General features: G+C 63.3%; 54 protein-coding genes and 1 pseudogene (1 of these 55 running past the window's edge). 32 read left to right on the forward strand and 23 right to left on the reverse strand.

Translation table 11 applies throughout. The features are described 5' to 3' along the window. Positions 1-80 precede the first annotated feature (80 nt). A complete protein-coding gene (locus CRO48_RS10110; RefSeq protein ID WP_097138790.1) occupies positions 81-797 on the reverse strand; it encodes a ComEC/Rec2 family competence protein in 717 nt (238 codons plus the stop codon). Next, positions 797-1,492 (reverse strand): hypothetical protein, encoded by a 696-nt coding sequence (locus CRO48_RS10115; protein ID WP_097138792.1) that lies wholly within the window; start codon positions 1,490-1,492, stop codon positions 797-799. The genes CRO48_RS10110 and CRO48_RS10115 overlap by 1 nt, the downstream gene beginning before the upstream one ends. Before the next feature lie 646 nt (positions 1,493-2,138). Here CRO48_RS10115 and CRO48_RS10120 point away from each other — a divergent pair. Both CRO48_RS10120 and CRO48_RS10125 read left to right on the forward strand, forming a co-directional pair. Next, on the forward strand, positions 2,139-2,912 hold the full coding sequence (locus tag CRO48_RS10120; RefSeq protein ID WP_097138794.1) for an NAD kinase: 774 nt from the start codon (positions 2,139-2,141) through the stop codon (positions 2,910-2,912). 35 nt (positions 2,913-2,947) lie between these two features. Beyond that, a complete protein-coding gene (locus CRO48_RS10125; protein ID WP_097138796.1) occupies positions 2,948-3,448 on the forward strand; it encodes a hypothetical protein in 501 nt (166 codons plus the stop codon). A 161-nt stretch (positions 3,449-3,609) separates the two neighbouring features. Here CRO48_RS10125 and prfB read toward each other — a convergent pair. From prfB to CRO48_RS10140, 3 genes are all read right to left on the reverse strand, one after another. Next, positions 3,610-4,741 (reverse strand): peptide chain release factor 2 gene (gene prfB, locus CRO48_RS10130; RefSeq protein ID WP_097138798.1). Its coding sequence is split into 2 segments (ribosomal slippage): positions 3,610-4,671 and positions 4,673-4,741, totalling 1,131 coding nucleotides; the frame shifts between segments, so codons are not numbered across the junction. A gap of 115 nt (positions 4,742-4,856) precedes the next feature. Next, positions 4,857-7,307 (reverse strand): penicillin-binding protein 1A, encoded by a 2,451-nt coding sequence (locus CRO48_RS10135; protein WP_097138800.1) that lies wholly within the window; start codon positions 7,305-7,307, stop codon positions 4,857-4,859. A gap of 276 nt (positions 7,308-7,583) precedes the next feature. Continuing rightward, positions 7,584-8,885 (reverse strand): N-acetylmuramoyl-L-alanine amidase, encoded by a 1,302-nt coding sequence (locus CRO48_RS10140; protein ID WP_407071909.1) that lies wholly within the window; start codon positions 8,883-8,885, stop codon positions 7,584-7,586. A 675-nt stretch (positions 8,886-9,560) separates the two neighbouring features. Here CRO48_RS10140 and CRO48_RS10145 point away from each other — a divergent pair. Then, positions 9,561-12,419, forward strand: coding sequence for an Rne/Rng family ribonuclease (locus CRO48_RS10145; RefSeq protein ID WP_176526714.1), 2,859 nt, complete (start codon positions 9,561-9,563; stop codon positions 12,417-12,419). A gap of 173 nt (positions 12,420-12,592) precedes the next feature. Here the strand turns inward: CRO48_RS10145 and CRO48_RS10150 are convergent, their stop codons facing one another. Next, complete coding sequence (locus tag CRO48_RS10150) at positions 12,593-13,744, reverse strand: pyridoxal phosphate-dependent aminotransferase (protein WP_097138802.1); 1,152 nt, start codon at positions 13,742-13,744, stop codon at positions 12,593-12,595. Between the two features lie 299 nt (positions 13,745-14,043). Here CRO48_RS10150 and CRO48_RS10155 point away from each other — a divergent pair, with 299 nt between their 5' ends. The 5 genes from CRO48_RS10155 (at position 14,044) to aat (ending at position 17,908) form a co-directional block, all read left to right on the forward strand. Further along, positions 14,044-14,808: a DsbA family protein gene (locus tag CRO48_RS10155; protein WP_097138804.1), complete on the forward strand. Its 765-nt coding sequence runs from the start codon at positions 14,044-14,046 to the stop codon at positions 14,806-14,808. Between the two features lie 200 nt (positions 14,809-15,008). Beyond that, positions 15,009-15,446, forward strand: coding sequence for a type II 3-dehydroquinate dehydratase (gene aroQ, locus CRO48_RS10160; protein WP_097138806.1), 438 nt, complete (start codon positions 15,009-15,011; stop codon positions 15,444-15,446). Between the two features lie 22 nt (positions 15,447-15,468). Further along, a complete protein-coding gene (gene accB, locus CRO48_RS10165) occupies positions 15,469-15,930 on the forward strand; it encodes an acetyl-CoA carboxylase biotin carboxyl carrier protein (RefSeq protein ID WP_097138808.1) in 462 nt (153 codons plus the stop codon). A 10-nt stretch (positions 15,931-15,940) separates the two neighbouring features. Next, positions 15,941-17,284, forward strand: coding sequence for an acetyl-CoA carboxylase biotin carboxylase subunit (gene accC, locus CRO48_RS10170; protein WP_097138811.1), 1,344 nt, complete (start codon positions 15,941-15,943; stop codon positions 17,282-17,284). A 9-nt stretch (positions 17,285-17,293) separates the two neighbouring features. Then, on the forward strand, positions 17,294-17,908 hold the full coding sequence (gene aat, locus CRO48_RS10175) for a leucyl/phenylalanyl-tRNA--protein transferase (protein ID WP_097138814.1): 615 nt from the start codon (positions 17,294-17,296) through the stop codon (positions 17,906-17,908). Positions 17,909-18,489: 581 nt separating this feature from the next. Here the strand turns inward: aat and CRO48_RS10180 are convergent. From CRO48_RS10180 to gatB, 4 genes are all read right to left on the reverse strand, one after another. Further along, positions 18,490-18,903: a DUF2155 domain-containing protein gene (locus CRO48_RS10180; protein WP_407071915.1), complete on the reverse strand. Its 414-nt coding sequence runs from the start codon at positions 18,901-18,903 to the stop codon at positions 18,490-18,492. A gap of 114 nt (positions 18,904-19,017) precedes the next feature. After that, positions 19,018-19,416 carry an NADH:ubiquinone oxidoreductase subunit NDUFA12 gene (locus tag CRO48_RS10185; RefSeq protein ID WP_097138818.1) on the reverse strand — a complete coding sequence of 133 codons (399 nt, stop codon included), beginning with the start codon at positions 19,414-19,416 and terminating at the stop codon, positions 19,018-19,020. Positions 19,417-19,574: 158 nt separating this feature from the next. Continuing rightward, a complete protein-coding gene (locus CRO48_RS10190) occupies positions 19,575-20,069 on the reverse strand; it encodes a GNAT family N-acetyltransferase (RefSeq protein WP_097138820.1) in 495 nt (164 codons plus the stop codon). 4 nt (positions 20,070-20,073) lie between these two features. After that, positions 20,074-21,576 carry an Asp-tRNA(Asn)/Glu-tRNA(Gln) amidotransferase subunit GatB gene (gatB, locus tag CRO48_RS10195; RefSeq protein ID WP_097138823.1) on the reverse strand — a complete coding sequence of 501 codons (1,503 nt, stop codon included), beginning with the start codon at positions 21,574-21,576 and terminating at the stop codon, positions 20,074-20,076. Positions 21,577-21,729: 153 nt separating this feature from the next. Between gatB and CRO48_RS10200 the strand changes: the two genes are divergently transcribed. The 3 genes and pseudogenes from CRO48_RS10200 to CRO48_RS31780 form a co-directional block, all read left to right on the forward strand. After that, positions 21,730-22,179 (forward strand): Rrf2 family transcriptional regulator, encoded by a 450-nt coding sequence (locus CRO48_RS10200; RefSeq protein WP_097138825.1) that lies wholly within the window; start codon positions 21,730-21,732, stop codon positions 22,177-22,179. An 84-nt stretch (positions 22,180-22,263) separates the two neighbouring features. Continuing rightward, entirely contained in the window at positions 22,264-23,166 is a 903-nt protein-coding gene (locus CRO48_RS10205) for an NAD(P)/FAD-dependent oxidoreductase (RefSeq protein ID WP_097138828.1), read from the forward strand. A 36-nt stretch (positions 23,167-23,202) separates the two neighbouring features. Continuing rightward, positions 23,203-23,329, forward strand: a pseudogene (locus tag CRO48_RS31780) (YjhX family toxin); the annotation flags it as partial. A gap of 64 nt (positions 23,330-23,393) precedes the next feature. On the opposite strand, the gene CRO48_RS10210 reads toward CRO48_RS31780, so the two are convergent. From CRO48_RS10210 to CRO48_RS10230, 5 genes are all read right to left on the reverse strand, one after another. Then, on the reverse strand, positions 23,394-23,906 hold the full coding sequence (locus CRO48_RS10210) for a GNAT family N-acetyltransferase (protein WP_097138830.1): 513 nt from the start codon (positions 23,904-23,906) through the stop codon (positions 23,394-23,396). A 59-nt stretch (positions 23,907-23,965) separates the two neighbouring features. After that, the gene (gene gatA / locus CRO48_RS10215; RefSeq protein ID WP_097138832.1) at positions 23,966-25,447 is read right to left on the reverse strand and encodes an Asp-tRNA(Asn)/Glu-tRNA(Gln) amidotransferase subunit GatA; all 1,482 of its coding nucleotides are present in this window, start codon (positions 25,445-25,447) and stop codon (positions 23,966-23,968) included. 19 nt (positions 25,448-25,466) lie between these two features. Next, positions 25,467-25,943 (reverse strand): GNAT family N-acetyltransferase, encoded by a 477-nt coding sequence (locus CRO48_RS10220; protein WP_097138834.1) that lies wholly within the window; start codon positions 25,941-25,943, stop codon positions 25,467-25,469. Positions 25,944-25,947: 4 nt separating this feature from the next. After that, on the reverse strand, positions 25,948-26,235 hold the full coding sequence (gatC, locus tag CRO48_RS10225) for an Asp-tRNA(Asn)/Glu-tRNA(Gln) amidotransferase subunit GatC (protein ID WP_097138835.1): 288 nt from the start codon (positions 26,233-26,235) through the stop codon (positions 25,948-25,950). Between the two features lie 222 nt (positions 26,236-26,457). After that, complete coding sequence (locus tag CRO48_RS10230; RefSeq protein ID WP_097138837.1) at positions 26,458-27,162, reverse strand: metal-dependent hydrolase; 705 nt, start codon at positions 27,160-27,162, stop codon at positions 26,458-26,460. Positions 27,163-27,362: 200 nt separating this feature from the next. Between CRO48_RS10230 and CRO48_RS10235 the strand changes: the two genes are divergently transcribed. Continuing rightward, entirely contained in the window at positions 27,363-27,668 is a 306-nt protein-coding gene (locus tag CRO48_RS10235) for an alkylphosphonate utilization protein (protein WP_097138839.1), read from the forward strand. 21 nt (positions 27,669-27,689) lie between these two features. After that, entirely contained in the window at positions 27,690-28,163 is a 474-nt protein-coding gene (ruvX, locus tag CRO48_RS10240) for a Holliday junction resolvase RuvX (protein WP_097138841.1), read from the forward strand. Here ruvX and CRO48_RS10245 read toward each other — a convergent pair. Both CRO48_RS10245 and CRO48_RS32155 read right to left on the reverse strand, forming a co-directional pair. Further along, a complete protein-coding gene (locus CRO48_RS10245) occupies positions 28,121-28,459 on the reverse strand; it encodes a DUF6105 family protein (protein ID WP_097138843.1) in 339 nt (112 codons plus the stop codon). The two genes, ruvX and CRO48_RS10245, sit on opposite strands and share 43 nt — an antisense overlap. Next, positions 28,456-28,614 carry a hypothetical protein gene (locus CRO48_RS32155; RefSeq protein ID WP_176526715.1) on the reverse strand — a complete coding sequence of 53 codons (159 nt, stop codon included), beginning with the start codon at positions 28,612-28,614 and terminating at the stop codon, positions 28,456-28,458. The genes CRO48_RS10245 and CRO48_RS32155 overlap by 4 nt, the downstream gene beginning before the upstream one ends. Positions 28,615-28,835: 221 nt before the next feature. On the opposite strand from CRO48_RS32155, the gene CRO48_RS10250 reads away from it, so the two are divergent. Continuing rightward, a complete protein-coding gene (locus CRO48_RS10250; protein WP_097138845.1) occupies positions 28,836-29,768 on the forward strand; it encodes an AEC family transporter in 933 nt (310 codons plus the stop codon). Here the strand turns inward: CRO48_RS10250 and CRO48_RS10255 are convergent. Further along, a complete protein-coding gene (locus tag CRO48_RS10255; protein ID WP_097138847.1) occupies positions 29,753-31,402 on the reverse strand; it encodes an acyl-CoA dehydrogenase family protein in 1,650 nt (549 codons plus the stop codon). The genes CRO48_RS10250 and CRO48_RS10255 overlap by 16 nt on opposite strands. Positions 31,403-31,572: 170 nt before the next feature. Between CRO48_RS10255 and CRO48_RS10260 the strand changes: the two genes are divergently transcribed. The 4 genes from CRO48_RS10260 to dprA all read left to right on the forward strand — a co-directional run bounded on the left by CRO48_RS10260 (position 31,573) and on the right by dprA (position 35,834). Then, complete coding sequence (locus tag CRO48_RS10260; protein WP_097138849.1) at positions 31,573-32,514, forward strand: aspartate carbamoyltransferase catalytic subunit; 942 nt, start codon at positions 31,573-31,575, stop codon at positions 32,512-32,514. Beyond that, entirely contained in the window at positions 32,511-33,806 is a 1,296-nt protein-coding gene (locus tag CRO48_RS10265; RefSeq protein WP_097138851.1) for a dihydroorotase, read from the forward strand. The genes CRO48_RS10260 and CRO48_RS10265 overlap by 4 nt, the downstream gene beginning before the upstream one ends. A 252-nt stretch (positions 33,807-34,058) precedes the next feature. After that, complete coding sequence (gene plsY, locus CRO48_RS10270) at positions 34,059-34,664, forward strand: glycerol-3-phosphate 1-O-acyltransferase PlsY (protein WP_407071916.1); 606 nt, start codon at positions 34,059-34,061, stop codon at positions 34,662-34,664. A 24-nt stretch (positions 34,665-34,688) separates the two neighbouring features. Then, entirely contained in the window at positions 34,689-35,834 is a 1,146-nt protein-coding gene (gene dprA, locus CRO48_RS10275) for a DNA-processing protein DprA (protein WP_097138855.1), read from the forward strand. Here dprA and CRO48_RS10280 read toward each other — a convergent pair. Continuing rightward, positions 35,778-36,020 (reverse strand): hypothetical protein, encoded by a 243-nt coding sequence (locus CRO48_RS10280; protein WP_097138857.1) that lies wholly within the window; start codon positions 36,018-36,020, stop codon positions 35,778-35,780. The genes dprA and CRO48_RS10280 overlap by 57 nt on opposite strands. A 263-nt stretch (positions 36,021-36,283) precedes the next feature. Here CRO48_RS10280 and topA point away from each other — a divergent pair, with 263 nt between their 5' ends. The 3 genes from topA to CRO48_RS10295 are packed head-to-tail and all read left to right on the forward strand — an operon-like array spanning position 36,284 to position 41,809. Further along, a complete protein-coding gene (gene topA, locus CRO48_RS10285) occupies positions 36,284-38,965 on the forward strand; it encodes a type I DNA topoisomerase (protein WP_097138859.1) in 2,682 nt (893 codons plus the stop codon). After that, positions 38,962-41,316, forward strand: coding sequence for a ribonuclease R (gene rnr / locus CRO48_RS10290; protein WP_097138861.1), 2,355 nt, complete (start codon positions 38,962-38,964; stop codon positions 41,314-41,316). Before topA ends, rnr begins: the two co-directional genes overlap by 4 nt. A 34-nt stretch (positions 41,317-41,350) precedes the next feature. Continuing rightward, complete coding sequence (locus tag CRO48_RS10295; RefSeq protein ID WP_097138863.1) at positions 41,351-41,809, forward strand: DUF983 domain-containing protein; 459 nt, start codon at positions 41,351-41,353, stop codon at positions 41,807-41,809. A gap of 384 nt (positions 41,810-42,193) precedes the next feature. Here the strand turns inward: CRO48_RS10295 and CRO48_RS10300 are convergent, their stop codons facing one another. Beyond that, positions 42,194-42,445, reverse strand: a complete 252-nt coding sequence (locus tag CRO48_RS10300; protein WP_097138865.1) for a hypothetical protein — start codon at positions 42,443-42,445, stop codon at positions 42,194-42,196. Between the two features lie 93 nt (positions 42,446-42,538). Here CRO48_RS10300 and CRO48_RS10305 point away from each other — a divergent pair, with 93 nt between their 5' ends. After that, positions 42,539-43,711, forward strand: a complete 1,173-nt coding sequence (locus CRO48_RS10305; RefSeq protein ID WP_097139387.1) for an MFS transporter — start codon at positions 42,539-42,541, stop codon at positions 43,709-43,711. A gap of 102 nt (positions 43,712-43,813) precedes the next feature. Then, complete coding sequence (gene rpmG / locus CRO48_RS10310) at positions 43,814-43,981, forward strand: 50S ribosomal protein L33 (protein ID WP_097138867.1); 168 nt, start codon at positions 43,814-43,816, stop codon at positions 43,979-43,981. 836 nt (positions 43,982-44,817) lie between these two features. Here the strand turns inward: rpmG and CRO48_RS10315 are convergent. Next, positions 44,818-46,185 carry a PleD family two-component system response regulator gene (locus CRO48_RS10315; RefSeq protein ID WP_097138870.1) on the reverse strand — a complete coding sequence of 456 codons (1,368 nt, stop codon included), beginning with the start codon at positions 46,183-46,185 and terminating at the stop codon, positions 44,818-44,820. A gap of 16 nt (positions 46,186-46,201) precedes the next feature. Further along, entirely contained in the window at positions 46,202-46,573 is a 372-nt protein-coding gene (locus CRO48_RS10320) for a response regulator (RefSeq protein ID WP_097138872.1), read from the reverse strand. Between the two features lie 141 nt (positions 46,574-46,714). Between CRO48_RS10320 and CRO48_RS10325 the strand changes: the two genes are divergently transcribed. The 4 genes from CRO48_RS10325 (at position 46,715) to CRO48_RS10340 (ending at position 49,545) form a co-directional block, all read left to right on the forward strand. Further along, the gene (locus tag CRO48_RS10325) at positions 46,715-47,011 is read left to right on the forward strand and encodes a DUF3572 domain-containing protein (protein WP_097138873.1); all 297 of its coding nucleotides are present in this window, start codon (positions 46,715-46,717) and stop codon (positions 47,009-47,011) included. Next, positions 47,011-47,670 carry a hypothetical protein gene (locus CRO48_RS10330; RefSeq protein WP_245423485.1) on the forward strand — a complete coding sequence of 220 codons (660 nt, stop codon included), beginning with the start codon at positions 47,011-47,013 and terminating at the stop codon, positions 47,668-47,670. The genes CRO48_RS10325 and CRO48_RS10330 overlap by 1 nt, the downstream gene beginning before the upstream one ends. Positions 47,671-47,795: 125 nt before the next feature. Continuing rightward, positions 47,796-49,082 (forward strand): DNA polymerase IV, encoded by a 1,287-nt coding sequence (locus CRO48_RS10335; protein WP_097138875.1) that lies wholly within the window; start codon positions 47,796-47,798, stop codon positions 49,080-49,082. Between the two features lie 229 nt (positions 49,083-49,311). Next, entirely contained in the window at positions 49,312-49,545 is a 234-nt protein-coding gene (locus CRO48_RS10340) for a hypothetical protein (protein WP_097138877.1), read from the forward strand. Between the two features lie 275 nt (positions 49,546-49,820). Here CRO48_RS10340 and CRO48_RS10345 read toward each other — a convergent pair whose 3' ends face one another. Further along, positions 49,821-50,807: an NADPH:quinone reductase gene (locus CRO48_RS10345; RefSeq protein WP_097138879.1), complete on the reverse strand. Its 987-nt coding sequence runs from the start codon at positions 50,805-50,807 to the stop codon at positions 49,821-49,823. A gap of 137 nt (positions 50,808-50,944) precedes the next feature. Here CRO48_RS10345 and CRO48_RS10350 point away from each other — a divergent pair, with 137 nt between their 5' ends. The 5 genes from CRO48_RS10350 to CRO48_RS10370 all read left to right on the forward strand — a co-directional run. Beyond that, positions 50,945-51,268, forward strand: a complete 324-nt coding sequence (locus CRO48_RS10350; RefSeq protein WP_097138881.1) for a winged helix-turn-helix transcriptional regulator — start codon at positions 50,945-50,947, stop codon at positions 51,266-51,268. Positions 51,269-51,594: 326 nt separating this feature from the next. Continuing rightward, positions 51,595-52,890, forward strand: coding sequence for a L,D-transpeptidase family protein (locus CRO48_RS10355; RefSeq protein WP_176526727.1), 1,296 nt, complete (start codon positions 51,595-51,597; stop codon positions 52,888-52,890). Between the two features lie 125 nt (positions 52,891-53,015). Beyond that, on the forward strand, positions 53,016-54,002 hold the full coding sequence (locus CRO48_RS10360) for an aldo/keto reductase (RefSeq protein WP_097138885.1): 987 nt from the start codon (positions 53,016-53,018) through the stop codon (positions 54,000-54,002). Between the two features lie 234 nt (positions 54,003-54,236). After that, positions 54,237-55,013, forward strand: coding sequence for an ABC transporter substrate-binding protein (locus CRO48_RS10365; RefSeq protein ID WP_097138888.1), 777 nt, complete (start codon positions 54,237-54,239; stop codon positions 55,011-55,013). A 187-nt stretch (positions 55,014-55,200) separates the two neighbouring features. Next, on the forward strand, positions 55,201-55,901 hold the 5' portion of the coding sequence (locus tag CRO48_RS10370; protein ID WP_097138890.1) for a LysR family transcriptional regulator. The gene runs 244 nt beyond the window's last position; 701 of the gene's 945 nt are visible here — the first part of the coding sequence; its start codon is at positions 55,201-55,203; the stop codon falls past the right edge of the window.

Here is a 55,901-nt window from a genome sequence, read left to right on the forward strand (position 1 = left end):
CTCTTCTGCCTTGTGTCTTTTCCCTGCCATTTCAATGTCCTTCCTCGGCTCAATAGCCATACTTCAAGAAGGATCACTTTTCAGGGGGCAGACCATGTACGCTCGCGATACCAGTTCACGGTCTCCTGCGTGGCGTACTCAATGCCGGAATCGGATATGATTGTAATCAGCGGTCGCCAGCCAGTTACGTATAAGGCCTCACAGCAGCCATTACGACGGCCATGATGCGAAGCAACGAGAACATGGACATCGGCCATCGCCGCGCGGAAATCTTGCCTATCTAGCAGACGATTCCATCCTTGGACTTCCATATCACCTGGAAAACAAACTACGAGGCCGTGGTAACGCAGGATGCATATCGAGCTGAGATTGTTCTCGTCCTCGAAATCATACGGATACTCGTTCCAGAACATTTTGATAGTTAGACCGCCAAGATCGGGTTCCGCAGGTACGGTTCCGATGTAAGATGTCATCATCTCCGCTAAACTAGATATGCCATTTCCGATGCCGCCCTGGCCCTTTAGATGCCGGATCTCACCAGCGCCGACCGTCGGATTGCGGTACAGCGCTCTTATCTCCACGGTTCTCCGCAGATTATGCAGATCGCTTGCATGGTCCTCATCCATGTTTGTGATAATTAGGCGTTCAAGCGAGGTAATCCCGAGATTTGGCAAGTAGACCGAAGGTCGCCATCCAGTGGTGGAGTTGTGTCCTGCGTCGATGAGAAGGTGCTCGCCGTTATCGGTCGACACCAACGCACAGCCACCGTGCTCTACATCAAATATTCGAATATCCACTATACCGATCCCTTCTCGCCGATCAGAGACGCATGAAAGCGCAGCAAGACCTCCCTACCGAACAGCGCGTAGTACTTTAGGAAGCGACCATACATCCCGATCGCGATCACAAATGCGGTCAACGAGAACCACACGTCCTGGCCGATACCGTAAACGGTATAGCGGTAGGCCAGCGCACCGCCGGCAATAAGTGATACAAACACGATATTTCGACAGAACCCGTACGCGTTCTGAAAGCTCTCCAGGCGCCGCGCGGTATCCTCCACCTGGCGCGCCACTGGGTAGGCGATCTCGAAGGCGCGATGAGTACAGCGGCCAATTGCATCGGTCGCGATTGCTGTAAGGATAGTTTCGCGCGTCGCTGGAGTAAGCGGCGCGTATTCGCGATAGGCGAAGAGCCACCCCAGCGCGCGTTCCCGCCGACGTAACGGCTTAAGACCTAGCTGTACCGACATCGGGTCGTGAAAGAGTGTTCGCGCCAACAGGTGCTCAACGAGCCCAGCCGATGGCGCCGCACATATATGCCCGACGATGAAGGACACTACTGTCCAAAAGATAAACTGGACTGTTGTCCACTCCGTTCGGTGGACTAAGACTGCTTCGGCAAAACAATAGTCGAACGTCGCGACAAGCAACATACCAGACGCGACGAACGCGTAGAACTCGTAGTTGGTCAGTGGGAACCAATCGCGCATGGTGATCCTTTCACACTTCAACTAGCACATAACAAGAACAATCGCCAACTTAATGGCGAGTGTCCACAGAAATTCAATCACTTTGAAAGCATTCTTCATTCTCGAATCTGCGCGCCTCAAGCAGGCTAAAGAAGAAGCGGGGACCTCATACGCATGACGACTACGGCAGGCAATCTGCGTAAGTTCGTGACGGAAATCTTACGAGTATTCAGACCGAAGGACGGCGCTGTTGGTACGATACCGTTCGTCAAAACACGTTTGTGAGAGGATTACAGCCAACCTTTCCAGGTCTCCATGGCATAATTCACACGCACATTAACACGCACATTAACACGCACAGTGAAATTTATTATATTATTTATATAGATATATCAATTATTTACGCTATACACACTCTGACTTTTAATCAGTAGGTCCAGGGTTCGAATCCCTGCGCGCTCACCACTTAAATCAATTATTTGGCAAGATTTCCTAATCCGGTCTTTCAAGACTGGCCAGAACCGACGCGTCCGTCTGGCCGGGCGATGACCCCAATTTTATGATGCACATGACTGCAAGGCATGCCACAAAGGCGGCCCGCGGATCGGGCGCTGCTGGCTCCGGGCGCGGCGCAGTGTGATGGCATCGGAAGAGGCATCGGCAGGATATGACGCGCAGCATCAAATCGCTTTCCTTCGTCGCGTCGCAGGCGCCCGAGGCGCAGGAGGCGCTCGGCGAACTGGTAGCGCGCTACGGAAACGCCGATGCGGAGACGGCCGATGTGATCGTGGCGCTGGGCGGCGACGGGTTCATGCTGCAGACGCTGCACGCGACGATGAATTCCGGCAAGCTCGTCTACGGCATGAACCGCGGTTCGGTCGGGTTCCTGATGAACCGCTTCAGCGTGGACGATTTACCCCACCGCATCGCCAGTGCCGTCGAGAACCTGTGCCGACCGCTGGAAATGCGCACGGTCGATGCGGCCGGAGCCGTCAGCGAGGCACTGGCCATCAACGAGGTCTACCTGTTCCGGCAATCCTATCAGGCCGCCAAGCTGCGCGTCAGCATCGACGGACGGGTCCGGCTGGACGAGCTGATCTGCGACGGCCTTCTGGTGGCCACGCCGGCCGGCTCGACGGCCTACAACCTTTCCGCCCACGGGCCGATCCTGCCGCTGGAAGCCCCCCTCCTCGCGCTGACGCCTGTCAGCCCCTTCCGTCCCCGTCGCTGGCGCGGCGCGCTGTTGCCCAACCACGTGCGGGTCGAGATCGACATTCTGGAGGCGGAGAAGCGGCCGGTGAATGCGGTCGCCGACTATACCGAAGTGAAATCCGTCCGCTCCGTGCGGATTTCGCAATCGGAAAACCTGACGGCCATCATTCTATCCGATCCCGATCATTCCTGGTCGGAGCGTATCCTGTCCGAACAGTTCCAGTATTGAACCGAGGCCGTCCCCGGAAAGCCAAGGAGTTCGCAATGTTCCGCTCCCCCGCCACCGCCGTCCTCCTCGCAGCCTTTCTTGGCGCATCAGCAACGGTCCGTGCAGAGGAGGCGTCACCGTTGCCGCCGGCCGTAACCTTCGCCGTCAGTACCGGCTACTGGCAGGACAGTGCAGAGGGTGCCGACAAGGCTCCGGAGAGCGCTTCTCCGGCTGCAGGCGACACGCCCGTCCGCCGCGGCTACTACAAGCTGTTTTCCCTGCGCCAGCCGGACGGGACGGCAAAGATCTATCTTCAGCGCATAGAAATGGCGGCCGACGGTCCGTCAATCGCCTCGTCGAGCGAGATCGAGGCGTTCAGCGCGATGAAGGCTTACGTCACGGATATCCGCCCGGAGAGCTCGGACGGCGTCACGGCCCAGCCCGGCATGTTTGCCACCATCCACCTCAAGACCGATCCGAAGGCGACCCGCTCCGATTCCTGGACCGTCCTGATCGACGATCTCGGCGAGATGCGCGTGGAAAAGGCCAGCAATTAATGGCGGCATCGCCTCCTGGCGGTATCGGCCGGGTGCCGGAGGCGTCGCGGTAGAAGGCCGATCGCGTCATGTGACGTTGCAGGCATGCCGGCAATGAAAAGGCCCCAAGAAGGGGCCGTTCCATTCTGCGGTCTGCCAGCTTGAGAGGCAGCGAAGCCCACTCAGGCGAGGTCTTCGACTGCGGCGTCGGCGCCACCGCTGACGCGGTGAGCGAGGGCTGCTTCCATGAACTCGTTGAGTTCACCGTCGAGCACATCCGACGGCGCGGTGCTCTCCACCCCGGTGCGCAGGTCCTTCACCAGCTGGTAGGGCTGCAGCACGTAGGAACGGATCTGGTGTCCCCAGCCGATGTCCGTCTTCGAGGCGGCTTCGGCATTGGCAGCCTCCTCGCGCTTCTTCAGCTCGGCCTCGTACAGGCGGGCGCGCAGCATGTCCCAGGCCTTGGCCCGGTTCTTGTGCTGCGAGCGCTCCTGCTGGCAGGCCACGACGATGCCGGACGGGATGTGCGTGATGCGCACGGCCGAATCGGTCGTGTTGACGTGCTGGCCGCCGGCGCCGGACGAGCGATAGGTATCGATGCGGCAATCGCTCTCGTTGATGTCGATGTTGATCGAGTCGTCGACGACCGGATAGACCCAGATCGACGAGAACGAGGTGTGGCGGCGGGCGTTGCTGTCATAGGGCGAGATGCGCACCAGACGATGCACGCCCGATTCGGTCTTCATCCAGCCATAGGCATTGTGACCCTTGACGAGGATCGTCGCGGACTTGATGCCCGCCTCTTCGCCGTCGTGGATTTCCAGAAGCTCGACCTTGAAGCCCTGGCGCTCGGCCCAGCGGGTGTACATGCGAAGCAGCATGTTCGCCCAGTCCTGGCTCTCCGTGCCGCCTGCGCCCGAATGGACTTCCACATAGGTGTCGTTGCCGTCGGCCTCGCCGGACAGCATGGCTTCCACCTGCCGGCGATTGGCTTCCGCCCGCAGTTCCTTGAGCGCGTTCTCGGCATCCTTGACGATGTCGGCGTCGCCTTCTTCCTCACCGAGCTCGATGAGCTCGATGTTGTCCTTGAGCTGCTGCTCCAGGGCGCGGAGGCCGGTAATACCATCATCGAGCTGCTGGCGCTCGCGCATCAGCTTCTGCGCTTCGGTGGCATCGTTCCAGAGGTTCGGATCCTCTGCCTTGTTGTTCAACCAGTCCAGTCGTCTTACCGCCTGATCCCAGTCAAAGATGCCTCCTCAGCAGGCTTATGGCCTGCTTGATTTCGTCGACTACGTTTTCGATTTCCGCGCGCATATCCGTCTTCTTCGATTGTTTGCGAGTTTGCCCGTGAGATAGTCACATGGCCGAAAGATGTAAAGGCGGACGCTTGAGAACGCCCGCCTTTTTGATTTTTACCGGCTGAAGGTGATCAGAACAATCCGCTCTGGCCGCCGCTGACAGCCTGGTTGGCCTGAGGCGAGCTGCGGAGGATCTCTTCCGGCTCCATGTATTCCTCGCCGCCGATGACGGAGAAAGTGTCGGCCGGGCCGGTCCCGGGCTTGAAGGCCTCCATGATCGTGTCCGGATCGCCCTCCATGGCCGCCATGCCGGTCTTGCGGTTGACGGCGATCATCTGCATGCCTTCCGGAACGAGGAACTTCGTCGGCGGCGTGCCCTCCAGCGCCTGCTGCATGAAGGTGTTGAAGAGCGGGGCCGACAGAGAGCCGCCCGTCGAGCCACGACCAAGCGGTGCCGGGTTGTCGAAGCCGAGATAGAGCCCGGTGACGAGGTCCGGCGTATAGCCCACGAACCAGGCGTCCTTTTCGTCGTTGGTCGTGCCCGTCTTGCCAGCCGCCGGACGGTCGAGCTTGATCTTGCCGGCCGCGGTGCCGCGGGTGACGACGCCTTCCATCATCGAGGTGATCTGGTAGGCGGTCATAGGGTCCAGCACCTGCTCGCGATTGTCGACGATATTGGGCTCTTCCTGGTTCTCCCAGTCCTGGGCGTTGCAGCCTTCGCAGGTGCGCTCCTCGTGACTGAAGATCGTCTTGCCGTAGCGGTCCTGAATGCGGTCGATCAGCGAAGGCTTGATCTGCTTGCCGCCGTTGGCCAGAACCGAATAGGCCGAAACCATGCGCAGGACCGTCGTTTCGCCCGAACCGAGCGACATCGCGAGAACCGGGTTCATCTTGTCGTAGATGCCGAAGCGCTCGGCATATTCGGCGACGAGGTTCATGCCCATGTCCTGGGCAAGGCGCACGGTCATCAGGTTGCGCGATTTCTCGATGCCGAGACGAAGCGTCGAGGGGCCTGCCGAGCCGCCGCCGTAGTTCTGCGGGCGCCAGACCTGGCCGCCGGACACGATCTCGATCGGGGCGTCCATGATGACGGAGGCGGGCGTATATCCGTTGTCGAGCGCCGCTGCATAGACGAAGGGCTTGAAGGACGAGCCGGGCTGGCGCATCGCCTGCGTGGCGCGGTTGAATTCCGACTGGCTGTAGGAGAAGCCGCCGACCATGGCAAGCACACGGCCGGTGTGCGGGTCCATGGCGACCAGCCCGCCCTGGATGCGCGGCGGCTGGCGCAGGCGGTAGGAACCCTCGGTCTCGGTCGGTTCGACATAGACGACATCGCCAGGACTGAAGACGCCTTCCGGCGATTGCGCCGAGCGACGGTCGCCCTTGGCAGAGCGGTAAGCCCACTTCATCGCCTCGGCCGGAATGCGCCCGGTGACCCGCTCTGGCGCAACCTTGCCCGACGGCTCCTTGCGGGGCTGCAGGCCGATGTCGGCGCCCTTGGCGTCGGTGGCAAGCACGACGGCCAGCTTCCATTCGGGAACGTCGCTGAACGCCTGGACCTTGCTCAGTTCGATGCCCCAGTCGCTGCCGATCTCGACGGTCTTGATCGGGCCATGGAAGCCGCGGCGCTCGTCATAGCTGATGAGGCCGTCCTGCAGCACCTTACGGGCGATCACCTGGAGGCGCGGGTCGAGAGAGGTGCGCACCGACAGACCACCTTCATAGAGCGCATTGTCCCCATAGCGCTCGATGATCTGCCGGCGCACCTCCTCGGCGAAGTAATCGGATGCGAAGAGATAGGAGCCGCGGTTGCGCGGGCTGACGCCAAGCGGCTGCTTCTTGGCCTCGTCGCCTTCGCTCTTGGTGACGTAGCCGTTCTCGACCATGCGGTCGATCACCCAGTTGCGCCGCTCGATCGCAGCCTCGGCGCGGCGGAAGGGGTGATAGTTGTTCGGCCCCTTCGGCAGGGCGGCGAGGTAGGCCGTCTCGGCGATCGTCAGTTCGGTGACGGACTTGTCGAAATAGGTCAGCGCAGCGCCGGCGATGCCGTACGAGTTCATCCCGAAGAAGATCTCGTTGAGATAGAGTTCGAGGATGCGGTCCTTGGAATAGGCCTGTTCGATGCGGAACGACAGGATCGCTTCCTTGACCTTGCGGTCGATGGTCTGGTCGGAGCTGAGCAGGAAGTTCTTCGCGACCTGCTGAGTGATCGTGGAGGCGCCGACCGGGCGACGGCCCGAACCCATCTGCTGCAGGTTGGTGACGATCGCGCGGAACAGGCCGGTGACGTCCACGCCGGGATGGTTGTAGAAATTCTTGTCTTCGGCCGAAAGAAACGCCGCCTTGACACGGTCCGGGATCGCCTGGATCGGCAGGTAGAGCCGGCGCTCGCGGGCGTACTCGGCCATGAGTGCACCGTTGGTGGCATGGACACGCGTCGTCACCGGCGGCGAATAGTTGCTCAATACCTCGTAGTCAGGCAGATCTTTTGTGACATTGGCGAGATAGACCGCAACCACCGCGGCAACACCGAGGAAGAAGACAGTGCCAATCCCGAAAAAATATCCAATCAATCTGATCATTTGCCAGTTACCGGTATCCTAATCAATTCATCGCTGGAACGATGGCGGCGCACCACACGTGGTGCCTGTGCTTCTGGACAGCCATGCATCCCTGCCGGCGACCTGAATATTCGTCACCGAGTCGCCCCGTCAGACCCGAGTAGAGCCTCGAATGTGAGGAAAATAGGGCTTAATGCAAACAACGGGCGAAGGCCATGGTTCAATTGGCGGTGCTGTCACTTTTTCGGCACATGAACGCTATTTTGCACGCAACCGCACCCGGCGGGATGCCGGCTTTCAGCCGCCATTGGCGACGACGGTCGCGCGATAGCGCCCCACCGCCTCGGCGATCAAGCCGGCCACCTTCTTCTGCCAGGCCGGATCTATCAGAAGCTGCTCGTCCTCCTTGTTCGACAGGAAGCCGAGTTCAAGAAGCACCGAGGGCACATCGGGTGCCTTCAGCACACGAAACCCGGCATAGCGATGCGGATTGTTGATGAGCTTGACCTCGCCTTCGAAGGCGTCCACCACCTGCTTGGCCAGGCCGACGGAAAAGCCCTGCGTCTCGCGGCGCGTCAGGTCGATCAGGATATCGGCCACTTCCGGCGGTTCGCCCTCCAGCGGCATTCCGGCAATCTCGTCCGAAAGGTTTTCGCGCGCGGCAAGGTTGGCAGCGAGACTGTCGGATGCCTTGTCGGAAATCGTATAGACCGTGGCGCCGCGGATATCCTTTTGGCGAAGCGTATCGGCGTGGATCGAGATCAGCAGGTTGGCATTGCGGCTGCGCGCCAGTTGCACCCGCTGCGGCAGCGACAGGAACTCGTCGTTGTCACGCGTCAAGAACGCCTCTGTCGACGGCAGCTTGTTCAGCGCGGCCGCGATCTCCTTGGCAAAGGCCAGCGTCACGTCCTTTTCATGCGTGCCGGTCTCGACCCCCAGTGCGCCGTTGTCGATCCCGCCATGGCCCGCGTCGACGGCGATGACGAAACGACCAGGCTCCACCGCCCCACCCGGCACCACCGCGCCATCGGCGGAAGCGACGCTCGTGGTTGCCTCTTTCCACTTCTGGCCGTTCACCAACTCGGCAAAGGCACCCTCGGTGACGATCCCCGTATCGATGACGAGGCGAAAGCTCTTGCCGCCCTCCTCTTCCCGAACCTCGGTGGAGGTGACGCTTGCAGGCCTGTCCGCCGTCAGCACGATGCGCGACCGCCCCTCCGCCATGGCGCCAAAACGAACGTCCGTGAAGAGGCCGCGGGCGGCAAACTCATCCTTCTTCAGCGCGAACACCGTTTCGGGAAGATCGATCAGGATGCGGTAGGGATTGGCGACGTAGTGAACCGAAATATCCGGCCGCTTGTCGAAATCGATTATGACGCGCGTGCGGGCATCGTCGCCGGCCATGCGGCCCGAATAGGCCAGCAGTGCCGAGTTTTCTGCCGGGATGGAGCCGGTCGTCACCTCTGCGCCGGCAGCAGCGATCCCGCCGGCCAACGAGGGAAAGGCCACAAGCGCAAGGACCGCCGCGCCCGCAAGCCGGCACAGCACCCTCGCCGCCCGGTTGCCCGCTTCAGCCCTTCGCGTGACCACGACCTTCAAATCCCGACCTCCCCCGACCAACGCCGCCCTGCTTGCGGCTCGGATCCAACAGCAATTCCTTCGGCCGCACCAGACGCCCGAAGCGAATAATCGTCGGACAAACTTGACGCCGCATGGTTAACCGAAGCTTACCGGCGTTGCGCCGGAGCGCTCGGGCGGCCGGCCTCCATCCTGCGGGATTGGATCATAATTGTGACGGTCCCGGCTTTTTCCTTGCCATTGTGACATATTGAACATAAAAGCGATTTCAGGGAAAAAGCACTGACGGGATAGAAGCCGCAGGCGGGCAGCCAACCATCTGGAATTGGCGCCGAAACTGGCCTTCATCCGCCGTCGCAAAGTTTCTTCCCGAGCAATGGAATCGCGGTAATCCGGCGGTGGCCGGACCAAATCAACGGTGGATATCCACCATGGGCATTCAGGCCCGCTTCATCGGACCGTTTCGGTCTATGGCATTGGCAATCTCGTTTGGACGTTGATGTTGTCGCTGCGGTATATGTCAGAGGTTAACAGGCTACGGTGCGTGATCGTACCAGCCGTTGTCTGGCCGCGGCCCGCTCACCCCGCCCCGACGGGAACTCACTTATCCGGCGCAGCGCTCCCACCTTCCGACCGACCGCCCATCAGCGGCCAGTCGCCAGACAGGCTTGGCCTGCGCCGAGGAGCAGAACTTTCATGGCAGACAAAATGCTTATCGATGCGTCTCACGCAGAGGAGACGCGCGTCGTTGTCGTACGCGGCAACCGCATAGAAGAATTCGATTTCGAATCGCAGCACAAGAAGCAGATCCGCGGCAACATCTATCTTGCCAAGGTGACCCGCGTTGAGCCGTCGCTGCAGGCGGCCTTCGTGGACTACGGCGGCAACCGCCACGGCTTCCTGGCCTTCGCCGAAATCCATCCCGACTACTACCAGATCCCTCTGGCCGACCGTCAGGCGCTGCTTCGTGCGGAAGCCGAGGAGGCCCGCCGCGACGAGGACATCGAACATGTCGAGACCGCGCCCGTCGCCGCCCAGCCGGTGACGATCGTCCAGGAGGCCCCGGAGGAGACGCCGGTCGAAGCCAAGGCAGTCGAAGCCAGGACCGAGGCGGTCGAGGTCGTCGCGGAAACGGCGGAAGCTGTGCCTGCCGCAGAAGCCGAGGCCGAGCCGGTCGAGGAAGAAACCAAGCCGAAGGCGAAGAAGCCGCGCAAGCCGCGGGCCAAGAAGGCCGTCGCCAAGGATGAGGCCGCCGAAGAAGTGCCGGCCGCAGCAGCGGAAGACGAGGACAGCAAGACCCCGTCCGGCGACATGGCCGCCGCCGTCGATACTGACGTCATCTCCGAAGAGGTGCGCAAGCGTCCCGGCGACGACGATGACGACGACGACGATCACCACGAAGAAAAGGAAGTGATCGAATCGGTCGGCGCCGAAGACGCGATGGAAGAGGTTCCGGACCGCATCCAGCGCAAGCCGCGCAAACAGTACCGCATCCAGGAAGTGATCAAGCGCCGGCAGATCCTGCTGGTCCAGGTCGCCAAAGAAGAGCGCGGCAACAAGGGTGCGGCGCTGACCACCTACCTTTCGCTCGCAGGCCGTTATTCGGTCCTGATGCCGAACACCGCCCGTGGCGGCGGCATCTCCCGCAAGATCACCAACCCGCAGGACCGCAAGCGCCTGAAGGAGATCGCCCGCGATCTCGAGGTGCCGCAGGGCATGGGCGTGATCCTGCGCACCGCCGGCGCCAACCGCACCAAGGTCGAGGTCAAGCGCGACTTCGAATACCTGATGCGCCTGTGGGAGAACGTGCGCACGCTGACGCTGAATTCGACCGCGCCCTGCCTCGTCTACGAGGAAGGCTCGCTGATCAAGCGCTCGATCCGCGACCTATACAACAAGGATATCAGCGAGATCGTCGTTGCCGGCGAGGAAGGCTACAAGGAAGCCAAGGGCTTCATGAAGATGCTGATGCCGAGCCACGCCAAGGTGGTTCAGCCCTACCGCGATATCCACCCGATCTTCTCGCGCTCGGGCATCGAAGCTCAGCTCGACCGCATGCTGCAGCCGCAGGTGACCTTGAAGTCCGGCGGCTACATCATCATCAACCAGACCGAGGCGCTCGTCTCGATCGACGTCAACTCCGGCCGTTCGACGCGCGAGCATTCGATCGAGGAGACGGCGCTACAGACGAACCTCGAAGCCGCCGAGGAAGTGGCACGCCAGCTGCGCCTGCGTGACCTTGCAGGCCTCGTCGTCATCGACTTCATCGACATGGAGGAGAAGCGCAACAACCGCTCCGTCGAGAAGAAGCTGAAGGACTGCCTCAAGCACGACCGCGCCCGCATCCAGGTCGGCCGGATCTCGCATTTCGGCCTGCTCGAGATGTCGCGCCAGCGCATCCGCGCCTCCGTGCTCGAAAGCACGACGCAGACCTGCCCGCACTGCAACGGCACCGGGCATATCCGCTCGCAGTCGTCCGTCGCACTGCATGTCCTGCGCGGCATCGAGGAGTATCTGCTCAAGAACACCACGCACAACATCACCGTGCGCACGACGCCGGATATCGCGCTCTACCTGCTCAACCAGAAGCGCGGAACGATCAACGATTACGAGACGCGCTTCGGCGTGCATATCGTCATCGATGCGGATGCCCATGTCGGCGCCCAGCATTTCGCGATCGACCGCGGCGAGCCGGTCGAAAATCCGGTGAAGATCGAGCAGTTCGTCCAGTTCGCTCCCGAGCCGGACGAGGATGACGACATCGTCATCGAGGAAGATCTGGAAGAAGAGGAAGCCGAGGCTGTGGCGAAGCCCGCTCCTGCCGCTGCTGCTTCGTCCTCTGACGACCAGTCGGGCCGCAAGCGCAAGCGCCGCCGCCGCCGCCGCGGCCGTGGCGGTTCCGAGGGGACCGAAGCCAGCGACACCGCATCGTTCGGCGGTGAACAGCCGGGCGACGTCGACGAGGAAGGCGACGAGGCCGAGGATGAGACGGAAGCCGCCGGCGAGGCACAGCACGCAGCCGACGACGATCAGGGCAAGCGCAAGCGCCGTCGTCGCGGCAAGCGCGGCGGCCGCCGCAACCGTGGCGACGAGCTGGAAGCCGGTGCAGAATCGGCAGACACGGAAGCTGAGGCCGACGTCGAAGAGCCTGCCGTGATCCCGGCTGCCGCGGATGCCGAAGTCATGGCCGTAGTGGAAGGCCAGCCGGCGCCAAGCGAAGAAGAGGTCGTAGCCGAAGTGCAGGCCGAGCCCGCACCGAAGGCCCGCCGGACCCGCAAGGCCAAGACAAAGAAGGAAGCCGAACCGGAAGTGACGGCCGACGTCGAGGCACAGGCAGCGATCGAAGATCAACCCGCTGAAGACGTCGCGGTCGAGGAGGCCGTCGAAGAGGCTGCGGCGGATCTCGATGAAGCCAAGCCCGCGCGCGCCAATCGCGACCTTTCGACGATCGCGTCGGCGCCCGTCGTCAAATCCTCTTCGCCGAAGGAGAAGGAAGGCGACGAGCCGGAGAAGCCCAAGAAGGGCGGCTGGTGGCAGCGTCGCGGCTTCTTCTGAGAGCAGTAGCACTAAGGAATGCAGGACCCGGCCATTGCGCCGGGTCTTTTCTTTTCAGGCTGTGATGCCACTGTTGGTGAACGCCGAAAGACAGCTTCGCCCATGGCTTTCGCCCTGCCCCGGCCCGTTCCCAAGCCCGGCCCAGCGATCGCACATCGACCAGTCGCCGCCGCCTATTTCAGCCACGCTGCTATGCGGTCCGTCGCTTCGACCATCTGCTCGTAGGCCCCGGCAAAGGAGAATCGCATGGTGCGGTGCCCGCCGATCGGATCGAAGTCGTGCCCCGGCGTCGCGGCGACGTCGATCTCGGCCAGCATGCGGCGGGCGAACGCCATACTGTCGTTCGTGAAGCGGCCGACATCGACATAGGCATAGAACGCACCGTCCATGGGCGAGGCGATGGTGAAGCCGATCTCGGGCAGCCGCGCTGCCAGCAAGTCGCGGTTGCGGCGATAGGCCTCGCGGTGGACGTCGAGCTCTTCGTGCGCGCCAAGCGCTGCGAGCGCCGCCAGCTGCGAAATCTCCGGGGCGGATATGTAGAGGCTCTGCGACAGCCGCTCGATCGGGCGAACGACATCCTTCGGCAGCACCATCCAGCCGATCCGCCAGCCGGTCATGCAGTAGTATTTCGAGAAGGAATTGATCACGACGACGTCGCTTGTCAGTTCAAGCGCAGTCGTCTCCTCGCCGGAAAACGTCAGCCCGTGATAGATCTCGTCGGAGATGAACGCGATGTCGCTGGCGCTGCAGTAATCGGCCAGCGCCTTCAGGTGCGCGCGGTCGGTGACGGTGCCCGTCGGATTGGCCGGGCTTGCCAAGAGCACACCGGAAAGCTTGCCGAACACGCTCTGGGCGGCCTCAAGGCTTTCTGGCGTCATCGTGAAGCCGTTCTCTGCGCTGACCTCGATCTCGATCGTCTCGATGCCGAGGGCTGCGAGAATGTTGCGATACGCGGGGTAGCCGGGCCGCGCGATCGCGACGCGGTCGCCCACGTCGAACAGCGTCAGGAAGGCAAGGTTGAAGCCGGCCGACGAACCTGTCGTCACCGCGATGCGGGCGGGGTCGACATCGACGCCGTGCCGGGCGCGGTAATGCGCGGCGATGCCCCGGCGCAGGTCGTTCAGGCCGAGTGCCTCGGTATAGCCGATGCGTCCGTCCTCCAGCGCCTGCCGGGCGGCAGAAAGCGCCGCAGCGGGCGCGGGATAGGCCGGCTGGCCGACCGCCATCGAGATGACCGGATTGCCTGCAGAGCGCCGCCGCGTCGCCTCGGCAAGGACGTCCATTGCGTGGAACGGTTCGACTGCACTGCGTCGGGAGACTTTCATCGCTCGATCTTTCCTCGAGAATCAAGAACAGACGACGCCGGACGGCGTGCGTACGAATTTGCTGCGCGCCTTTGCCCAAGCGAAGGCCCGAACCCGGGCGCCGCTACGTACCGCGCACAGCGAAGTAGCCGGAACAGCGCCCTGTTCACAATCCCGACAGGGCACCCTTTCTACCGAAAATGCTGTTCCGTTTCCGCCGCTGCCGCCGTAAGGTCGTCGCAATGCGCCGCAATCATGGTAGCGAAGCGGCCAATAGAAAACGACGGCAGCCCAGTCTGCTGCGCCATCACGAGGACCATATGTTTCGCAATCACGGCAAGAAGCTTGCAGCAGCGCTCACGCTCGCAGGTGCGCTCACCCTTCCCTTTCAGGCCCATGCCTTCGATGCCAAGCAGAAGGAAGAGATCGGCGCACTCGTGAAGGAATACCTTCTCGCAAATCCGGAAATCCTGATGGACATGCAGGAGGCCCTTCAGCAAAAGCAGATGCAGGCGCAGCAGCAGCAGGCCTCCGCCGCGATCACCGACAATCAGAAGGCGATCTTCAATGCCGCCGAAGACATCTCGCTCGGCAATCCCGACGGCGACGTGACCATCGTCGAATTCTTCGACTACAACTGCGGCTACTGCAAACGGGCGCTTTCGGACATGGACGCCGTCCTGGAAGCCGACAAGAATGTCCGCTTCGTGCTGAAGGAACTGCCGATCCTCGGGCCTGATTCGCTTGCGGCTCACAAGGTCAGCGCCGCTTTCCGCGATCTCGCGCCTGAAAAGTACGGCGAGTTCCATCGCACCCTGCTCGGCGGCGAGGAGCGTGCCACGGAAGAAACCGCGATCGCGCTCGCCGTGAAACTCGGCGTCAGCGAAGCCGACATCCGCAAGCAGATGGAAGTGAAGCCGCACGACGACGCCGTCCGCAATGCCTATAGCCTTGCACAGAGCCTCGGAATCACCGGCACGCCCTCCTACGTCATTGCAAATGAAGCAGTATTCGGCGCGGTCGGCGTCGACGAACTGAACGAGAAGGTGGCGAACGTCCGCTCCTGCGGCAAGGCCGCCTGCTGAGGCCGGCCTGCAACACCGATGACGCGCACGGTCCTGGAATGGCGCCCGACGTCCGGGATCGTGCCGTCCGCCATCTTTCCGCCATTCCCTTGCTGTTCAGGCAACGTGGTTGTGGACAAGGCGCGCGCGGGTCCTTGGGGCTTTTCCTTGAAGAACCGGCGGTCTATAGGTAAGCCACGATCCAGAAAGCGGAAATTCGAATGGCTCCCACCCTGTTTGTCCTGAATGGTCCAAACCTCAACGCGCTCGGCAAGCGCGAGCCCGGCATCTATGGCGGGCATACGCTGGCCGACATCGAGGCCCTGTGCCGTGCCGAAGGCGAGAAGCTGGGTTTTGCGATCGACTTTCGCCAGACGAACCATGAAGGCGTGCTCGTCGACTGGATCCACGAGGCTGGCGATACGGCGGCCGGCATTGCCATCAATGCAGGCGCCTACACGCACACCTCCATCGCCCTGCACGACGCCATCCGGGCCATCCGGATCCCGGTCGTCGAGCTGCACCTTTCCAACGTGCATGCGCGCGAGGAATTCCGCCACAAGTCCATGATCGCGCCCGCGGTCAAGGGCGTCATCTGCGGGTTCGGCGAGCATAGCTACATCCTGGCGCTGCAAGCGCTGAAATCCTTGACGAAATAAAGAAAATAAGAGGCTCAATCCCATGGCTGACAAGAAGCAGGGCATCGATCAGACGCTGATCCGCGATCTCGCGAACATCCTCAACGAGACGGACCTGACCGAGATCGAAGTCGAGCAGGACGACCTGCGCATCCGCGTCTCGCGCGCCGGTACGCCGCAGTACGTTTCCGCCCCTGTTCCCGCTCCTCTTGCCGTCGCAGCACCGGTTGCAGCAGCAGCCGCCGCACCGGCCGCCGCCGTCCGCGACAACAAGAACGCTGTCACCGCGCCGATGGTCGGCACGGCCTATCTCTCCCCCGCCCCTGGCGCGCGCCCCTTCGTCGAAGTCGGCTCCACCGTGCAGGAAGGCCAGACGCTGCTCATCATCGAAGCCATGAAGACGATGAACCAGATCCCGGCGCCGCGCTCGGGCAAGGTCACCGAAATCATGGTCACCGATGCTGCACCGGTCGAATACGGCGAACCGCTGATCGTCATCGAGTGAGGGCGGCGCGATGATCACCAAAGTCCTCATAGCCAACCGCGGCGAGATCGCGCTGCGCGTCCTGCGTGCCTGCAAGGAACTCGGCATCGCCACCGTTGCCGTGCATTCGACGGCCGACGCCGACGCCATGCACGTCCGCCTCGCCGACGAGAGCGTCTGCATCGGCCCGCCGCCCTCGCGCGACAGCTACCTCAACATCCACCAGATCGTCGCCGCCTGCGAGATCACCGGCGCCGACGCCGTGCATCCGGGCTATGGCTTCCTGTCGGAGAACGCCAAGTTCGCCGAAATTCTCGACGCGCACGGCATCACCTTCATCGGACCGACGGCCGAGCACATCCGCCTGATGGGTGACAAGATCACCGCCAAGAAGACGGCTGTCGAACTCGGCATTCCGGTCGTTCCTGGCTCCGACGGCGAGGTCAAGCCTGAAAACGCGATGGAAATCGCGCGCAAGATCGGCTTCCCGGTCCTGATCAAGGCGACGGCCGGCGGCGGCGGGCGCGGCATGAAGGTCGCAAAGACCCCGGCCGATCTCGAAGAAGCGGTTTCGACCGCCCGTTCCGAAGCGCTCGCAGCCTTCGGCAACGACGCCGTGTACATGGAAAAGTATCTCGGCAAGCCACGCCACATCGAGGTACAGGTGGTCGGCGACGGTGCCGGAAACGCGATCCATCTTGGCGAACGCGACTGCTCGCTGCAGCGCCGCCACCAGAAGGTCTGGGAAGAGGCCAACTCCCCTGCCCTGAACGTCGAGCAGCGCATGAAGATCGGCCAGATCTGCGCCGACGCGATGAAGAAGATGAAGTATCGCGGCGCAGGCACGGTCGAGTTCCTCTACGAGGACGGCGAGTTCTATTTCATCGAGATGAACACCCGCCTGCAGGTGGAGCATCCGATCACCGAAGCGATCACCGGCATCGACCTCGTGCACGAGCAGATCCGGGTTGCTTCCGGCGCCGGGCTTTCCGTGACGCAGGAGGAGATCGAATTCTCCGGCCACGCCATCGAATGCCGCATCAACGCTGAGGATCCGCGGACCTTCGTGCCATCGCCGGGCACGATCACGCACTTCCACGCCCCCGGCGGGCTTGGCGTACGCGTCGATTCGGGTGCCTACCAGGGCTACAAGATCCCGCCCTATTACGACAGCCTGATCGGCAAGCTGATCGTGCACGGTCGCACGCGTGTAGAATGCATGATGCGACTTCGCCGTGTGCTCGACGAATTCGTGATTGACGGAATCAAGACGACGCTTCCATTGTTCCAGGAACTGATTTCCAATCAGGATATCGCCAACGGCGACTACGACATCCACTGGCTGGAAAACTATCTGGCCAAGACTTCAGTCTAGGGGCGAAACATGGCAGGGCGGCGCGGCAGGTCCCCGGAGATCACACCGGAACTTCTGCTGCGCGCCTATTCCATCGGGCTATTCCCGATGGCCGATTCGGCTGACGACCCGGAACTCTTCTGGGTCGAGCCAGACATGCGGGGCGTCATCCCGCTCGACCGTTTTCACGTCTCGCGCAGTCTTGCCAAGACAATCCGCCGCAACCCCTTCGACATCCGCGTCAACACCGCCTTCGAGGCGGTGATTTCGGCCTGCGCCGAATCCGCACCCGACCGCCCCTCCACCTGGATCAACACCAAGATCAAGACACTCTACGCCACCCTGCATCGCATGGGACACGCCCACAGCGTTGAGGCATGGGAAGACGGAGAGCTCGTCGGCGGCCTCTACGGCGTGTCGCTGGGGGCAGCGTTCTTCGGCGAAAGCATGTTCTCCAGGCGCACGGACGCCTCGAAAATCTGTCTCGTCCATCTGGTCGAACGGCTGAAGGAAAAGCGCTTCCTGCTGCTGGACACCCAATTCACCACCGAGCACCTGAAGACCTTCGGCGCCATCGACGTGCCGAAGGCGGACTACGAGGGCATGCTCGCCAGGGCGCTGGCCTCGCCTAACTTGGCGTTTTGAGGCTGATTGCCCTCCACCCCCCCCTTCGCGCCCACGCGCTCATTGCCCTGATCCGGACGCCGCAATATGATTGCGTGGACAAGTCTATTCTCAGGGGCAAACTTGTGAGCCTGAAGCCGCCCGCGTGGAAGATCATATTGCTTGCTGCGGTCCTGGGGCCTCCCATCGGCACGGCACTGTTGGTCGGCCCTTTTGGGGTTCTAAACTGGGAACACATGTGGTCCATCGTCGTGATGGGATACGGTTTTGGGTTCGTACCGTCTTTGTTGGGCGGGACGTTGTTCGCAGCACTGCGCCACAATCTTGGATCAGGATATTGGTGCGCAGGGCTTTGTGGCGGTATCGCAACTGCAATCTGCGCGATAGCCATACTTCAGACAAAAGCATGGCTGGCAACAATATACCTCACCGGCTTTGCCGGAGTGCTTCCCGCCCTCGGTCTACGATTGCTTTTGCATCGCTGGTTTCCCGAAGGACCAGAGGCGGCCTGACAGTCAGAAAACGGCCTCTGCTTTTCTGCTCTCGCAGCTGACCACAGCGCTATTCCGTGCTCAACCGGATCCACAGTGGAGGACATTGCTTTAGCGGGAGGTCGTCGTGTCCGGCGGCGGGACGTCGGATTGCGCCTTGCATTCCGTGAGCCAGACGTCATAGACCGGGTGCTCGACGGCGTTCAGGCCGGGGCTTTCGGCAAACATCCAGCCGGTGAAGATGCGCCTGATCTTGCGGTCGAGGGTGATCTCGTCGACCTCGACGAAGGAATCGACCTTCTGTGCCTCGGTGTCGTCGCGGTTGTAGCAGACGCGCGGGGTGACCTGCAGCGCGCCGAACTGCACCGTCTCGCCGACATAGACGTCGAACGAGGTGATGCGACCGGTGATCTTGTCCAGACCTGAAAAAACGGCGACGGGATTTTCGATACGGGCGGCCTCGGCCGGAGCGTTTGCGGCGAGCAGCGCGACCCCGAAGGCGGCGAGCGCAGACGCCGTTCGCAAAGCGATGTTCAGCCTGCCTGTCAAATCCGTCCCCTTTCGTCTTTCGCACAAGAACCGGCCCGGCACGAGGACCGGGCACCGTCTGCGCTAGCCGTCAAATGTGGCGAAAGCAGTTCAGCCGCGCGGCGTCCAGGCGTCATAGTCGCCGGTCACACGCGGACGCTCGCCGGGAGCAGCAAGCGAACCCGGCGGACGATAGGCCTGCGCGGTCCCGGTCGGGTTGGGGCGATGTTCCTTCTGCCACTCGCGCGGCTTGTAATCCTCGTCGGCGGGGGACACATCGGTGCGATGATGCATCCATCCGTGCCAGCCGGCGGGGATAGCGGATGCTTCGGCATAGCCCTTGTAGATCACCCAGCGCCGCGTGCGGCCCTCGGAATCCGTGCCGCCGCCCTGATAATAGACGTTACCGAACTGATCCTCGCCCACCTTCTTGCCGAAGCGCCAGGTATGGAACCGCGTTCCGATGGTCTGTCCGTTCCACCAGGTGAAGATCTGCTTGAGAAGGCTCATTGTCCACTTCCTTGACCGGGCCCGAAAGTCTGGCCCGCTGTCGAAACCGTTCCTCGCTTATGGCGCGGCGGGGTGCGAATGTCCAGCGATTCCCGACTGTTCAAGCCGGTTTTGCCGTCACGGATCTTGGCTGCCACGCCTCGGGGAACCTCGTATTTTCAGCCGAGCGCCTTCTCGTAGACCAGCGCCGGCATTCCCGGCAGTTCGACGCGCGCTGAGGCTTCGCCAGCCCTTTCGAACCCGTGCGCTTCATAGAAGGCGATCGCGGCGGCGTTCTGCGGCTCAACCTCAGCCCGCATCACCTTGGCATCGGGAAAACAGGTCTCGAGCTCGGCAAACATGTCGCGGCCGATGCCCTGCCGCTGATATTGCGGCAGCACATAAAGCTGCTGCAGGATCGCCACCATCGGCTCGGTCTTCGACATCGCCGCATAGGCCATCCCGCCCAGAGTCTTGCCATCGTCGGCGACGACGAACTCGGAATCCTTCCGCTTCAGCCGGTCAGCCAATGCGGCGACGGAGTGCCACTGCGCCGTGATCTCGCTCACCTTGTCGGCGCCGTAGATGGCGTCATAGGCAGCGTGCCACGTCTCGGCCAGAAGAGCGCTGACCTTGGGCAGATCGCCCTCCGAGGCCGTACGAACGAAGAACACAGGCCTATTCCTCGATGCCGAGCTTGGCCTTGACGAGGGCCTGCACAGCCTGCGGGTTTGCCTTGCCGCCGGTCGCCTTCATCACCTGGCCGACGAACCAGCCGGCCAGCGTCGGCTTGGCCTTCACCTTCTCGACCTGATCGGGGTTGGCGGCGATGATGTCGTCGACGGCCTTCTCGATCGCACCGGTGTCGGTGACCTGCTTCATGCCGCGGCTCTCGACGATTTCTGCCGGCACGCCGCCTTCGGCCCAGACGATCTCGAACAGGTCCTTGGCGATCTTGCCGGAGATGGTGCCATCCTTGATCAGGTCGATGATGCCGCCGAGCTGACCGGGCGAAACCGGAGTCTCTTCAATGGCTTTGCCGGCTTTGTTCAAGGCGCCCAGCAAGTCGTTGATGACCCAGTTGGCCGCAGCCTTGCCGTCACGGCCGGCCGCAACGGCCTCGAAATAATCTGCAATTGCCTTCTCGGAGACCAGCACCGAGGCGTCGTAGACCGACAGGCCCAGTTCGGCGACGAAGCGGGCCTTCTTGTCATCGGGCAGTTCCGGCAGGTGCGCCTTCAGCTCTTCGACATAGGCGTCGTCGAACTCCAGCGGCAGGAGATCCGGATCGGGGAAATAGCGGTAGTCGTGCGCGTCTTCCTTGGAGCGCATCGAGCGGGTTTCGCCCCTGCCCGGATCGAACAGGCGCGTCTCCTGGTCGATGCTGCCGCCGTCCTCGAGAATGCCGATCTGGCGGCGGGCTTCGTATTCGATCGCCTGGCCGATGAAACGGATCGAGTTGACGTTCTTGATCTCGCAGCGCGTGCCGAAGGCTTCGCCCGGGCGGCGAACGGAGACGTTGACGTCGGCGCGCATCGAGCCCTCGTCCATGTTGCCGTCGCAGGTGCCGAGGTAGCGCACGATCGAGCGCAGCTTCGTCATGTAGGCCTTGGCCTCGTCCGACGAACGCATGTCCGGCTTGGAGACGATCTCCATCAGCGCCACGCCGGAGCGGTTCAGGTCGACATAGGACATGGTCGGATGCTGGTCGTGCATCGACTTGCCGGCGTCCTGCTCCAGATGCAGGCGCTCGATGCCGATCTCGATGTCCTCGAAATTGCCCTGGCGATCCGGGCCAAGCGAGATGACGATCTTGCCTTCGCCGACGATCGGGTCCTTGTACTGCGAGATCTGGTAGCCCTGCGGCAGGTCGGGATAGAAGTAGTTCTTGCGGTCGAAGATCGAACGCTTGTTGATCTGCGCCTTCAGGCCGAGGCCGGTGCGGATCGCCTGGCGCACGCACTCCTCGTTGATGACCGGCAGCATGCCCGGCATGGCCGCATCGACGAGCGAGACGTTGGCGTTCGGTGCGCTGCCGAAGGCGGTGGATGCGCCCGAGAACAGCTTGGAATTGCTGGTGACCTGGGCGTGCACCTCCATGCCGATGATCACTTCCCAGTCGCCGGTGGCGCCGGGGATGAAGCGTTTCGGATCGGGGGTGCGGACGTCGACGAGGGTCATGGCAAGCTCTTGAAAAGTCGCTTCGGAATGGCGGATTTCGAACAGTGTCGGTAGACCATATGGACATGCAGCGCAAGGCTTTGCAGCACCTCGCCCAATGTCAGGGCACCATCGCGCTTGACAGGGGACCGGATTCGTAACATTTGTTGTTACATGAAAAAGAACAGCAGACTTTCCGCCGTGCTTCATGCACTGATGCACATGGCCGAGCGTGACGCACCGATGACCTCGGACGACCTCGCGCTTTGCCTGGACACCAATGCCGTCGTGGTTCGCCGCACCATGGCGGGGCTCAGGGACGCCGGTATCGTACAGTCCGGCCGGGGCCATGGCGGAGGCTGGGTATTCGCCCGCCCGCTCGCCGAGATCTCTCTGCTCGACATCTACCACGCACTGGGCGAGCCGATCGTGTTCCAGATCGGGCCGGCAACGGAGTCACCCGGCTGCGTCGTCGAGCAGTCGGTCAACCGTGTGGTCGGCGATGCGCTGAAGGACGCCGAGGCGATCCTCATGGCGCGCTTTGCCCAAACTCGCCTTTCCGATCTCGCAGCGGATTTCGGGGCGGCAGCGAAGGCCAGGCGCGCTCTTACCGATACCGGCTGACAAGCACACCCTTTTCCCCTGCGCCCGAACGCACCGGCACCAGCCGGGCGGACGATGGCGCCTGCCTGAAGAAAGGACGAGACCATGACCGAAGATGCCGTCATCATCGGAGGAGGCTTTGCCGGCCTCTCTGCCGCGATGCAACTCGCCCGCGCCCGCCGGCGAGTGACAATTCTCGATACCGGCGCGCCTCGCAATCGCTTTGCCAGTCATTCGCACGGCGTGCTTGCGATGGACGGCCGTCCCGGAGCCGACATCCTTGCGACCGCCCGCGCGCAGCTTGCAACCTATGACACCGTGACTTTCCGCCCCGTCGAGGCGACGAAACTCGATGGAGATATCGACGCCTTCCGCGTTGCGACCAGCGATGGCGAGGAGATCGCCGGACGACGCGTCCTGCTCGCAACGGGGTTCGAGGACGTCCTGCCGACGATCCCGGGCCTGAGCGAACGGTGGGGACGGACGGTCCTCCACTGCCCCTATTGCCATGGCTACGAGATCGATCGCGGCCCCCTTGGCCTGCTCGCCCGCACAGCCGATGCAATCCGCCTCGCCGCGATCATCGCGGACTGGGGCGACGTGACCCTCTTCACCAATGAGGCCATCGAGCCGGACGCCGCAGCGATCGCACTGCTCGAGCAGCGCGGCGTCAATATCCGTTCGGGACGGGTGCTCGCCGTGGACGGCCGGGAAGGTGAACCACTGTCTGTCCAATTTGATGGCGGCTCCGCCGCGGTCGTGAAGGCGCTGTTCGTGATGCCGGAGTCGCGTGTCCGCAGCGCCATCCCGCATGAGCGTGATCTGGCCTTCAGGGAAAGCCCGATCGGGCAGATCATCGCAACCGACGAGGGCCGGCAGACGTCCCTGCCGGGGCTTTATGCAGCCGGCGACATCGCGCTCGGGCCGGCGAACATCACCTTTGCCTCGGCCGATGGCGTGAAGGCAGGCGTTATGCTGCACCACTCTCTCATACTGCCGGCGCATTGACGGCGGTTTTCTGCCGATCTACCAAGGCGGGCCAACGGGCTGGACCTTGCACTTTTCCGCAAGCTGAAGCGGCGCAGGTGTATCGCATCACGGGGCGGGCGCCCCTATCGCACCAGCGAGCGCGGCTCTGGCGCTCGTGCGCTCGCAATTGGACAATCGATGAGAAAATCGGCGACGAGAAAAAGTGGCGCGCGCGGCATCCGTCGCGCGTGCCAGCATCAGCGCCGTCAAAAGCCTCCCGGCCCGTAGCCGATCGGCTGATCCTCGGTCAGTTGCCGCCTGAGCCCGACGGACTCGACGTTCCGGTCGAGCTTCGGCGAATAGGCGACGGAGAGCCAGTTCACCGCGTAGCCGTGCTTGCGGAAGAAGGCGAGTGCTGCGGCGTTACGGGCATGTGTCTGCAGATCCACCGTCTCGAAGGTGGCCCTGCGCATCTCGTCTTCGATCGCGGCAAGAAGGGCGGAGCCGACGCCCTGGCGCTGCATAGCGGGATCAACCCAGAGATCGGTGATCTCCTCGTCCATCTTCTCGCGGGCGGCCCAGCCGGCAATGCGCCCGCCGGTCTCGGCGACGGCGACGGTCACCCAGTTGCCCTGGAGGAAGTGTACGAAGGCGTTGCGCGCATTGTCACGCAACGCGTCCAGGTCGGCGACGCCGGTCACCGCCTGTTCCCAGGCGCGCATGCCGATCTCGGCCAGCACCGGAATGTCGCCGCCATGGGCGTATCGGATGATCGTCATCGCCTGAGCCCCTTTCTCCGGGCCGGATCAAACCATCCGAATCGCCGCTTGGCCAGTGTTTACCACCACTTCTGCGGCGAGAAACGGCCGGCGGCCTTCTCGATCACGTGCGCGGTCTTGAACAGCGTTTCTTCTTCGAATGGCTTGCCGATGAGCTGGAGGCCGAGCGGCAGGCCCTTGTGGTCGAGGCCGGCGGGCACGGCGATGCCGGGAAGGCCCGCCATGTTCACCGTCACCGTGAAGATGTCGTTCAGGTACATCTTGACCGGATCGGAGGCGAGGTCCTCGTCGGCGATGCCGAAGGCCGACGACGGGGTCGCGGGCGTCAGGATCGCATCGACGCCGGCGTCGAAGGCCAGTTCGAAGTCGCGCTTGATCAGCGTGCGGACCTTCTGCGCCTGCAGGTAGTAGGCGTCGTAGTAGCCGGCGGAGAGAACGTAGGTGCCGATCATGATGCGGCGCTTGACCTCCTTGCCGAAGCCGGCAGCGCGCGTCTTCTCGTACATGTCGACGATGTCCTTGCCGTCAACGCGCAGGCCGTAGCGCACGCCGTCGTAGCGGGCGAGGTTCGAGGAGGCTTCCGCAGGCGCCACGATGTAGTAGGCCGGCAGCGCGTATTTCGTGTGCGGCAGGCTGATATCGACGATCTCCGCACCGGCTTCCTTCAGCCACGCAATGCCCTGCTGCCAGAGCGCCTCGATTTCTTCCGGCATGCCGTCGACGCGATATTCGCGCGGAATGCCGATCTTCATGCCCTTGATCGACTGGCCGACCGCCTTCTCGTAGTCCGGGACCGGCAGGTCGACGGAAGTCGTATCCTTGGCGTCGACCGATGCCATCGACTTCAGGAGGATCGCGGCATCACGCACGTCGCGGGCGATCGGGCCGGCCTGGTCCAGCGAGGAGGCAAAGGCGACGACGCCCCAGCGCGAGCAGCGGCCATAGGTCGGCTTGATGCCGACGGTGCCGGTAAACGCCGCCGGCTGGCGGATCGATCCGCCGGTGTCGGTGGCGGTAGCGCCGGCGCACAGGAACGCCGCAACCGCGGCAGCCGAGCCGCCCGAAGAGCCGCCGGGCACGAGGTCGAAATTGGAGCCGTTGGCGCGCCACGGGTTCTTGACGGCGCCGTAATAGGAGGTCTCGTTGGAGGAGCCCATGGCGAACTCGTCCATGTTCAGCTTGCCGAGCATGACAGCGCCGTCGTTCCAGAGGTTCTGGGTGACGGTCGATTCGTACTTCGGCTTGAAGCCGTCGAGAATGTGGCTGCAGGCCTGGGTATGGACGTCGCGGGTGCCGAAAAGGTCCTTGATGCCGAGCGGGATGCCTTCCAACGCGCCGGCCTTGCCCTCGGCGATGCGGGCGTCGGACGCCTTCGCCATATCGCGCGCCTTCTCCGGCGTCACCGTGACATAGGCGTTGAGCGCACCGTTGGCGGCGTCGATCGCGGACAGATAGGCCTCCGTCAGTTCGACGGCGGTGATCTCCTTGGCACCAAGCTTCTCGCGGGCTTCGGCAATGGTCAGGCGGGTCAGATCGGTCATGGTTCTAATCTTTTCGCGGTCACGCAGCGCTGGCGGTTCGTCCAAGCTGCTTCTGGTAAAATATCGAATAGGGGCTTTCCGGGTAGTCGAGCACCGGGCCGCAACGGGTGAAGCCGGCCTTCTCGTAGATCGCCCAGGCGGCGGGATGCCGGTCGCCGGTCTCGAGCACGAGCTGGGACATACCGTCGTCCTGCGCAGCACCGACGATCCTTGTCAGGATATCGCGGCCGATGCCCCTGCCCTGGCACTCCGGCCGGGTGAACATGCGCTTCACCTCGCCGACATCAGGCGAATGACGCTTCAGCGCGCCGCAGCCGATCGCCCTGCCGTCCTCGCGCGCGATCCAGACCGTGACGCCCGGCTCGGCCATCTGCTCCACCGTCAGGTGATAGCACGCCTCCGGCGGCGACAGCGCCAGCAGAACCTCGTTCAGTTCCGCGACCAGCTCGCGCACATCGTCCTGAAGCGGGCTTTCGACGGCGATCGTCACGGCCAAGGGCTTACTCCACGACCTTCGGCACGAGGAAGAAGTTGCGATCGGAAACCGGTGCGTTCGCCACGACGTCGTCGGCCTTGCTGCCGTCGGTCACGACGTCGTCGCGCTCCTTCATGGCCATCGGCATCACCGAAGTCATCGGCTCGACGCCCGAGACGTCGACTTCGCCCAGTTGCTCGACAAAACCGAGGATGCCGTTCAGCTCCCCCATCATCCGCTGGGCTTCTTCTTCGCTGACCGCGATACGGGCAAGGTGGGCCACCCGCTTGACGGTGGCAAGATCGACAGACATCGGCATTCTCCGGTCGGAAATTTCCTACCCGCTATAATGACCCAGCCCCGGCTGCGCAACGGGGGAATGTGTCCCGCGATCGGCGAGACGGCATGAACGGGGCTGGAAGCCCTGGCTCGGCAGCGTGCGGTCACCCTCATCCGCCTGCCGGCACACATTACCCGCGCGAAGAGAGGCGCGCCTCGACATCCGGACGAAGCGCAGCCTCGAACGTGACAGGCCTTACCGCGAAACGATTTCGCCGACCTTCGGCACCTCGATCTTTGCCTTCGCGCCATCCATGCCGGCGACGAAGGTATCGGGCGTCTGGTCGATGATCGGGAAAGAGCCGTAATGGCAGGGAATGACGGTGCCGAACTTGAAGTAGCGCTGGCAGGCCAGAGCTGCGACCGCGCCGCCCATCGTGAAGCGGTCGCCGATCGGCACCAGGCCGATCTCCGGCTGGTGCAGCTCATTGATCAGGGCCATATCGCCGAAGATGTCCGTGTCGCCCATGTGGTAGAGCGTCGGCTCATCCTCGAAGTGCAGGACGAGGCCGTTGGCGTTTCCAAGCGAATGCGACACGCCGTCCTCGGTGACCTGCGCGGAGGAATGCAGGGCGTTGACGAAGGTGGTGGAAAAGCCGTGGAAATGGATCGTGCCGCCGGTATTGCCCATCTCCAGTTTCTTGACGCCCTTGGAACCCAGCCATGCGGCCAGATCGGCATTGGCGAGCACGGTGGCACCCGTCTCCCTGGCGATCGCTATGGTATCGCCCACATGGTCGCCGTGACCGTGCGTGAGCAGCACGTGCGTGAGATCCGCCGTCGCTTCCTTTCGCTTCGTCTCGTCGAAAGCGGGATTGCCGGTGAAGAACGGGTCGATCAGAATCTTCGCCTTGGCCGTTTCGATATGGAAGGCCGAATGGCCGAGCCAGGTGATCTTCATGGTATTCTCCTATTGTACTTCCGCCATCTTATGACATAGAGCAGTGTGCGCAAAACGGCGGCCCAGGCTGTACTGGATGCCGCTTTCGAACCGGCAAATGCCCGGGCCGACAGTGACGCTGCCAGCGGGAAGCTCCGGCGACCGGCGCGCGAAATGCAGCCCGACCGGACGAATATCCAGCCTTCGCAATGGAGACAAGCATGGCCCACGACGATGACGAGTACGTGTACGACGAAGCGACCGGTGATTGGCGCCCGGCCTCCGAAGTCGCAGCGGCCGCTGCCACCAGCCGGCCCGTGGCACGCGATGCGGCCGGCAACGAACTGGCAGACGGCGATTCGGTCGTGCTCATCAAGGACCTGAAGGTAAAAGGCGCGGGGCAGACGCTCAAGCAGGGCACCGTCATCCGCTCCATCCGCCTCACGGACAATCCGGAAGAGATCGATTGTCGGCACGACGCCATCAGGGGCCTCGTGCTGCGCACGGAATTCGTGCGCAAGCGCTGAACATTCTTCGGAGAGCTTCCCATGGCAACGCTGACGCTGGAAGAACTGGCCGAAGTTCTCGAACCCGGCCAGCCGATCGCCGGCCTGGATCTCGGCACCAAGACGATCGGGCTGTCGGTCTCCGATCTCGGCAGGCGGCTCGCGACACCGCGGCCGGTGCTGAAGCGGCTGAAATTCGGCATCGACGCGGAAACCCTGCTCGGGTTCGCAGAAAAGGAAAAGGTCGCGGCCTTCGTCATCGGGCTGCCGATGAACATGGATGGCAGCGCCGGCCCGCGCGTGCAGGCGACGCGCGCCTTCGTGCGCTCCATGGGCGAACGGACGGAAATACCCTTCGTCTACTGGGACGAGCGGCTTTCCACCGTCGCCGCAGAGCGCACGCTGATCGAGATGGACGTTTCGCGCAAGAAGCGGGCGGAGCGGATCGATTCGGCCGCCGCCTCCTTCATCCTTCAGGGCGCCCTGGACAGGCTGTCGGCGCTCGGCAGATCCTGATCCTTCGCGCCCTGCTCCACTCCGCGGCGGCGGCGCCACCAAGCGCCGATCTGCCGGCGTTTGCGAAACGCGACGATGGCGAAGACGAACAGGCTGTCGACGGCGATCGCGCGCGCGACCAGAGGCGGGATCGTCTCGGGCGGCATGCCGAGAACATGGCCGTAGATGCGGAAGACGAGGTCGTGCGCGTTGCGCGTCAGCATGAAGATGCCGAAATTCATGTCGTAGTAGGAAAGGCCGTACCAACTGCCGAGCAGGGCGATAGGAAACGCCCAGAGAATGAGGAACCACTTCATGCGGTTCTCCCCTCACCCATGAAGGCCTCGCCGAATTCCAGCCCGATCTCGCGAATGGCGAACAGGCCGAGCATGACGAGCGCCGGCACCGAGATATCGAGCGCAAGTGCTGCGAAGAAGGCCGTCATGGCCGGGATCAGAACCGCTTTCGGCATGGCGCCGTTCCTGATGGTTAATGAAGCGTTAACAGCCCGACATTCTACCCATCACCGCAGGCGCGCAACGCAAAGTCGTCAACAAGGTTAATTTCCACATCGCAGCCGCCCTGCTCCGTTCGGCAGCGCCATCTGCACCTTCGCCCGAACTAAATCTCCGGCATTGCCGTTTGTTCCCGCCCATGAAATGAGGACGCAAAGTCCCTAACATTGGTCGCGCCATGCTCGTCGTCTTCGAAAGCACCCTGCCCGTCTTCCTGCTCGTCGTGCTCGGAACGCTGCTGAAGCGATGGCGGAAGATCGATGATGGCCTGTGGCTGGGGCTTGAGCAGCTGGGCTTCTATGTCCTCTTTCCCGCTCTATTGTTTTCGACACTGGCGCAAGCCGATTTCGGCGGGATGGAAGCGGGAGCGCTTGCGATTGCCTCCATAGGCTCGGTCACGCTGATGTCGGCAGGCCTGCTGCTCTCCTGGCCGCTTTTCCGCAAGGCCGGCGTATCGGCAGCATCCTTCAGCACCGTGTTCCAGACATCCACCCGCTGGAACGGTTTCATGGCGCTCGCGACCGCCGGCAAGCTCTATGGCCAGGGCGGTATCGGAATGCTGGCGCTGATCATGACGCTCATCATCATCCCGATCAATTTCTACAATATCGCAATTCTGATCTGGTTCGGTGGCGGGGCGCGCCACGTACGGAACTTCCTCCTCAAGGTGATCAGCAATCCCTTGATCCTCGCCTCCGCGCTCGGCACGATCTTCAACCTGTACGGCATCCATGTCTACGCCCCGCTCATGGAGACGATCGACCTCGTCGCCGAAGCCTCCCTCAGCCTCGGCCTGATCATGGTGGGTGCAGGGCTGCGCGTCACCGATGCGCTGCGCCCCGGCGCGATCGCACTGATATCGGTCGTGCTCAAGCTTTTCGTGATGCCGTTCATCATGGTCGGAACGGCATGGCTGCTCGGCATCGAAGGCGAAGCCTTGCTCGTGGTCGCGCTCGGCGCCAGCGTGCCCACCGCGATGAACGGGTATCTTCTGGCCAAGCAGATGGGCGGCGACGCGCCGCTCTACGCCTGCGTTGCCACGCTGCAGACGGCGCTGTCGTTCCTCACCATCCCGCTGGTGCTGACGCTCACGTCCTATGCGGCCGGATAGAGCAGATCAACGATGTAGGCCGAATCGAAGCGGGAATCGAGCATGCCGTAGGTCGAGCGCCAGCCGGCCGCCAGGCGCGTTTCAAGGAAGGCGTCGGCGATGCGCCCCGCACCGATGCGGTTGAGTTCGGCAGCAGCGGCGGAAAGTGCGAGCTGCTCGACCAGCATGCGCGCCGCACCCTCGTCGCGCTCGCACAGCGAGGTCGCCGCGCGCAGAACCTCCACCGTCTTGCGGCCGGAGGGACCGAGATCGCGGGCGATTCCGGCGAAGACGGATTCGAACAGGTCCTTGCCACGCGCCAGCACGCGCAGCACGTCCAGCGCCATCACGTTGCCGGAGCCTTCCCAGATCGCATTGACCGGCGCCTCGCGGTAATGCCGGGCGATCGGTCGCTCCTCGACATAGCCACTGCCGCCGATGCACTCCATGGCCTCGTAGATCAGGGCGGGGGCGATCTTGCAGCACCAGTATTTCGTTACCGGCGTCATGACGCGGGCATAGGCGGCGTCGTCGGCGCTGACCGGCGCGCGGTCGAAGGCTTCGGCCAGCCGCAGAGACAACGCCGTCGCCGCCGCCACATCGAGGGCCATGTCGGCCAGAACGCGCGTCATGATCGGCTGGTCGACGAGGTTCTTGCCGAAGACCTTGCGGCCGCGCGTATGATGGACGGCCTCGGCGAGGGACGCGCGCATGATGCCGCTGGAGGCGAGCGCGCAGTCGAGCCGCGTCAGCGTCACCATGTCGAGGATCGTGCGAATGCCGGCGTCCGGCGATCCCAGCAGGAAGCCGAACGTATCGTTGAATTCCACCTCCGAGGAGGCATTCGATCGGTTGCCGATCTTTTCCTTCAGGCGCTGGAAGCGCAGGCCGTTCGCCGTGCCGTCCTCCAGAAGCCGCGGCACCAGGAAGCAGCCGACGCCGTCACGGGTTTGCGCCAGCATGACGAAGGCATCGCTCATAGGCGCAGACATGAACCATTTGTGCCCGCTCAGGCGGTAGATGCCCTCACCCACGCGCTCGGCGGTGGTCGTGTTGGCCCGCACGTCGGTGCCGCCCTGCTTCTCCGTCATGCCCATGCCGATCGTGACGGCGCTTTTCTGCATCGCGGGACGATTGGTGCTGTCGTACTTGCGCGACAGGATGCGGCCGGCCCACTCGCGTTGCACGACGGGCGAGGCGGAGATCGCCGCCACCGACGCGCTGGTCATGGTCAGGGGGCACAGGTGCCCGCTTTCGAGCTGCGCGCTCAGGAAGAAGCGGACCGCGCGCGCCTTGTGCGCCCTGCCCCGTTCGTCCGGCAGGTTCTCCCAGATGGAAGAGTGCAGGCCGCTGGCCATGGAGCGGCGCATCAGCGCATGCCAGGCAGGGTGGAAATCCACCACGTCCAGCCGTTCGCCGCGCGGCCCGTGGGTGCGAAGCTGCGGCGGCGACTCGTTGGCCATGCGCGCCAGTTCCTGCGCCTCGGCAGATGTCACCTGGCGACCGATCGCGTCGAACTCGTCACGCAGCGGCTTCGGCAGGCTGGCGGTTCCGTCCACCAGAAGGGGATCGGACCGATAGGCGTTGATGCCCGTCCACAGCTTCGGCTGGTTCAGGTCTGCTAGGGTCTGTTCGGTCCGGGTCATCTGAGTCATGTCCGGGTTCTAGCCTAACTGCGCCTGTCGCGAAACGGGGGCACAGGGGCCATACCCCCAAAGAATGCAGGAAAAGAAGGGCGAAGGCCGGGCGACGGCCCGCGCCGCCTTGCCGCATGGCGGCGGAGCCTCTATAGACCCCGCGTATTCAAGACAGACGAGGCGACCTCATGGATTCCTTTCCGCATCGCCACCTGCTCGGCATCAAGGGATTGACCGAGCAGGAAATCACCTACCTGCTCGACAAGGCGGACGCGGCCGTCAACATCAGCCGGCAGCGGGAGAAGAAGACCTCGACGCTTAGGGGCCTTACTCAGATCAATCTCTTCTTTGAAGCATCGACGCGCACGCAATCCTCCTTCGAGCTTGCGGGAAAGCGGCTCGGCGCAGACGTGATGAACATGTCGGTCGGCAACTCCTCGGTGAAGAAGGGCGAGACGCTGATCGACACGGCAATGACGCTGAACGCCATGCACCCGGACGTGCTGGTGGTCCGCCACTCTTCCGCCGGTGCCGCCGCCCTTCTGGCGCAGAAGGTCTCGTGCGCGGTCGTCAACGCCGGCGACGGGCAGCACGAGCATCCGACCCAGGCGCTTCTCGACGCGCTGACGATCCGACGCGCCAAGGGCAAGCTGTCGCGCATCATCGTCGCGATCTGCGGCGACGTCCTGCATTCGCGCGTGGCCCGCTCCAACATCCTGCTGCTGAACGCCATGGGTGCCCGGGTCCGGGTGGTGGCACCGGCGACCCTGCTTCCGAACGGCATCGGCCAGATGGGCGCCGAGGTCTACCACTCGATGGAAGAGGGGCTGAAGGATGCGGACGTGGTGATGATGCTGCGCCTGCAGCGTGAGCGCATGTCGGGTGCCTTCGTGCCCTCAGTGCGCGAGTATTTCCGCTACTTCGGCCTCGACGCTGAAAAGCTGAAGGCTGCCAAGGAGGATGCACTCGTCATGCATCCCGGCCCGATGAACCGCGGGGTGGAGATCGCCTCCGAGATCGCCGACGGGCCGCAGAGCGTGATCGAGCAACAGGTGGAGATGGGCGTCGCCGTCCGCATGGCGGTGATGGAAACCCTTCTCGTCTCGCAGAACCAGGGACCGCGCGCATGACCCGGCCGACCGTCATCAACAACGTCCGCATCATCGATCCCTCGCAGCATCTCGACGAGACGGGCACGATCGTCATCGAAGACGGCCGCATCGCCGCCGCCGGCAGCAGCGCCCGCAACCAGGGAGTGCCTGACGGCGCGGAGGTCGTGAACGGATCCGGCCTCGTCGCTGCGCCCGGCCTCGTCGATGCCCGCGTCTTCGTCGGCGAGCCCGGCGCCGAACACCGCGAAACGATCGAATCCGCATCGCGCGCGGCAGCGGCGGGCGGCATCACCTCGTTCATCATGATGCCTGATACCGACCCTGTCATCGACGATATCGCGCTGGTCGAATACGTACTGAAGACGGCGCGCGACAAGGCGCTCGTCCATGTGCATCCGGCCGCGGCCCTGACCAAGGGGCTGGCCGGAACGGAAATGACGGAATTCGGCCTGCTGCGCGAGGCCGGTGCCGTTGCCTTCACCAACGGTCGCCATGCCATGCACGACGCGCAGGTTCTGCGCCGGGCAATGACCTATGCGCGCGAATTTTCCGCCGTTATCGCACTGGAGACCCGCGACAAGCATCTCGGCGCCGGCGGGGTGATGAACGAGGGGCTGCTGGCAAGCTGGCTCGGCCTTTCGGGCACGCCGCGCGAGGCGGAAGTCATCCCGCTGGAGCGCGACCTGCGACTGGCGGCCCTGACCCGTGCGGCCTATCACGCCGCACAGATCTCGGTGCCGGAATCGGCAGACGCCATGCGCGTCGCCCGCTCCCGCGGCGCCAACGCCACCTGCGGCATTTCGATCAACCACCTGACCCTCAACGAGAACGACATCGGCGAATACCGCACGTTCTTCAAGCTTTCGCCGCCGCTTCGCGGCGAGGACGATCGTACGGCGATGGTTCAGGCGCTGGCCGACGGGACCATCGACATCATCGTCTCCTCGCACGATCCGCAGGACGTCGACACGAAGCGCCTGCCTTTCGGGGAGGCTGCCGACGGTGCGATCGGGCTGGAAACGATGCTGGCCGCGGCGCTTCGCCTGCACCACAGCGGCGAAGTCTCGCTGATGCGGCTGTTCGACGCCATGTCGACGCAGCCCGCAAAGATCTTCGGCCTTGATGCGGGCACGCTCCAGTCCGGCGTGGCCGCCGACCTCGTGCTGGTCGACCTCGACGAGCCGTGGATCGCAGCCAAGGACGGCTTCGTCTCGCGCTCCAAGAACACGCCGTTCGAAGATGCCCGCTTTACCGGACGCGCCGTTCAAACCTATGTTGCGGGCAAGCGCATTCATGCGGCGCAGCGGTAAGCGGCAGCACAGGGTCGCGTCGACCTCGGCTGGACACCGCCCCTCATCCGCCCTGCCGGGCACCTTTTCCCCGCAGGCGGGGAGAAGGAACATCGAGGGACCGCCGCGGCCGGTTTGTGGGGAGGCGTTGCCACGGATCGCCCTTCTCCACGTTCACGGGGAGAAGGTGGCGGCAGCCGGATGAGGGGCGGTCCGCCCTGACGCAAGACAAGACAGATCGGCAATCTCGGGGGAAACAGTAGAGTGCCTGACATCATCACCTGGCAGCTGGGACCGCTGCCGACGCTTCTGAGCCTCGCCTTCGGCTATCTGCTGGGCTCCATTCCCTTCGGCCTGCTGCTGACCCGGATGGCGGGCCTCGGCGATGTGCGCAAGATCGGCTCCGGCAACATCGGCGCCACCAACGTGCTGCGCACAGGCAACAAGAAGCTGGCCGCGGCCACTCTTCTGCTCGATGCGCTGAAGGGGACTGCGGCGGCGGCAATAGCCTCCCGCTTCGGGTTAGAGGCCGGGATCGCGGCGGGCTTTGCCGCCTTCATGGGCCATCTCTTTCCCGTCTGGCTGGGTTTCAAGGGTGGCAAGGGCGTCGCCACCTATCTCGGCATCCTGCTCGGGCTCGTTCCCTTCATGCTTGCGGTCTTCGCAGCGATCTGGGTGTCGGTTGCCTATCTTACGCGCTACTCCTCGCTGTCCGCACTGGTTGCAACAGCGGCGTGTCCGGTTGTATTGTGGTTTACGGGGTACGAGGAGGTTGCGGTCCTGTTTGCCGTCATGACGCTGATCACTTGGATCAAGCACCGCGCAAACATCTCGCGACTGCTGCGTGGCACCGAAAGCAGGATCGGCGATAAGGGCTAGAGACAAGTTCAGGACGGGGGGCACATGTCCGAAGGCGCAGGCAGGCAGGGGATTGCGCTTTCGGAGAGACAGAAGATCGCCTGGCTGCGGCTGATCCGCAGCGACAATGTCGGTCCCGTCACCTTCCGCGACCTCATCAACCACTTTGGAACGGCCGAGGCAGCACTCGAAATGCTGCCTGAGCTTTCAAGGCGCGGCGGCGCCGTGCGCAGCATCCGCATCGCAAGCCACGCGGATGCGGAGCGGGAGATGGAACTGGCACACCGCCATGGCGCCGCCTTCGTCGGCATCGGCGAGCCCGACTATCCTCCCTTTCTGAGAAAGATCGACGGCGCACCGCCGCTTCTGGCCATCAAGGGCAACCGGGCTGCTGCCGGTGACGTTGCCGTCGGTATCGTCGGCTCGCGCAACGCCTCGATTGCGGGCGCAAAGTTCGCCGGAATGCTGGCGAGGGATCTCGGCGCCTCGGGCTATGTCGTCGTCTCCGGGCTGGCGCGCGGCATCGATACCGCCGCCCACCGCGCCAGCCTCGCGACCGGCACGATCGCCGCCCTGGCCGGCGGGCTGGACCAGCCCTACCCGCCCGAAAACATCGGCCTGCTCGACGAAATTACCTCCGGCAACGGGCTTGCCGTCAGCGAGATGCCGTTCGGCTGGGAACCCCGCGCGCGGGACTTTCCGCGCCGCAACCGGCTGATCGCGGGTATCGGCCTCGGGCTGGTGGTGGTGGAGGCGGCCAGCCGTTCGGGCTCGCTGATCACCGCCCGCAACGCGGCGGACTTCGGCCGCCTCGTCTTCGCGGTCCCGGGCTCGCCGCTGGACCCGCGCGCGCACGGCACCAACGCACTGCTCAAGGACGGCGCCATTGTCACCACGGATGCGTCGGATGTGCTGGAAGCCCTCGCGCCACTTCGCGAGCCGAACCTGTTTCACAGCCACAGCCACGCCGACGAGCCGGCGGCCGAACACGACCATATGGCCCTCCCCCCTGACGACAGCGAGCGCGAACGCATCGCCTCGGCACTTGGGCCAACGCCGGTCGAGATCGATGAGATCATCCGCCACACCGAGCTTGCGGCTGCAACGGTCTATCTCGTCCTTCTGGAACTGGATCTAGCCGGTCGTCTTCATCGCCATGCCGGCGGGCTGGTTTCGATCGCCACCGACTGAGAGCGGGCGCAAGCCGGACTGGATATCGCCGGCCTCGACATATGCCATCTCGATCAGGTAGCGCAGCATTTCCGCGCCCTCCATATTGGCAACGGCCCGAAGCTCCCCCAGCATCTGGCGGATGTAGGCAATGTTGTCATGTGTCCGCCCGGTAAGCGGCAACGGAATCCTTGGTTTGGTATTCATATCAATGTCCCGTCCGAATACCGCGGCGCAGACACACGTCATCGCCGCAACCTTTGCTTCCCGAAGACGATACAACCTTTATTTTAAATTGCAATACAAGCCACAACCCTCATAGGTTGCGCAAGCCGCACGCCAGTTATTTTGACGTCGCCTCTTGACCGGAACGCTTTCCCTGTTCATTTCGAGGCAACGACAACGCCGGCGCGTATCGCAGAACAGAAGGGCTATCCCGCCGGGAAAGGCCCCCGGCACAGAGAACGACGATGAATGTTGTAGTGGTGGAATCGCCTGCCAAGGCCAAGACGATCAACAAGTATCTGGGTTCAGGCTACAAAGTCCTTGCCTCTTTCGGACACGTTCGCGACCTTCCGGCCAAGGACGGATCGGTGCTTCCCGACCAGGATTTCGAGATGTCCTGGGAGGTCGACAGCGCATCGGCCAAGCGGATGAAGGAAATCGCCGACGCGGTGAAATCCTCCGACGGCCTGATTCTGGCTACCGACCCGGATCGCGAAGGCGAAGCGATTTCCTGGCATGTACTCGACCTTTTGAAGAAGAAGCGCGTGCTCGGCGACAAGCCCGTCAAGCGCGTGGTCTTCAACGCCATCACCAAGGCTGCCGTCCTCGATGCGATGAAGGCGCCGCGCGATATCGACATCGCGCTGGTCGATGCCTATCTCGCCCGTCGCGCGCTCGACTATCTCGTGGGCTTCAACCTTTCGCCGGTGCTCTGGCGCAAGCTGCCTGGCGCACGTTCGGCCGGCCGCGTACAGTCGGTGGCGCTCAGGCTCGTCTGCGACCGCGAGTCCGAGATCGAGCGTTTCGTCTCCGAGGAGTACTGGAACCTCTCGGCCCTCCTGAAGACCCCGCGCGGCGACGAGTTCGAGGCCAAGCTGGTGTCTGCCGACGGCAAGCGTCTGCAGGCCCGTTCCGTCGGCAACGGCGAGGAAGCGAACCGCCTGAAGGACCTGCTCGAAGGCGCGAGCTACCGGGTGGAGAGCGTCGAGGCGAAGCCGACGAAGCGCAATCCGGCACCGCCCTTCACCACGTCCACGCTGCAGCAGGCCGCCTCCTCCAAGCTCGGCTTCTCGGCATCGCGCACCATGCAGGTGGCACAGAGGCTTTACGAAGGCATCGACATCGGCGGCGAGACCGTCGGCCTGATCACCTATATGCGTACCGACGGCGTGCAGATGGCGCCTGAGGCGATCGATGCCGCGCGGCGGGCAATCGGCAGCCAGTTCGGCGACCGCTATGTGCCGGAGAAGGCTCGTTTCTACTCGACCAAGGCCAAGAACGCCCAGGAAGCGCACGAGGCGATCCGTCCGACCGACTTCAACCGCGTGCCCGATCATGTCCGCCGCGCGCTGGATCCCGACCAGGCCAGGCTCTACGACCTGATCTGGAAGCGCGCCATCGCCAGCCAGATGGCGTCGGCGGAGATCGAGCGCACCACCGTCGAGATCGACGCGGACAATGGCGGCAAGCACGCGGGCCTGCGCGCCACCGGCTCGGTCATCCGTTTCGATGGCTTCATCGCTGCCTATACCGACCAGAAGGAGGACGGCGAGCAGTCCGACGACGGCGACGAGGACGGCCGGCTGCCGGAGATCAATGCGCGCGAGAACCTCGCCAAGCAGAAGATCAACGCCACCCAGCATTTCACCGAACCGCCGCCGCGTTACTCCGAAGCGTCGCTGATCAAGAAGATGGAAGAGCTCGGCATCGGCCGGCCGTCCACCTACGCCGCGACGCTGAAGACGCTCGAGGAGCGCGAATACATCATCATCGACAAGCGCAAGCTGATACCCGAAGCCAAGGGCCGGCTCGTCACCGCCTTCCTCGAAAGCTTCTTCACCCGCTACGTCGAATACGACTTCACCGCGTCCCTGGAAGAGAAGCTCGACCAGATCTCGGCCGGCGAACTCAACTGGAAGGACGTGCTGCGCGACTTCTGGCGCGACTTCATCGCCCAGATCGACGACACGAAGGAACTGCGCGTCACCAATGTGCTGGATGCGCTGAACGAGATCCTGGCGCCGCTCGCCTTCCCCAAGCGCGAGGACGGCGGCGATCCGCGCGCCTGCCCCTCCTGCGGCACCGGCAAGCTGTCGCTGAAGCTCGGCCGCGGCAGCGGCGCCTTCATCGGCTGCTCCAACTATCCCGAGTGCCGCTACACCCGGCCCTTCGGTGCGGAGGCCGCCAATGGCGAAGGCCAGGCGTCGAACGAACCACAGGCGCTCGGCAAGGATCCGCATACCGGCGAGGAAATCACACTGCGTTCGGGCCGCTTCGGGCCCTATGTCCAGCGCGGCGACGGCAAGGAAGCCAAGCGTTCCAGCCTGCCGAAGGGCTGGACGCCCGACAGCATCGATCATGAGAAGGCGGTGGCACTGCTTTCGCTGCCGCGCGACATCGGCGCACATCCGGAGACGGGCAAGATGATCTCCTCCGGCCTCGGCCGCTACGGGCCGTTCATCCTGCACGACGGGACCTATGCCAACGTAGAGAGCATCGAGGACGTGTTCTCGATCGGCCTCAACCGCGCCGTCTCCGTGCTCGCCGACAAGCAGAGCAAGGGCGGCGGACGGGCTCGCGGCGGCACGCCGGCGGCGCTGAAGACGCTTGGCGACCATCCGGACGGTGGAGCGATCACCGTTCGCGACGGCCGCTATGGTCCCTATGTCAACTGGGGCAAGATCAATGCGACGCTGCCTAAAGGCAAGGACGCCCAGGCCGTGACGCTCGAGGAAGCCCTGGTCCTGATCGCCGAGAAGGCCGGCAAGGGCGGCGGCACGAAGGCCAAGGCGAAGACTGCGAAATCCGCCGCGACCAAGGCCGAGGGAGAGAAGACCACCAAGGCCACGACGACGAAAAAGGCCGCCCCCAAGGCGAAAGCCGCAACGAAGACCAAGAAGGCTAGCGCCAAGAAGGTAGACGAATGACGCATGATCCCCGCGATCGGTCGAGGCAGAACAAACGGCCCGGCCGCGCGGGCCGCGACCTGCCGCCGGGCGCCGAGATCCCGCTGATCCACGGCGAGATCCCGCCACGCGAGGTGTTGTTGCGCTTCATCGCCGACCACCCGGACAAGGCCTCCAAGCGCGAGATCTCCAAGGAATTCGGGCTGAAGGGCGAAAAGCGGGTCGAGCTGACGCAGATCCTCAAGAGCTTCGAGGAGGAGGGCCTCCTGGAGAAGCGGCGCAAGTCGCTCGTGCGCCCCGGCGCCCTGCCCCCGGTCGCCGTCCTCGACATCACCACCCGCGACGTCACGGGCGATCTCATAGGCCGGCCGGCGGAGTGGCTGGACGACCTTGGTGTCGCGCCGGCTGTGACGATCCGCCAGCCGAGCGTCGGCAAATCGGCCGGCAAGGCGCCGGTCGCGGGCCTCGGCGACCGGGTTCTGGCCAAGATCTTCCCGGCCAAGGACCGTGGCGGTCCGGCCTATACCGCCCGCGTCATCAAGATCCTCGACAAGCGCAAGGATGCCGGCATGGGCGTTTTCCGCTCAACTGCGGACGGCGGCGGGCGGATCATGCCGATCGACAAGCGTGGCGAAGAGTTGTCCGTCGATAGCGATTTTACGGCCGGAGCAAAGGACGGCGACCTCGTCGAGATCGACGTGGCGCGTATCGGCCGCTATGGCCTGCCGCGCGCGCAGGTGAAGGCGGTGATCGGTTCGGTCGCCTCGGAGAAGGCGATCTCGATGATCGCGATCCATGCGCATGGCATTCCCTATATCTTCCCCGAAGGCGTGCTGAAGGAAGCCGCGGCCGCCGGCCCGGCGACGATGGCGCACCGCGAGGACTGGCGCGCGCTGCCGCTGATCACGATCGACCCGGCCGACGCCAAGGACCACGACGACGCCGTCTATGCCGAAGCGGACAGCGCGCCGGAAAATCCCGGCGGCGTCATCGTCACGGTCGCGATCGCCGACGTCAGCTACTACGTCCGCCCTGGCTCCGCGCTGGACCGGGAGGCGCTGAAGCGTGGCAACTCGGTCTACTTCCCCGACCGCGTCGTACCGATGCTGCCCGAGCGGATCTCCAATGACCTGTGCTCGCTGAAGGAAGGCGTCGATCGGCCGGCGCTGGCCGTGCGCATGGTGTTTTCCAAGGAGGGGCGCAAGGTCAGCCACACCTTCCATCGCATCATGATGAAGAGTGCGGCCAAGCTCTCCTACCAACAGGCGCAGGCGGCGATCGACGGAGCGCCGGACGACAAGACCGGACCGATCCTCGAAACCATCCTGAAGCCCTTGTGGCACGCCTATCGCATCCTCACTGTCGGCCGCGACCGGCGCCAGCCGCTCGAGCTCGACATGCCCGAGCGCAAGATCCTGCTGAAGGAGGACGGCACGGTGGACCGCGTCGTCGTGCCCCCTCGCCTCGACGCGCACCGGCTGATCGAGGAAATGATGATCCAGGCGAACGTAGCCGCAGCCGAGACGCTGGAAAAGCGGCAGCAGTCGCTGATCTACCGCGTCCACGACGCGCCGTCGCTTGCCAAGCAGGAAACGCTGCGCGAATTCCTCGCAACCCTCGACATTTCGCTGGTCCGGGGCGGCAACATGCGTTCGAACCATTTCAACGGCATCCTGAAGAAGGCCGAAGACAAGCCGTTCCAGCAGATGGTCAACGAGATGGTGCTGCGCTCGCAGAGCCAGGCGATCTACAGCCCGGAAAATATCGGGCATTTCGGCCTGAACCTGATGAAGTATGCCCACTTCACCTCGCCGATCCGCCGCTATGCCGACCTGATCGTGCATCGGGCGCTGGTGGCCTCGCTGAAGCTCGGCGAGGGCGGCATCACCATGGATGAGGAGGCCGCACTCGACGACATCGCAGCCGAAATCTCCACCTTCGAACGCCGCGCCATGGCGGCCGAGCGCGATACGGTGGACCGCCTGATCGCCCATCATCTTGCCGGGCGAATCGGCGAGGAGTTCAACGGTCGCGTGTCGGGCGTGACCAAGGCGGGGCTTTTTGTCACTCTTCCCGCCTATGGCGCCGACGGCTTCGTGCCTATATCTACGCTCGGTCGCGATTATTACATCTACGACGAGGCGCATCAGGCGCTCTCCGGCGAGAAGACCGGATTGGGCTATCGTCTCGGTGACGAAGTTGTGGTCAGGCTGGCGGAAGCGGTGCCGCTTGCCGGCGCGCTCCGCTTCGAGATGTTGAGCGAAGGGCGCAAGATGCCGACGGGCGTGCGCTCGTTCCACAAGGCCAACCGCCGCGATCGCAGCGGATCACGGCGGCAACCCGGCACGCGCCCGCCGCGAGGCAGGCGCTAGGCCGGTCAAAGGCCCCGGCAGCAAGGAAACGAACATGCAGGCGACCTTTCGACAGAACGCATCCCTCTCCGGCCAAAGTCGCACAGAGGAACGCCCGCTGGGTCGCGGAATCCGCCGCGGCATGCTGAACCGCTGTCCGGCCTGCGGCGAAGGCCGCCTGTTCCGGAGCTTTCTCAAGCCTGTCGATGCCTGCACCGTCTGCGGCGAAGAGATGCTCCATCACCGCGCCGACGACCTGCCCCCCTATCTCGTCATCACCATCGTCGGCCACTTTGTGCTGGCCGGCTACATGGCGACGGATCTCCTCCTTCCCTTCAGCACGTGGATGCATCTGGCAATCTGGGTGCCGGTGACAATCATCAGCGCGGTCTTCCTGATGCAGCCGGTCAAGGGCGGGGTGATCGGCCTGCAGTGGGCCTTGCGGATGCACGGCTTTGGCGGACATGCCGACAAGCCGGCGGACGATCTTGCCTCGCGCGAAACGGCCGAATGACCACCGCGCCCCTGTTGCGGCCCGTGGACGCCGCTTCGGTCCTGCTGATTGACCGCACAGACGGGCGATTTCGCGTTCTTGTGGGCAGGCGCAGCAGCCGGCACGTCTTCATGCCCGACGTCTACGTGTTCCCCGGCGGACGGCGCGACCGCGGCGATTCGCGCATACCCGTCCTCTCCTGCCTGCATGAGGCCACGAGCGCGCGACTTTCGCTCCGAACACACGCCCGCATGCGCGAGGCGACGTTGCGGGGCCTTGGCGTTGCGGCGCTGCGCGAGTTGCACGAGGAGGCCGGTCTCGTGGTGGGAAGGCGCACGGACGGCGATTGTCGCGCCGGAGCGCCCTTTCTCCCGGATCTGTCACATCTTCGTTTCTTTGCCCGCGCTATAACGCCGCCTGGACCGCCGCGCCGCTTCGACACCCGCTTTTTTTGCCCTTTTTACCGACGATGCAGGCGTCGACCCTGCGAGTGCGCAGGATAGCCCCGAGCTCTTCGACCTGCATTGGGTCGACATCTTTGAGGAACTGAAGATCGAGATGCCAGCGATAACCGTCACGGTTCTTGAGGAACTGAAGAAATCCCTGCTGAGAGACCCGACCCTGCCGTTCGGGGTTCAGGCCGCATTCTTCATGCATCGCCGGGGCCGGTTCGTCCGAGACACGCTTTAGGATATCGTGCGCATGTCAGATCCCCAATCGGATCCCAAGCCGGGTTCCAAGCCAGGCTCGATGCCGCCTAGCCCTGCGCCCGTTGACAGCATTCACTGGCGCTCGCTGGTGGCGGCGATGGCGGCGATCGGCGCGGTCGGCATCGCGATCGGCCTCGGTCTGCCGCTGCTCAGCATCATCATGGAAAAGCGCGGTATCTCGTCTACCCTGATCGGGCTGAATTCCGCGATGGCAGGCGTCGCAGCGATGGTAAGCGCCCCGTTCACCACCAAGCTTGCCCATCGCTTCGGCACCTCCAACATCATGGTCGCCGCGATCGTTCTTGCCGCCGCAAGTTCGCTCGGATTCTACTATGTCCAGAATTTCCTTCTGTGGTTTCCCCTGCGAATCGTGTTTCACGGCGCGACCACGATGCTGTTCATCCTGTCGGAGTTCTGGATCAACGCCGCCGCGCCGCCGCGCCGGCGCGGCCTCGTGCTCGGCATCTACGCCACCGTCCTCGCACTTGGCTTCGCGAACGGCCCCCTGCTCTTCTCGCTTCTGGGCAGCGACGGCCCCCTGCCCTTCGCGGTGGGCGCCGTGATCATTCTGGTCGCTGCCGTACCGATCCTGTTTGCACGGAGGGAAAGCCCGACGATCGACGAGAAGCCGGAACTGCATTTCATGCGCTACGTCTTCCTGGTGCCGACGGCCACCGCCGCCGTCTTCGTCTTCGGTGCGGTCGAGGTCGGCGGGCTGTCGCTCTTTCCGATCTATGCCACGCGGACCGGCTTTACCGAATCACAGGCCGCCTTGCTGCTGACGGTCATGGGCGTCGGCAATTTCCTGTTCCAGATTCCGCTCGGCATGCTGTCCGACCATATGAAGGACCGCCGTACACTGCTTTCGATCATGGCCTGCGTCGGGCTTGCAGGCGCTGCGGCACTGCCGCTTCTGTCCGAGAACTGGGTGCTGATGGCGGTCGTGCTGCTCTTCTGGGGCGGCTGCGTTTCCGGCCTCTATACCGTGGGATTAAGCCATCTCGGCTCGCGCCTGACCGGCGCGGACCTTGCGGCAGCCAACGCCGCCTTCGTGTTCTGCTATGCGGTCGGTACCGTTGCCGGCCCGCAGGCGATTGGCGCGGCGATGGACATCGCCGGTCTGGACGGATTTGCGTGGGCAATCGTGTTCTTCTTTGGCCTCTATGTGGCGCTTTCCCTGGCGCGCATGGTGTTCCGGCCAAAACGGACTTGACTTTTCGGGCGCGATTTGTAGTTTCGCGCCACATTTGAAGTTCCAATGCCGTGGAACCGGACAGGTCGTCCACGGCTTCGTTTTTGTAAAGGCAGGACGACCATGGCCAAGGCTACCACCATCAAGATCAAGCTGCTGTCGACGGCCGACACCGGCTTCTTCTACGTCACGACGAAGAACAGCCGTACGATGACGGAAAAGATGACCAAGACGAAGTACGATCCGGTCGCGCGCAAGCACGTCGAGTTCAAGGAAACCAAGATCAAGTAATCCTGGTTTCATCGGCAAAATTGGAAGGCGTGCCGCTCCTGCGGCGCGCCTTTTTGTTTTGCCCTGCCCGCAGAAGAGGCGTTCTGTGTATCGGATGGTGAAACAGTCCGCCTGAAACCAAAACGCCGCTCCCTTTCGGAAGCGGCGTCAAATTGGGGGCCGGCTGGGGATGACGACGGCACGAGGATTCCGTTTATGTCTTCACCAGCCGGCCGACCCCACGACCCAGGAGATGCGGCGGACCTAGCATCATGGGGTAACTCGGCAGGAGCTTGTGCTCACCTTTGAAAAGAGGATTGCGCGGAATTGGAAAAAAATCAATGAAATCTTGATCGCCGCAGGCTCCCGGCCCGCAGAGTTGGTTAATCCGTTTGCCTAGGCCATTGGGAATCAGGCGAAGAAAACGTTATTTAAAGCAACAAAATTTCGCGGCGAAATCAACAACCCCCAAGTGCAATCCGCCTGCCACAAATATCCTGACGCAACGTGAACCCCCTTCACGTATGGCATCGAAGACATTGAATACATTAGCAAACGCAAACAGTAATATAAATCGCAAAAAGTGGCCCTTGTGACACTTTTTTGACGAAGGCGGCGATCGTGCGGCGCCCGTCCAAATTCCTGTTGAGCGCTTCGAAAAAAATTGATGCCGTGTCAGCTTTTGCTAATTAGCATCAGCTAAAATCTGTGGATAAGTGAAGGAGCAAGGCGGGTGTGTCGCTTTCGCCACGTATTCAGACCGCTGCCGCACGCAAACGCAGCCACCACCAGCGGGCCAGTTTGGGACAGATCACACGTCGAGGCGGGACTTTAGGAGATGATGGGGGCGCGTGCGATCACGCCGCGGCCGCCACGACGCGGTTCCGGCCACCGCGCTTGGCCTCATAGAGCGCATTGTCTGCGCGCTTCAGCAGTGTCTCCGGGCTGTCGCTTTGCGGCGATAGCGTGGCGATCCCCATAGACGCCGTTAGCTGCAGGGGAACGGCGACGTCGCCGAGCCGGAACGGCTCCTGCTCGATCGCCATGCGCAGCCGCTCGGCGACGACGGCGGCCGTTTCGGGCGGGGTATCCGGCATCACGAGCACGAATTCCTCGCCACCATAGCGGCAGGCAAGATCGGCGCCGCGCACGGCCGAACGCAACCTGCTGGCGAATTCGCGCAACACCGCATCGCCGACATCGTGGCCATAGGTGTCGTTGATCAGCTTGAAGCGGTCGATATCGGTCATGCAGATCGACATCGCGCGCCCCCGGGCCACGGAGCGGTCGATCAGCAGCTTGAGGTGGCTGTCGAGGTACCTTCGATTGTGCAGGCCCGTCAGGCCGTCGGTCACGGCCAGTTCGATCGATTGCTTGACGCTGGAGCGCAGGCGGTCGTTGTACCGCTTGCGGCGAATCTGGGTGAGGCTGCGGGCCAGAAGCTCGTTGGGCTCGATCGGGCGCACGAGGTAGTCCGTCACGCCGAGGTCGAGTGCGCGGACGATCATGTCGTCATGGCCCTGCTCGGCGATCAGAAGGATCGGCAGGTAGCGCGTGCGCTCAAGCGAGCGCAGTTGCGAGCAGAGACGAAGCGGATCGTATTCGGCGAAGTTCGCGTTGACGATCACCAGTTCGAACGGCTTCTCCGCGGCCTCGAAGAGCGCTGCCTGCGGGTCCGACATGCAGGTCACGTCAGCAACGGGTCTCAAGGCGCGGACGATGCGCTCCTGGGAACTGCCGCGCCCGTCCACCAACAGGATCGAGCCCGGCTCGTCCCCGAGCGCGCCACCGAGCGAAGGATCCATCCCGAGCGCCTCGGCAGCGGCCGCGCGCACGCGAAGCTCGTCTGTCAGGGTCTTCAGCCGGACGAGGCTCTTGACGCGCGACATCAGCTGGAGGTCGTTGACGGGCTTGGTCAGGAAATCGTCCGCCCCGGCCTTCAACCCCCGCACCCGGTCGGAAGGCTGGTCCAGTGCGGTGACCATCACCACGGGGATATGCGCAGTGCGCGGATTTTCCTTCAGCCGCTCGCAGACCTCGAAGCCGTCGATCCCCGGCATCATCACGTCGAGCAGGATGAGATCCACCTGTGTACGCTCGCAGATCGCCAGCGCGTCGAAACCGTTTGCCGCCGTCAGCACGTCGAAATATTCCGCCAGGAGCCGCGCTTCCAGCAGCTTCACGTTTGCAGGAATATCATCGACGACGAGAATGCGTGCTGTCATGGGTGCGGATCCGGCCTCATGCGTCGCCCAGATAGGTCTTTATGGTCTCGATGAACTTCGGCACCGAGATAGGCTTGGAGACATAGGCCTCGCATCCCCCCTGGCGGATGCGCTCCTCGTCGCCCTTCATCGCGAACGCGGTGACGGCGATCACGGGGATGACATGAAGTTCGTCGTCCTCCTTCAGCCACTTCGTGACCTCGAGGCCCGACACTTCCGGCAGTTGGATGTCCATCAGGATCAGATCGGGACGATAACGGCGGGCAAGATCAAGCGCCTCCATTCCGTTCCGGGTCTGGATGGTGCTGTAGCCGGAAGCCTCGATGAGGTCCCGGAAGAGCTTCATGTTCAGCTCGTTGTCCTCGACTATCATCACCTGCTTCGGCATCAGACGTCCCTGCCCCTCACTCCAGCTTTGCAACGCCCCTCGAGACATATAAGTTGCGACAATGCCGTATTCACCCAGCGCGATCCCTGCGATAGTAGCGGCATTTGGTTGACTAAAAGGTAACTTTTCCGGGAAACTGCCATGCAAAGCCAAAAAGATACAACGGCTAACGACGCCGAATCGACAGCCGTGTCCGTCCTTGCCTGGCTGGCTGGCGAGCCCGAGCATTTTTCGCGCTTCCTGTCGCTCACCGGCATGGCGCCGGCGGATCTGCGCGCGGCTGCGGGAAATCGCAGCTTCCTTGCCGGCCTCGTCGAATTCCTCATGGGCCACGAACCGACGCTGATGGCGTTCTGCGAGGCGACGGAAACCAAGCCGGAAACGGTGGTGCGCGCCCACACCGCGCTGACGGGCGGTGCAAATGCAGGCGGCTGGTGATGAACGCGCCTGATTTCATGTCCCTTGAAAAGCTCCGCCTGGCGGACCGGCCGCTCATCGTCTGCGATGTCGACGAGGTCGTCCTGGAGTATCTGACGCCCTTCACAGCCTTCCTGCGTTCGCGCGACCACGACCTCTTGCCGCGCTCCTTCCGCCTGCACGGCAATATCGTCGAGCGCGGCACGGGTAGCGTCGCCCTCGATGCCGTGGTCGATGCGCTGCAGGAGGAGTTCTTCGCGGCACAGGAGCATTGGCAAACGCCGGCGGCACTCGCCGTCGAGACGCTGATGGCGCTCGGGCGGGACGCGGACATCGTCTTCCTCACCGCCATGCCGCCGCGCCATGCCGAAGCGCGCCGCCGGTTGCTGCAGCGGATCGGCCTGACCTTCCCGATGGTGGCGACAGAGGCGGCGAAAGGCCCGGTGGTCCACGCCCTCCATGGCGGCCGCCCGCTGCCCGTCGCCTTCATCGACGACATCCACTACAACCACCGCTCGGTCGGCGAGAGCGTGCCCGACGCCCTGCTCGTGCGGCTGATGGCGAACCAGGTCTTTCTCGCGATGGCGCCGGACCCGGGCGAACGGGTCTGTTGCGCGACGTGCTGGAACGAGGCCGACCGCCTGATCCGCGCGCACTTCCAGGGCGTGCGCCGCTCCTGATGGGCGCAGCGCGCGGGCGGGGAAGCGAAATGCGGCTGCAGCAGACATAAGCTTCTCTTTTCGACGGGCTTGAGACTCACGATCTTAGGCGCTAATGTCCAAATGTTCAACGTTTGTTCCGATCGATGCAGGCTGACGAGATACGCCATCCGGGATTTTGTCGCGATTGCCTGGTCGGGCAGCCGCCTAAGCAGCGCCGTTGCCGGAAATGCGGCAGCCCCCGGCTGATCTATCATGACGAACTCTACGGCCTGACGCTGGCGCACATCGACTGCGACGCCTTCTACGCCTCGATCGAAAAGCGCGACAATCCGGAGCTTGCCGACAAGCCGGTGATCATCGGCGGCGGCAAGCGCGGGGTCGTCTCCACCGCCTGCTACATCGCCCGCATCCACGGCGTGCGTTCGGCGATGCCCATGTTCAAGGCACTCGAGGCCTGTCCGCAGGCCGTCGTCGTCAAGCCCGACATGGAGAAATACGTGCGCGTCGGCCGGCAGATCCGATCCATGATGGAGGAACTTACGCCGCTCGTGCAGCCGCTTTCCATCGACGAGGCGTTCCTGGAGTTGAAGGGAACCGAACGCCTGCACCATGACCCGCCCGCCCGCGTGCTGGCCCGCTTTGCGAAGCGCGTCGAACAGGAGGTGGGGATTACGATTTCCGTCGGCCTTTCCTACTGCAAATTTCTGGCAAAGGTTGCTTCCGACCTGCAGAAGCCGCGCGGCTTTTCCGTCATCGGCCAGGCGGAGGCGCTGGAATTCCTGCGGGCCCGCTCGGTGCGGCTGATCTGGGGGGTGGGCAAGGCGTTCGCCGAGACGCTGGAGCGGGATGGTATCCGCGAAATCGGCCAGTTGCAGACGATGGAGGAGACCGAACTGATGCGCCGCTACGGCGTGATGGGAAAGCGGCTCTACAATCTCTCGCGCGGACAGGACGACCGCCAGGTGCACCTGAACGACGCAGCGAAGAGCGTATCCTCCGAGACGACATTTTTCGACGACATTTCCGCCTATGACGACCTCGTCACCCACTTGCGGCGCCTGGCCGAACAGGTGGCGACGAGACTGCGCAAGGCCGACATCGCCGGCCAGACCGTGGTGCTGAAACTGAAGACGGCGGACTTCAAGAGCCGCACGCGCAATCGCAAGCTGGAAGATCCAACCATGCTGGCCGACCGCATCTTCCGCATCGGCATGGAGCTTCTGAAGAAGGAGGCGGACGGGACCAAGTTCCGGCTCATTGGCATCGGCGTCTCCGACCTCTGCGATCCACAGCGCGCCGATCCACCCGACCTCGTCGATCCGCTGGCGAGCCGGCGGGCCGCCGCTGAGGCCGCGGTCAATGTTCTGCGCGACAAGTTCGGCAAGAAGAGCGTGGAGACCGGCTACACTTTCGGCAAGGACAGGCGATAGCAAGCCAAAGCGCAGTGGAAAAATGCGGAACTGTAGCAGATGCCACCGGCCTAAAGCGCTACGGCGCCGACAGCTTTGGGCCATACAGTCGATCCCATGTACCGCCTTAGTCGGCGCGGCACGGGTATGCTATTCTGGTCGGCGACGATCGGATCGCGAAAAGACTTGGTGAAATTCCAAGCCTCGAGGCCGCGGACGGATACAATCGCTATCGAGAGGAGAACGTCGAATGAACAGCTTCATCTCCAGCATCGCAGCCTGCACCCTGCTCGTTGCAATTTCGGCTGCAGCGCCAGCACATGCAGAAGACATGATGAAGTCCGACCTTCTGCCTGCTGAAACCACCAACGCCGACGCGATGACGACGGCAGGAACGAAGGCCGATTGCATGCAAAAGGCCGAAATGGAGCAGGACAGCGTGAAGAAGCAAGAGATGCTGAAGGCTTGCGACGCAATGCAGTGAGCCATGCGGTGCCGTCTACAGCGCAGCGAGTGCGGCAGCCGCGACGACCCTGCGAGGAATGTCCGCGAAACGCCCTGAAGTAGCCGTAGAGCAGTGCCGGCTGCGGTTCGGCAAGTCAGGATTAATCTCGTGAGCCACCCGGCTTGTTGGAGAGCCAATCAACATATGCAGGGCCGAGTTTTGAAAGCATTGGCGAGACTGTGAACGGCATCGCTACGGTCCACACAAGTTCGATAGCGCCAGGCCCAAACTCTCCGGGTCTGGCGCTTGCAGCATCATTGAATATCGACAAGCACCTTGCCGACGATCGAGCCTGTTTCCAGGGCTTCGTGAGCCTCGACGATACGATCGAGCGGAACCTGCATTCCGATTTTCGGAACATATGCCCCGGATGCGATGCAAGCATTTATCGGGTCGATCGCACTGCGCTTGGCCTCGAACGGTACGTTGTAGATGAACACGAAGCGAAACACGCATCCGCCGACCATGGCCTTGAGCAGTGGTAGGGAAAGCTCGTCGCTTGCCTGTCCGGTCGCGTAGGAACTGACAACGCCGCCCTGCGCAAGGCAGGCCATGTTGATCGCGAGATTGGCCTTCAGGTTGACATCCACTATCCGGTCGACGCCGCCGCTATCGGTCTGTGCTTGAATGACGGCGGGGACATCCTCGTTCAACAGATTGATGACCAAGTCGGCACCTGCTGCCTTTGCAATCTCCACATGGTCGTCGCTGAGCACGGTCGCCGCCACCCAGGCCCCGGCGTATTTGGCGAGTAGGATGGCGGCCGTTCCGACAACGCCTGCTCCGCCATGAACAAGAACGCGACGTCCCTTGATGTCACCGTCTGCAAACAGGCATCTGTGAGCGGTCAGCGCAGGAATTCCAAGGCTCGCTCCGATCTCGAAGGTAACACTGCTTGGCAACAGCACGGCATTGGTGGCGGGTACGATCGCGTATTCGGCGGCGGTTCCGCTTGCCCGGCCGTTCTGGGCCTCGAAAATCCAGACACGCTCACCAAGCCGACTTTCCGGGACGCCGTCGCCGACTGCATCGATGAGGCCGGCCCCGTCCTGATGAGGAATAATTCTCGGGAACGCCATGGTTGACGAAAAGCCTGTGCGGGCCTTGATATCCGTAGGGTTGATGCCGGACACGTGAATACGGACACGAACCTCCCCCGCACCGGGTTGGGGCGTGGTTATCTCCCCCACGGCGAGGACATCCCGGGCTTCGCCCTGGCGATCGTAGTAAGCAGCTTTCATCCTAGTGGCTCCCATCGTTTGGTTAGGCATGCTCGTCGGCGACGATGCATCGCAGGCAAAATCCGCCCATGCAGGCCATTGCGCAAGAAGGGAAACTTTTTATATATAGGGATAATAAATATACTAATGGGGTTCGGATGCCCGTTGCAGAAAGCAGATACCGCTGCGCCGTCGAGGCGACCGTTCATGTGGCGGGCGGCAAATGGAAGCCGATTATCATCCACTATCTGATCGGCGGCACGAAGCGTTTCGGTGAACTCCGCCGCCTGATCGGGGGTATCACGCAACGTTCGCTGACCTTGCAGTTGCGTGAACTCGAGGAATGCGGCGTGATCACCCGGAAGGTATTCGCGGAGGTGCCGCCGCGCGTCGAATACACGCTGACGGAGTTCGGATTAACGCTGATACCGGTACTCTCAGCCATGAAGGAGTGGGGAGAGACCTACATCCAGACTCGATAAGCAGTACCAACGCCCACTTCCGGCCAGAAACAGACGCTGACCTCACCTGCTACATCATTCCGCAAATATACAATCACGCTCCCCGGACGGCCTGCGCTTCCGCCGCGCGGCGTCCAGTTCCGCCAGCCTGCGCTTGCGCAGCACGGGCAACCGCTCCGGAATAGCCTTTTCCTCGAAGACCGCAGCGCCGATCGGATCGCGCCTGGCCCTCGTAGGGCCACCGCCGCTGCGAACGGCCGGCGGCGCTTCCTTACTAAAAGCTTCTTTACGATCTCCGTGATAAACTCGCCACTTCCCATGTATTGCGTAAGGACGGGAACATGCTTTTGCGTTTCGCCGCCGGGTTCGGCCTCTTTGCCCTCACCACGACGACCGCACTTGCCGGCGCTATCGAAGGCCCGTTGCAGATCATCGTCTCGCGGGACCTCCAGACGCTGAAGGTCTATGACGGCGATACGGTCGTTGCCAGTTCGAACGTGTCGAGTGGCAAGGAGGGGCATACGACGCCGACCGGCATCTTCTCCATCCTGGAGAAGAAGCGCATGCATCATTCCAACCTCTACGACGACGCGCCCATGCCGTTCATGCAGCGGCTCACCTGGTCCGGCATCGCGCTGCACGCCTCAAGCCACGTGCCCGCCTATCCCGCCTCGCATGGCTGCGTGCGCATGCCCGATGCCTTCGCCAAGACGCTCTATCGAATGACCCGGCGCGGCGGCCATGTCCTCATCACCGGTGGCGATGCCGCGCCGCGCCGGATCGACCATCCCGGACTGTTTCGGCCGAAAGCGGCACCTGCGGACGAGCGAGAACTCCTCTCCGACGCCTCGCTGCGACCGACGATCCCGAACGCATCCGAAGGCGCCGTCGAGGTGGCCATGCACATGCCGAAAGAGCCTTCGCCGCAGCCGTTGCTTCAACGGCCCGCAGGCGATCCGATCCGGATCCTGATTACACGCGCGACGCCGCGCGATGCGATGAGGGACCTGCAGTCCTCGTTGAACGTGCTCGGCTTCGACGCAGGCGCTGCCGACGGTGTGGCGGGGCAGAAGACGTCGGAGGCAATCCGCGCATTTCAGACGGCGGAAGGATTGCCGGTGGATGGCAACGCGACGGCCGCGCTGGCGGATGCCGTTCTGAAGAAGGCCGGGCGGGATGCGCCGTCCAACGGCAGGATCTCGGTGCGCAAGGAGTTCCAGACCATTCTGGAAGCGCCGGTCACGATCAAGGACCCGGCGGCGGAACTGGGAACCCAGTTCCTTCTCGCGCGCACAGCCGAGGGCGGCGACGACATCGATTGGTTTGCCGTCACGCTGGACAACCGGCTTCCCACTGCGACGCGCCAGCGGCTGGGCCTTGCCGAGGCGGGCTCGATTGCACAGCCATCGTCCGATCCTGTCGCAAGCGTTCTCGACCGCATCGAGGTGCCGGACGACGTACGCGAGAAGATCGACGCGATGATCGGCGACGGCGCATCGGTCACGATCACCGACACGGGCTACGAAAGCGAGACCGGCAAAGGCACCGATTTCATCACCCTGACGCGACCCGGCCCGCCCGGCGCCTACTCCTATTCGGGTGTCCTTAGCAAGAAGGAATCCTCGATCGTCAGGATCGAGTGAGCCTATCTGCCCGTATTTCCTCCTAAAGCGCTGATATGACAGCCTCCCTGTCCGCGTTGTCTTGTCGGCGCGAGGCGCCGGTGCTACGCCACGGCCAGACTTTAGCCATTGGGAGAGACACCGAGATGAGACACCGCCACTTCGGGCGCACAGCCTTCACCACCACCGATATCGGTTTCGGCGCCTGGCAGATCGGTGGCGCCTGGGGCGATGTCAGCGAAGCGGACGGGCGCGCGGCGCTGAACGCAGCGCTCGACGCCGGCATGACCTTCATCGACACCGCCGACGTCTATGGCGACGGCCGTTCGGAAAAGATCATCGCCGACGTACTGAAGGCGCGCGGCGGCGTACGGCCGATGGTCGCAACGAAAGCCGGCCGGCGGCTTTCGCCGCACGTGGCCGACGGCTACAACAAGGCCAACCTCGAAGCCTTCATCGACCGCAGCCTGAAGAACCTCGAGGTCGACTGCCTCGATCTCGTGCAGCTTCATTGCCCGCCGACAGAGGTCCTTTACAGGCCGGAAGTGTTTGCCGGACTGGAGGAACTGAAGACCGCCGGCAAGATCGCCAACTACGGCGTCAGCGTCGAGAAGGTCGAGGAAGCGCTGAAGGCGATCGAGTATCCCGGCGTCGTCAGCATCCAGATCATCTATAACATCTTCCGCCAGCGTCCCGCCGACCTGTTCTTCAAAGAAGCCCAGCGGCGCAACGTCGCCGTCATCGCCCGCGTGCCGCTGGCAAGCGGCCTTCTGTCCGGCAAGATCACGCGCGACACCACATTCGCGGCCGACGACCACCGCAATTTCAACCGGCACGGCGAATCCTTCGATGTCGGCGAGACCTTTGCCGGCGTGCCGTTCGACGTCGGATTGCAGGCGGTAGAGGAAATCCGCAAGCTGGTGCCGGCCGGCGTGGGCATGGCGGCCTTCGCGCTGCGCTGGATCCTGATGAACGATGCCGTCAGCGTCGTTATTCCCGGTGCCCGCAATGCCGCGCAGGCGCAAGCCAATGCGAAGGCGGCCGAGCTGGCTCCGCTTTCGGCAGACGTCATGGCAGCCACCGCCGAGATCTACGACCGCCTGATCGCACCCCACGTGCACCAGCGCTGGTAGGCTGGTCCCCGCGCCTTCGTGGCATTGGCGCCTCGCCGGTTGCGAGGCGCGTTCATCTGCATGATTTCTGCCCGACCCCGTCGCCAGGCGCAGCAACGAGCGCACGACCAGCGCGCATTTTCGCGCATCAACCTCAGTGATATCAGCTATCACCCCTATCTATTTCGTTTATACTAGGTGCAGCGCTAGGCTTCCCGTCAGCTTCTCAGAGAGCTCCAGACAAGGGGAACAACCATGAAAAAGAGCATTGCTGCACTGGCGTTTACGGTCGCGGGCCTGCTGGCCGCTTCAGCATCCGCCGAAACCTTGAAGATAGGCACCGAGGGCGCCTACCCGCCCTTCAACTACCAGGAGACCAACGGCAAGCTCGGCGGTTTCGACGTCGAGATCGGCCTTGCCCTGTGCGAGAAGATGAAGGTCGAGTGCGAGGTCGTCGCGCAGGACTGGGACGGTATCATTCCGGGGCTGCAGGCGAAGAAGTACGACATGATCATCGCTTCGATGTTCATCACCGAGGATCGCAAGAAGCAGGTGTCCTTCACAGATCCCTACTATCTCGCCGCGATGACGCACGCCGCCCCCAAGGGCGCCAACATCACCGATTTCACCAATGAAGGCATGAAGGGCAAGGCGATCGGGGCCCAATCCGGCACCACGCAGGCGGACTATATCGCCGCGGTCTATCCGGACGCCGACATCAAGCTCTATCCGACCCAGGACGAGGTCAATCTCGACATGGCCAACGGCCGTCTCGACCTGGAGGTGGGCGACATGATCCCGCTTCTGGACTGGGTGACGAAGAACGATGATGGCAAGGCCTGCTGCGAACTGATCGGTGAGCCGATCACTGATCCGAAATATGTCGGCGAAGGCGTCGGCATTGCCGTCCGCCAGGACGACAGTGCGCTGCGCGAGCGCCTGAACCAGGCCCTGAAGGAAATCCGCGCGGACGGCACCTACCAGAAGATCAACGACAAGTACTTCTCGATCGACATCTACACGATGAAGTAAGTTAGCCGGTGTTGCGAACAAGCTTGCTCGGCGGCGGGGCTACGTGCCTTGCCGCCGGCGCGCGAGCCCTGCAGATCGCGGCGATCTTCCCGCCAAGAAGGTCCGCACGAGATGCAGGTGGCCTGCTGGCCGGCAAAGCCGCCAACAGCGCCTTGCCTTCTCCGCATAAGCCGTCATAGCTGGTGCCATGCCCACCAATCGCCTCGAACGCTTCGCCCACAACCTCGACTGGAACCTGCTGCGCACCTTCGTGGTTGTGGTCGAGGAAGGCAGCATCACCAAGGCGGCGAACCGGCTGCTGTTGCAGCAACCGGCCGTCAGCATGGCGTTAAAACGGCTGGAGCAGACCGTCGGCCACAAGCTGATCGACAGGCGGCCGGGGCGGTTCGATCTCACCGAGGCCGGTGCGCGGCTTCATGCGCTTTGCCGCGACATCTTCACCTCCGTCGTCCGGTTGCCGGAAGCAATGGAGCCGACCGGCGAAGAGATATCCGGCCACATCACCATCCACACCGTCAGCCACGCCTTGAACCCGGCCTGGGACCGGGCGCTAGCCAGCTTCTTCCGCCTTCATCCCCGCGTGACCGCGGGCGTCAAGGTCGAGACGACGTCCGACGTGATCCGCTCGGTCGAACGCGGCGTCGCCACGCTGGGCATCTCCGACGGCATCATCCCGGCTGGCCTTGGCTGTGCTCCGTTCTGCATCGAGACCTATGCGCTCTACTGCGGCCGCGGCCACCGATTGTTCGGCACCGAAGGCATCCGCATCGAGGAACTGCGCGGTGAACCCTACGTCAGTTTCATCTCCGACGTCTTGGGTGGTCCGCATATGGGGCCGGTCACTGCGGTCCGTGCGGTCGGCTCGTTCGGCCAGCAGGTGCGCGCCAT

It is taken from the genome of Rhizobium subbaraonis, from assembly GCF_900220975.1.
GTDB classification, from domain to species: domain Bacteria; phylum Pseudomonadota; class Alphaproteobacteria; order Rhizobiales; family Rhizobiaceae; genus Mycoplana; species Mycoplana subbaraonis.

Excerpts from the sequence above, each read along its gene's own strand:
- CRO48_RS10125 (WP_097138796.1), top strand. The coding sequence starts at position 2,948 with ATGTTCCGCTCCCCCGCCACCGCCGTCCTCCTCGCAGCCTTTCTTGGC.
- CRO48_RS10200 (WP_097138825.1), top strand. The coding sequence starts at position 21,730 with ATGAAAAAGAACAGCAGACTTTCCGCCGTGCTTCATGCACTGATGCAC.
- accC (WP_097138811.1), top strand. The coding sequence starts at position 15,941 with ATGATCACCAAAGTCCTCATAGCCAACCGCGGCGAGATCGCGCTGCGC.
- CRO48_RS10315 (WP_097138870.1), bottom strand. The coding sequence starts at position 46,185 with ATGACAGCACGCATTCTCGTCGTCGATGATATTCCTGCAAACGTGAAG.
- aat (WP_097138814.1), top strand. The coding sequence starts at position 17,294 with ATGGCAGGGCGGCGCGGCAGGTCCCCGGAGATCACACCGGAACTTCTG.
- CRO48_RS10305 (WP_097139387.1), top strand. The coding sequence starts at position 42,539 with ATGCCGCCTAGCCCTGCGCCCGTTGACAGCATTCACTGGCGCTCGCTG.
- CRO48_RS10235 (WP_097138839.1), top strand. The coding sequence starts at position 27,363 with ATGGCCCACGACGATGACGAGTACGTGTACGACGAAGCGACCGGTGAT.
- CRO48_RS10360 (WP_097138885.1), top strand. The coding sequence starts at position 53,016 with ATGAGACACCGCCACTTCGGGCGCACAGCCTTCACCACCACCGATATC.
- CRO48_RS10300 (WP_097138865.1), bottom strand. The coding sequence starts at position 42,445 with ATGCATGAAGAATGCGGCCTGAACCCCGAACGGCAGGGTCGGGTCTCT.
- CRO48_RS10150 (WP_097138802.1), bottom strand. The coding sequence starts at position 13,744 with ATGAAAGTCTCCCGACGCAGTGCAGTCGAACCGTTCCACGCAATGGAC.
- CRO48_RS10350 (WP_097138881.1), top strand. The coding sequence starts at position 50,945 with ATGCCCGTTGCAGAAAGCAGATACCGCTGCGCCGTCGAGGCGACCGTT.
- dprA (WP_097138855.1), top strand. The coding sequence starts at position 34,689 with ATGTCCGAAGGCGCAGGCAGGCAGGGGATTGCGCTTTCGGAGAGACAG.
- rpmG (WP_097138867.1), top strand. The coding sequence starts at position 43,814 with ATGGCCAAGGCTACCACCATCAAGATCAAGCTGCTGTCGACGGCCGAC.
- CRO48_RS10230 (WP_097138837.1), bottom strand. The coding sequence starts at position 27,162 with ATGAAGATCACCTGGCTCGGCCATTCGGCCTTCCATATCGAAACGGCC.
- CRO48_RS10330 (WP_245423485.1), top strand. The coding sequence starts at position 47,011 with ATGAACGCGCCTGATTTCATGTCCCTTGAAAAGCTCCGCCTGGCGGAC.
- CRO48_RS10295 (WP_097138863.1), top strand. The coding sequence starts at position 41,351 with ATGCAGGCGACCTTTCGACAGAACGCATCCCTCTCCGGCCAAAGTCGC.
- rnr (WP_097138861.1), top strand. The coding sequence starts at position 38,962 with ATGACGCATGATCCCCGCGATCGGTCGAGGCAGAACAAACGGCCCGGC.
- gatC (WP_097138835.1), bottom strand. The coding sequence starts at position 26,235 with ATGTCTGTCGATCTTGCCACCGTCAAGCGGGTGGCCCACCTTGCCCGT.
- gatB (WP_097138823.1), bottom strand. The coding sequence starts at position 21,576 with ATGACCCTCGTCGACGTCCGCACCCCCGATCCGAAACGCTTCATCCCC.
- gatA (WP_097138832.1), bottom strand. The coding sequence starts at position 25,447 with ATGACCGATCTGACCCGCCTGACCATTGCCGAAGCCCGCGAGAAGCTT.
- CRO48_RS10340 (WP_097138877.1), top strand. The coding sequence starts at position 49,312 with ATGAACAGCTTCATCTCCAGCATCGCAGCCTGCACCCTGCTCGTTGCA.
- CRO48_RS10185 (WP_097138818.1), bottom strand. The coding sequence starts at position 19,416 with ATGAGCCTTCTCAAGCAGATCTTCACCTGGTGGAACGGACAGACCATC.
- CRO48_RS10210 (WP_097138830.1), bottom strand. The coding sequence starts at position 23,906 with ATGACGATCATCCGATACGCCCATGGCGGCGACATTCCGGTGCTGGCC.
- topA (WP_097138859.1), top strand. The coding sequence starts at position 36,284 with ATGAATGTTGTAGTGGTGGAATCGCCTGCCAAGGCCAAGACGATCAAC.
- ruvX (WP_097138841.1), top strand. The coding sequence starts at position 27,690 with ATGGCAACGCTGACGCTGGAAGAACTGGCCGAAGTTCTCGAACCCGGC.
- CRO48_RS10335 (WP_097138875.1), top strand. The coding sequence starts at position 47,796 with ATGCAGGCTGACGAGATACGCCATCCGGGATTTTGTCGCGATTGCCTG.
- CRO48_RS10250 (WP_097138845.1), top strand. The coding sequence starts at position 28,836 with ATGCTCGTCGTCTTCGAAAGCACCCTGCCCGTCTTCCTGCTCGTCGTG.
- aroQ (WP_097138806.1), top strand. The coding sequence starts at position 15,009 with ATGGCTCCCACCCTGTTTGTCCTGAATGGTCCAAACCTCAACGCGCTC.
- CRO48_RS10115 (WP_097138792.1), bottom strand. The coding sequence starts at position 1,492 with ATGCGCGATTGGTTCCCACTGACCAACTACGAGTTCTACGCGTTCGTC.
- CRO48_RS10145 (WP_176526714.1), top strand. The coding sequence starts at position 9,561 with ATGGCAGACAAAATGCTTATCGATGCGTCTCACGCAGAGGAGACGCGC.
- CRO48_RS10365 (WP_097138888.1), top strand. The coding sequence starts at position 54,237 with ATGAAAAAGAGCATTGCTGCACTGGCGTTTACGGTCGCGGGCCTGCTG.
- CRO48_RS10155 (WP_097138804.1), top strand. The coding sequence starts at position 14,044 with ATGTTTCGCAATCACGGCAAGAAGCTTGCAGCAGCGCTCACGCTCGCA.
- CRO48_RS10280 (WP_097138857.1), bottom strand. The coding sequence starts at position 36,020 with ATGAATACCAAACCAAGGATTCCGTTGCCGCTTACCGGGCGGACACAT.
- CRO48_RS10325 (WP_097138873.1), top strand. The coding sequence starts at position 46,715 with ATGCAAAGCCAAAAAGATACAACGGCTAACGACGCCGAATCGACAGCC.
- CRO48_RS10255 (WP_097138847.1), bottom strand. The coding sequence starts at position 31,402 with ATGACTCAGATGACCCGGACCGAACAGACCCTAGCAGACCTGAACCAG.
- CRO48_RS10260 (WP_097138849.1), top strand. The coding sequence starts at position 31,573 with ATGGATTCCTTTCCGCATCGCCACCTGCTCGGCATCAAGGGATTGACC.
- CRO48_RS10345 (WP_097138879.1), bottom strand. The coding sequence starts at position 50,807 with ATGAAAGCTGCTTACTACGATCGCCAGGGCGAAGCCCGGGATGTCCTC.
- CRO48_RS10265 (WP_097138851.1), top strand. The coding sequence starts at position 32,511 with ATGACCCGGCCGACCGTCATCAACAACGTCCGCATCATCGATCCCTCG.
- CRO48_RS10320 (WP_097138872.1), bottom strand. The coding sequence starts at position 46,573 with ATGCCGAAGCAGGTGATGATAGTCGAGGACAACGAGCTGAACATGAAG.
- CRO48_RS10245 (WP_097138843.1), bottom strand. The coding sequence starts at position 28,459 with ATGAAGTGGTTCCTCATTCTCTGGGCGTTTCCTATCGCCCTGCTCGGC.
- CRO48_RS32155 (WP_176526715.1), bottom strand. The coding sequence starts at position 28,614 with ATGCCGAAAGCGGTTCTGATCCCGGCCATGACGGCCTTCTTCGCAGCA.
- CRO48_RS10205 (WP_097138828.1), top strand. The coding sequence starts at position 22,264 with ATGACCGAAGATGCCGTCATCATCGGAGGAGGCTTTGCCGGCCTCTCT.
- CRO48_RS10120 (WP_097138794.1), top strand. The coding sequence starts at position 2,139 with ATGACGCGCAGCATCAAATCGCTTTCCTTCGTCGCGTCGCAGGCGCCC.
- accB (WP_097138808.1), top strand. The coding sequence starts at position 15,469 with ATGGCTGACAAGAAGCAGGGCATCGATCAGACGCTGATCCGCGATCTC.
- CRO48_RS10135 (WP_097138800.1), bottom strand. The coding sequence starts at position 7,307 with ATGATCAGATTGATTGGATATTTTTTCGGGATTGGCACTGTCTTCTTC.